Annotated in this window: 60 protein-coding genes (2 of these 60 running past the window's edge); 34 read left to right on the top strand and 26 right to left on the bottom strand. The window is 56.6% G+C overall.

Annotated elements, in window-relative coordinates; translation table 11 throughout:
- The 17 genes from B5E84_RS03840 to B5E84_RS03765 all read left to right on the top strand — a co-directional run.
- Window positions 1-768, top strand: the 3' portion of a protein-coding gene (locus B5E84_RS03840; protein WP_087219487.1) for a phage late control D family protein. It extends 153 nt beyond the left edge of the window; only the last 768 of its 921 coding nucleotides appear in the window; the start codon falls outside the window, past its left edge; its stop codon occupies window positions 766-768.
- A 2-nt stretch (window positions 769-770) separates the two neighbouring features.
- Window positions 771-1,181: a pre-mRNA-splicing factor gene (locus B5E84_RS03835; protein ID WP_087219484.1), complete on the top strand. Its 411-nt coding sequence runs from the start codon at window positions 771-773 to the stop codon at window positions 1,179-1,181.
- A gap of 18 nt (window positions 1,182-1,199) precedes the next feature.
- Entirely contained in the window at window positions 1,200-1,751 is a 552-nt protein-coding gene (locus tag B5E84_RS03830; RefSeq protein WP_087219482.1) for a hypothetical protein, read from the top strand.
- 14 nt (window positions 1,752-1,765) lie between these two features.
- Window positions 1,766-2,041 carry an early E1A protein gene (locus B5E84_RS03825; RefSeq protein WP_087219479.1) on the top strand — a complete coding sequence of 92 codons (276 nt, stop codon included), beginning with the start codon at window positions 1,766-1,768 and terminating at the stop codon, window positions 2,039-2,041.
- Between the two features lie 14 nt (window positions 2,042-2,055).
- Window positions 2,056-3,447: a baseplate J/gp47 family protein gene (locus tag B5E84_RS03820; RefSeq protein ID WP_087219476.1), complete on the top strand. Its 1,392-nt coding sequence runs from the start codon at window positions 2,056-2,058 to the stop codon at window positions 3,445-3,447.
- On the top strand, window positions 3,448-4,095 hold the full coding sequence (locus B5E84_RS03815) for a phage tail protein I (RefSeq protein WP_016148053.1): 648 nt from the start codon (window positions 3,448-3,450) through the stop codon (window positions 4,093-4,095).
- A gap of 15 nt (window positions 4,096-4,110) precedes the next feature.
- Window positions 4,111-4,860 carry a hypothetical protein gene (locus B5E84_RS03810; protein WP_087219474.1) on the top strand — a complete coding sequence of 250 codons (750 nt, stop codon included), beginning with the start codon at window positions 4,111-4,113 and terminating at the stop codon, window positions 4,858-4,860.
- Between the two features lie 3 nt (window positions 4,861-4,863).
- A complete protein-coding gene (locus B5E84_RS03805) occupies window positions 4,864-5,118 on the top strand; it encodes a hypothetical protein (protein ID WP_016148055.1) in 255 nt (84 codons plus the stop codon).
- Between the two features lie 13 nt (window positions 5,119-5,131).
- Window positions 5,132-5,530, top strand: coding sequence for a four helix bundle protein (locus B5E84_RS03800; protein WP_087219471.1), 399 nt, complete (start codon window positions 5,132-5,134; stop codon window positions 5,528-5,530).
- Between the two features lie 319 nt (window positions 5,531-5,849).
- Complete coding sequence (locus B5E84_RS03795) at window positions 5,850-7,112, top strand: reverse transcriptase/maturase family protein (RefSeq protein WP_242963265.1); 1,263 nt, start codon at window positions 5,850-5,852, stop codon at window positions 7,110-7,112.
- Window positions 7,109-8,683, top strand: a complete 1,575-nt coding sequence (locus B5E84_RS03790; RefSeq protein WP_087219695.1) for a DUF6273 domain-containing protein — start codon at window positions 7,109-7,111, stop codon at window positions 8,681-8,683. The genes B5E84_RS03795 and B5E84_RS03790 overlap by 4 nt, the downstream gene beginning before the upstream one ends.
- A 33-nt stretch (window positions 8,684-8,716) precedes the next feature.
- Complete coding sequence (locus tag B5E84_RS20550) at window positions 8,717-8,881, top strand: hypothetical protein (RefSeq protein WP_016148059.1); 165 nt, start codon at window positions 8,717-8,719, stop codon at window positions 8,879-8,881.
- Window positions 8,878-9,354, top strand: a complete 477-nt coding sequence (locus tag B5E84_RS03785; RefSeq protein WP_087219464.1) for a hypothetical protein — start codon at window positions 8,878-8,880, stop codon at window positions 9,352-9,354. The genes B5E84_RS20550 and B5E84_RS03785 overlap by 4 nt, the downstream gene beginning before the upstream one ends.
- A complete protein-coding gene (locus tag B5E84_RS03780) occupies window positions 9,351-9,671 on the top strand; it encodes a hypothetical protein (protein ID WP_016148061.1) in 321 nt (106 codons plus the stop codon). The genes B5E84_RS03785 and B5E84_RS03780 overlap by 4 nt, the downstream gene beginning before the upstream one ends.
- A gap of 14 nt (window positions 9,672-9,685) precedes the next feature.
- Window positions 9,686-10,018, top strand: coding sequence for a hypothetical protein (locus B5E84_RS03775; protein WP_016148062.1), 333 nt, complete (start codon window positions 9,686-9,688; stop codon window positions 10,016-10,018).
- Window positions 10,015-10,329: a phage holin gene (locus tag B5E84_RS03770; protein ID WP_087219461.1), complete on the top strand. Its 315-nt coding sequence runs from the start codon at window positions 10,015-10,017 to the stop codon at window positions 10,327-10,329. Before B5E84_RS03775 ends, B5E84_RS03770 begins: the two co-directional genes overlap by 4 nt.
- 163 nt (window positions 10,330-10,492) lie before the next feature.
- Window positions 10,493-11,488, top strand: a complete 996-nt coding sequence (locus B5E84_RS03765; RefSeq protein WP_087219458.1) for an N-acetylmuramoyl-L-alanine amidase — start codon at window positions 10,493-10,495, stop codon at window positions 11,486-11,488.
- A gap of 121 nt (window positions 11,489-11,609) precedes the next feature.
- On the opposite strand, the gene B5E84_RS20790 is transcribed toward B5E84_RS03765, so the two are convergent.
- A complete protein-coding gene (locus B5E84_RS20790) occupies window positions 11,610-12,119 on the bottom strand; it encodes a DUF4236 domain-containing protein (RefSeq protein WP_204248532.1) in 510 nt (169 codons plus the stop codon).
- Window positions 12,120-12,262: 143 nt separating this feature from the next.
- Between B5E84_RS20790 and B5E84_RS03750 the strand changes: the two genes are divergently transcribed.
- The 4 genes from B5E84_RS03750 (at window position 12,263) to B5E84_RS03735 (ending at window position 15,068) form a co-directional block, all read left to right on the top strand.
- Window positions 12,263-12,505, top strand: coding sequence for a helix-turn-helix domain-containing protein (locus B5E84_RS03750; protein ID WP_087219455.1), 243 nt, complete (start codon window positions 12,263-12,265; stop codon window positions 12,503-12,505).
- Between the two features lie 111 nt (window positions 12,506-12,616).
- Window positions 12,617-12,868 (top strand): helix-turn-helix transcriptional regulator, encoded by a 252-nt coding sequence (locus tag B5E84_RS03745; protein ID WP_087219453.1) that lies wholly within the window; start codon window positions 12,617-12,619, stop codon window positions 12,866-12,868.
- Window positions 12,869-12,922: 54 nt separating this feature from the next.
- Window positions 12,923-13,978 (top strand): IS30 family transposase, encoded by a 1,056-nt coding sequence (locus tag B5E84_RS03740; protein ID WP_087219451.1) that lies wholly within the window; start codon window positions 12,923-12,925, stop codon window positions 13,976-13,978.
- 217 nt (window positions 13,979-14,195) lie between these two features.
- Window positions 14,196-15,068 carry a DMT family transporter gene (locus B5E84_RS03735; protein WP_087219448.1) on the top strand — a complete coding sequence of 291 codons (873 nt, stop codon included), beginning with the start codon at window positions 14,196-14,198 and terminating at the stop codon, window positions 15,066-15,068.
- A 3-nt stretch (window positions 15,069-15,071) separates the two neighbouring features.
- Here the strand turns inward: B5E84_RS03735 and B5E84_RS03730 are convergent, their stop codons facing one another.
- The 5 genes from B5E84_RS03730 to B5E84_RS03715 form a co-directional block, all read right to left on the bottom strand.
- Entirely contained in the window at window positions 15,072-16,022 is a 951-nt protein-coding gene (locus tag B5E84_RS03730) for a hypothetical protein (RefSeq protein ID WP_087219446.1), read from the bottom strand.
- 18 nt (window positions 16,023-16,040) lie between these two features.
- Entirely contained in the window at window positions 16,041-17,234 is a 1,194-nt protein-coding gene (locus tag B5E84_RS03725; RefSeq protein WP_087219443.1) for an ion transporter, read from the bottom strand.
- Window positions 17,235-17,326: 92 nt separating this feature from the next.
- Window positions 17,327-18,061, bottom strand: coding sequence for a carboxymuconolactone decarboxylase family protein (locus B5E84_RS03720; RefSeq protein ID WP_087219440.1), 735 nt, complete (start codon window positions 18,059-18,061; stop codon window positions 17,327-17,329).
- A 307-nt stretch (window positions 18,062-18,368) separates the two neighbouring features.
- Window positions 18,369-18,557 carry a hypothetical protein gene (locus B5E84_RS20300; protein ID WP_143469166.1) on the bottom strand — a complete coding sequence of 63 codons (189 nt, stop codon included), beginning with the start codon at window positions 18,555-18,557 and terminating at the stop codon, window positions 18,369-18,371.
- 13 nt (window positions 18,558-18,570) lie between these two features.
- Complete coding sequence (locus tag B5E84_RS03715) at window positions 18,571-18,963, bottom strand: hypothetical protein (protein ID WP_087219437.1); 393 nt, start codon at window positions 18,961-18,963, stop codon at window positions 18,571-18,573.
- A gap of 405 nt (window positions 18,964-19,368) precedes the next feature.
- On the opposite strand from B5E84_RS03715, the gene B5E84_RS03710 reads away from it, so the two are divergent.
- Window positions 19,369-19,905: a flavodoxin family protein gene (locus tag B5E84_RS03710; protein WP_087219434.1), complete on the top strand. Its 537-nt coding sequence runs from the start codon at window positions 19,369-19,371 to the stop codon at window positions 19,903-19,905.
- Window positions 19,906-19,937: 32 nt separating this feature from the next.
- Window positions 19,938-20,969: an aldo/keto reductase gene (locus B5E84_RS03705; protein ID WP_087219431.1), complete on the top strand. Its 1,032-nt coding sequence runs from the start codon at window positions 19,938-19,940 to the stop codon at window positions 20,967-20,969.
- A 417-nt stretch (window positions 20,970-21,386) separates the two neighbouring features.
- On the opposite strand, the gene B5E84_RS03700 is transcribed toward B5E84_RS03705, so the two are convergent.
- From B5E84_RS03700 to B5E84_RS03680, 5 genes are all read right to left on the bottom strand, one after another.
- Window positions 21,387-21,899 carry a nitroreductase family protein gene (locus B5E84_RS03700; RefSeq protein ID WP_087219429.1) on the bottom strand — a complete coding sequence of 171 codons (513 nt, stop codon included), beginning with the start codon at window positions 21,897-21,899 and terminating at the stop codon, window positions 21,387-21,389.
- Between the two features lie 149 nt (window positions 21,900-22,048).
- Window positions 22,049-22,936 (bottom strand): LysR family transcriptional regulator, encoded by an 888-nt coding sequence (locus tag B5E84_RS03695; RefSeq protein ID WP_087219426.1) that lies wholly within the window; start codon window positions 22,934-22,936, stop codon window positions 22,049-22,051.
- 54 nt (window positions 22,937-22,990) lie between these two features.
- Window positions 22,991-23,530, bottom strand: coding sequence for a YHYH domain-containing protein (locus tag B5E84_RS20975; RefSeq protein WP_442911388.1), 540 nt, complete (start codon window positions 23,528-23,530; stop codon window positions 22,991-22,993).
- A gap of 154 nt (window positions 23,531-23,684) precedes the next feature.
- A complete protein-coding gene (locus B5E84_RS03685; protein ID WP_087219423.1) occupies window positions 23,685-25,058 on the bottom strand; it encodes a sensor histidine kinase in 1,374 nt (457 codons plus the stop codon).
- Complete coding sequence (locus B5E84_RS03680; RefSeq protein WP_087219691.1) at window positions 25,055-25,750, bottom strand: response regulator transcription factor; 696 nt, start codon at window positions 25,748-25,750, stop codon at window positions 25,055-25,057. The genes B5E84_RS03685 and B5E84_RS03680 overlap by 4 nt, the downstream gene beginning before the upstream one ends.
- Window positions 25,751-25,902: 152 nt before the next feature.
- Here B5E84_RS03680 and B5E84_RS03675 point away from each other — a divergent pair, with 152 nt between their 5' ends.
- The 8 genes from B5E84_RS03675 to B5E84_RS03640 all read left to right on the top strand — a co-directional run bounded on the left by B5E84_RS03675 (window position 25,903) and on the right by B5E84_RS03640 (window position 34,881).
- On the top strand, window positions 25,903-26,826 hold the full coding sequence (locus B5E84_RS03675; RefSeq protein WP_087219420.1) for an ABC transporter ATP-binding protein: 924 nt from the start codon (window positions 25,903-25,905) through the stop codon (window positions 26,824-26,826).
- Entirely contained in the window at window positions 26,819-27,649 is an 831-nt protein-coding gene (locus B5E84_RS03670) for an ABC transporter permease (protein WP_087219417.1), read from the top strand. Before B5E84_RS03675 ends, B5E84_RS03670 begins: the two co-directional genes overlap by 8 nt.
- A complete protein-coding gene (locus B5E84_RS03665; protein WP_087219414.1) occupies window positions 27,637-28,449 on the top strand; it encodes an ABC transporter permease in 813 nt (270 codons plus the stop codon). The genes B5E84_RS03670 and B5E84_RS03665 overlap by 13 nt, the downstream gene beginning before the upstream one ends.
- A 109-nt stretch (window positions 28,450-28,558) precedes the next feature.
- A complete protein-coding gene (locus B5E84_RS03660; protein ID WP_087219411.1) occupies window positions 28,559-29,227 on the top strand; it encodes a response regulator transcription factor in 669 nt (222 codons plus the stop codon).
- Window positions 29,205-30,761, top strand: a complete 1,557-nt coding sequence (locus tag B5E84_RS03655; protein WP_204248531.1) for a sensor histidine kinase — start codon at window positions 29,205-29,207, stop codon at window positions 30,759-30,761. The genes B5E84_RS03660 and B5E84_RS03655 overlap by 23 nt, the downstream gene beginning before the upstream one ends.
- A gap of 358 nt (window positions 30,762-31,119) precedes the next feature.
- Window positions 31,120-31,980, top strand: coding sequence for an ABC transporter ATP-binding protein (locus B5E84_RS21460; protein WP_087219408.1), 861 nt, complete (start codon window positions 31,120-31,122; stop codon window positions 31,978-31,980).
- The gene (locus tag B5E84_RS03645) at window positions 31,977-34,184 is read left to right on the top strand and encodes a M1 aminopeptidase family protein (protein WP_087219405.1); all 2,208 of its coding nucleotides are present in this window, start codon (window positions 31,977-31,979) and stop codon (window positions 34,182-34,184) included. Before B5E84_RS21460 ends, B5E84_RS03645 begins: the two co-directional genes overlap by 4 nt.
- Window positions 34,162-34,881 carry a hypothetical protein gene (locus B5E84_RS03640; protein ID WP_087219402.1) on the top strand — a complete coding sequence of 240 codons (720 nt, stop codon included), beginning with the start codon at window positions 34,162-34,164 and terminating at the stop codon, window positions 34,879-34,881. The genes B5E84_RS03645 and B5E84_RS03640 overlap by 23 nt, the downstream gene beginning before the upstream one ends.
- 248 nt (window positions 34,882-35,129) lie before the next feature.
- On the opposite strand, the gene B5E84_RS03635 is transcribed toward B5E84_RS03640, so the two are convergent.
- Complete coding sequence (locus tag B5E84_RS03635; RefSeq protein ID WP_087219687.1) at window positions 35,130-37,436, bottom strand: hydratase; 2,307 nt, start codon at window positions 37,434-37,436, stop codon at window positions 35,130-35,132.
- Window positions 37,437-37,498: 62 nt separating this feature from the next.
- Window positions 37,499-39,052 (bottom strand): citrate lyase subunit alpha, encoded by a 1,554-nt coding sequence (citF, locus tag B5E84_RS03630; protein ID WP_087219398.1) that lies wholly within the window; start codon window positions 39,050-39,052, stop codon window positions 37,499-37,501.
- A gap of 153 nt (window positions 39,053-39,205) precedes the next feature.
- On the opposite strand from citF, the gene B5E84_RS03625 reads away from it, so the two are divergent.
- Window positions 39,206-40,138: a LysR family transcriptional regulator gene (locus B5E84_RS03625; protein WP_087219394.1), complete on the top strand. Its 933-nt coding sequence runs from the start codon at window positions 39,206-39,208 to the stop codon at window positions 40,136-40,138.
- 57 nt (window positions 40,139-40,195) lie between these two features.
- Here B5E84_RS03625 and B5E84_RS03620 read toward each other — a convergent pair whose 3' ends face one another.
- The 3 genes from B5E84_RS03620 to B5E84_RS03610 all read right to left on the bottom strand — a co-directional run bounded on the left by B5E84_RS03620 (window position 40,196) and on the right by B5E84_RS03610 (window position 43,364).
- Window positions 40,196-41,665, bottom strand: coding sequence for a tripartite tricarboxylate transporter permease (locus tag B5E84_RS03620; RefSeq protein ID WP_087219391.1), 1,470 nt, complete (start codon window positions 41,663-41,665; stop codon window positions 40,196-40,198).
- A gap of 15 nt (window positions 41,666-41,680) precedes the next feature.
- Window positions 41,681-42,145 (bottom strand): tripartite tricarboxylate transporter TctB family protein, encoded by a 465-nt coding sequence (locus tag B5E84_RS03615; RefSeq protein ID WP_087219388.1) that lies wholly within the window; start codon window positions 42,143-42,145, stop codon window positions 41,681-41,683.
- 163 nt (window positions 42,146-42,308) lie between these two features.
- A complete protein-coding gene (locus B5E84_RS03610; protein ID WP_242963260.1) occupies window positions 42,309-43,364 on the bottom strand; it encodes a tripartite tricarboxylate transporter substrate binding protein in 1,056 nt (351 codons plus the stop codon).
- A gap of 217 nt (window positions 43,365-43,581) precedes the next feature.
- On the opposite strand from B5E84_RS03610, the gene citD reads away from it, so the two are divergent.
- Together citD and B5E84_RS03600 are read left to right on the top strand one after the other, a co-directional pair.
- Window positions 43,582-43,881, top strand: coding sequence for a citrate lyase acyl carrier protein (gene citD / locus B5E84_RS03605; protein ID WP_087219385.1), 300 nt, complete (start codon window positions 43,582-43,584; stop codon window positions 43,879-43,881).
- Window positions 43,878-44,774, top strand: a complete 897-nt coding sequence (locus B5E84_RS03600) for an aldolase/citrate lyase family protein (protein ID WP_087219382.1) — start codon at window positions 43,878-43,880, stop codon at window positions 44,772-44,774. Before citD ends, B5E84_RS03600 begins: the two co-directional genes overlap by 4 nt.
- A 516-nt stretch (window positions 44,775-45,290) precedes the next feature.
- Here B5E84_RS03600 and B5E84_RS03595 read toward each other — a convergent pair.
- The 10 genes from B5E84_RS03595 to B5E84_RS03550 all read right to left on the bottom strand — a co-directional run.
- Window positions 45,291-45,656, bottom strand: coding sequence for an RDD family protein (locus B5E84_RS03595; RefSeq protein WP_087219379.1), 366 nt, complete (start codon window positions 45,654-45,656; stop codon window positions 45,291-45,293).
- Window positions 45,657-45,683: 27 nt separating this feature from the next.
- Window positions 45,684-46,379 (bottom strand): hypothetical protein, encoded by a 696-nt coding sequence (locus tag B5E84_RS03590; protein WP_087219376.1) that lies wholly within the window; start codon window positions 46,377-46,379, stop codon window positions 45,684-45,686.
- Window positions 46,380-46,655: 276 nt separating this feature from the next.
- On the bottom strand, window positions 46,656-47,591 hold the full coding sequence (tsf, locus tag B5E84_RS03585; protein ID WP_087219373.1) for a translation elongation factor Ts: 936 nt from the start codon (window positions 47,589-47,591) through the stop codon (window positions 46,656-46,658).
- Window positions 47,592-47,675: 84 nt separating this feature from the next.
- A complete protein-coding gene (gene rpsB, locus B5E84_RS03580) occupies window positions 47,676-48,428 on the bottom strand; it encodes a 30S ribosomal protein S2 (protein ID WP_087219370.1) in 753 nt (250 codons plus the stop codon).
- A gap of 366 nt (window positions 48,429-48,794) precedes the next feature.
- Window positions 48,795-49,577, bottom strand: coding sequence for a GTP-sensing pleiotropic transcriptional regulator CodY (gene codY, locus B5E84_RS03575; RefSeq protein WP_087219368.1), 783 nt, complete (start codon window positions 49,575-49,577; stop codon window positions 48,795-48,797).
- Window positions 49,578-49,704: 127 nt separating this feature from the next.
- Window positions 49,705-51,780 carry a type I DNA topoisomerase gene (gene topA, locus B5E84_RS03570; RefSeq protein WP_087219365.1) on the bottom strand — a complete coding sequence of 692 codons (2,076 nt, stop codon included), beginning with the start codon at window positions 51,778-51,780 and terminating at the stop codon, window positions 49,705-49,707.
- An 11-nt stretch (window positions 51,781-51,791) separates the two neighbouring features.
- Window positions 51,792-52,889, bottom strand: a complete 1,098-nt coding sequence (dprA, locus tag B5E84_RS03565; RefSeq protein ID WP_242963257.1) for a DNA-processing protein DprA — start codon at window positions 52,887-52,889, stop codon at window positions 51,792-51,794.
- Window positions 52,886-54,466 carry a YifB family Mg chelatase-like AAA ATPase gene (locus B5E84_RS03560; protein ID WP_275533075.1) on the bottom strand — a complete coding sequence of 527 codons (1,581 nt, stop codon included), beginning with the start codon at window positions 54,464-54,466 and terminating at the stop codon, window positions 52,886-52,888. The genes dprA and B5E84_RS03560 overlap by 4 nt, the downstream gene beginning before the upstream one ends.
- Before the next feature lie 364 nt (window positions 54,467-54,830).
- Window positions 54,831-55,781 (bottom strand): alpha/beta fold hydrolase, encoded by a 951-nt coding sequence (locus B5E84_RS03555; RefSeq protein WP_242963255.1) that lies wholly within the window; start codon window positions 55,779-55,781, stop codon window positions 54,831-54,833.
- 301 nt (window positions 55,782-56,082) lie between these two features.
- A protein-coding gene (locus B5E84_RS03550; protein ID WP_162612801.1) for a TIGR03915 family putative DNA repair protein crosses the window boundary here: on the bottom strand, window positions 56,083-56,328 show its 3' end. 543 nt of this gene lie beyond the right edge of the window; only the last 246 of its 789 coding nucleotides appear in the window; its start codon lies off the right edge, out of view — the gene reads right to left on this strand; its stop codon occupies window positions 56,083-56,085.

Genomic DNA, 56,328 nt, shown 5'->3' with positions numbered 1-56,328 from the left:
GACACCATCGCCGTCGAGGACGGCGCCGCCAAGACGGGCAAGATGTTCGTCGAGAGCGTCGTCCCCGAGTCCGGCCTCATAACCCTGCGGGCCTACTCGGCCCCGCAATCCACCAAGGACAAGAGGAGCAAGTCGTGGGAAAAGGTCAAGTTCCTGCAACTGATCCAAGAGATCGCCGGCCGGCACGGCCTCACGGTCGAGACCTACGGCATCACCGACCAGACCTACGACTACGTCGAGCAGAACAACCTCCCCGACTTCGCTTTTCTTCAGGCACGCTGCACCCTCGAGGGCGCGGCTTTTTTAGTCTATGACGGCAAGCTGGTCGTCTACGACGAGGCATACATGGAGGGCCAGCAGCCCGTCGACACCATCACCATCACGCCGGCCAACGACTTCGAGTACCGGGACGAGGGCGCCTACGCCTACGGCTCGGCCGAGGCCGTCAACGGCGGCCTGACCGGCACCTTCTCGGCGCCGGCCGGGGGCGACAAGGTGCTGCGCAAGATCCTCCCCTTCCGCATGACTGACCAAGCAGAGGCCGACCGCTTCGCCAAGGGCCTGCTCCGGGACGCCAACAAAGAGGCGACCGTCGCAACGCTCTGGACGGGGACGCTGCTGCGCGAGTACGCGGCGGGCTCCGTGGTGACGCTCTCCACCGAGGGTGTCGCCTCGTGGGACGGCACGGCCTTCGTGAGCCGGATCCGGCACGACTACGTCAAGACCCGGAGCAAGCTCTATCTGCGCAAGCCTCTGGAGGGATATTGACCATGCCAAACAGCAACACCCAAATGATCCAAAAGGGCAAGATCTCGAGCATCGAGGGCGAGCCCGACAGAAACGGCGACAAGACCACGGCCCGGGTGCTCCCGAGCACCGCCGACAGCCTCGTCACGAGGCCGCTGACGATCCCGTGGTATCTGCGCGGGGACATGGGAAACCTGAGCCCCGGCGTCGAAGTCGCCTACGCTATGTTCGAGGACGGCACCGGCCTGATCCTCTCCCGCATGGACGGGGAGTGGCCCGGCATCGTCCCCGGCGACATCACCATCAAGAAGGGCGCGCTCACCGTGCAGGACAAGGGCGTCAGCGTACCGTCGGCCGATGTCACGGCCAGCGGCATCAGCCTGAACAGCCACACCCACACCGCACCGCACGGAGAGACAACCGGCCCGCACTAAGAAAGGAGGCCGAGTATCATGTCCGTCATGGCATCGTGGAACGGCAAGACATGGGGCGTCTCCCCCGAGCGGATCGCCGCCCTGAATGGCGTCTCGGCCAGCGTGGAGCTGGACACCGAGAACAGCGACGACAAGGCGGGATCCCCGGCCACCAAGACCAAGGCGCTCAAGCTCCAGAGCATGAGCTTCGACTTCGATCTCGGCGTCGCCGTGGGCTGCGATGTCCGCGGCGAGTACGAGTCGTGGACGGCGCTGGTGGGCCAGTACGCCCCCTTCTACCTCGGCGGCACGCGCTTCGGCCCGGCCAACCTTCAGCTCACTGGCGTGAGCCTCGGCGACACCACGGTCGACAACTTCGGCCGGATCCTCAAGGGCAAGATCACCATCAACTTGACCGAGTACGCCGAGGAGGCCAGCAGCAAGAAGGCGACCGCCGGCAGCTCCAACGGGGGCAGCTCGTCCCCGGCCGGAGTCTCCACCGGCGTCGGCCCGCGTCTGAGCGCCATCACCGTCGGCGCATCCAGCAGCGACAAAGCTGCAAAGAAACCCAACAACACCCAACTGACCTAAAGCGAGGTGATCCCATGAAAGCAAGCGGCAACGCAGCGCCCGAGACCTGCGTGCAAAACCTCCTAAAGACCATCCGCGGCGAGGTGCCATACGAGCGCATCAAGGGGATCGACCGCACCCTGATCGACAAGCCGAGCGGGACGGCTGCCAACGATCTGGCCGCCGACGTGGAGTTCGTCGTGGAAACCTACGAGCCCCGCGTGCGCCTGAGCTCGTCCGATCTGGTCGCTCTGGTCGCGCAGACCGGCGACTTCGAGCTGCGGGCCAGCATTGACAACAACACACTCTGAAGGAGGTGAACAGCATGAGCGACGAGACCAACACCTACGGCGACGACATCCACCTCACCACCACCGACGCGACGACCATCTACAACACCCTGATCGCTGCGCTCGAAAAGGGCGCCGGCGAGCCTCTGTACCCCGGCGACGAGCGCCGGATCTTCGGCGAGGGGCTCGTGGCCGTGTTCGTCGCCCTCTACAACAGCCTCGACGACACCGGGCGGCAGACCCTTCTCCGCTATGCGCGGGGCGAGGTGCTGGACGCTATCGGCGAGCGGCTGGATGTCCACCGGCTGGAAGGATCCCCGGCAAAGACGACCATGCGCTTCTCCGTGAGCACGCCGCAGCCAAACAACATCATCATCCCGAAGTGGACGAAGGTGACGCCGGATAGCGACCACTACTTTGCCACCGACGAGATCGCCGTCCTTCAGGCCGGCGCCTACTCCGTGGAGATCCCGACCTCGGCCGTCAGCAACGGCACCGAGTACAACGGGTACGCCCCGGGCACCATCACCACCCTCGTCGACCTGATCCCCTACATCGAGAGCGTCACCAACATCACGGCGACGGCCGGCGGCGACGACGGCGAGCCCTACACCGAGGAAGGCGACAACCGGCTGCGCGAGCGCATCCGACTGGCGCCGGCGTCCCGGTCTACGGCCGGGCCGGAACAGGCTTACATCTACTGGGCCATGACGGCCGACAGCTCCATCATCGACGCCCGGGCCGTCAGCGAGACGGAAACCATCAGCCGCACCCTCACGGTCTACGACGGCCACGCCTTCATCGGCGGCGGTCGGCTGCTGCCGGACACCATGATCGTCAAGGAACACGGGGAGAGCACGGCCGGAGTGGAGGACACCGACTACACTGTGGACTACACCGACGACCTGCTGACCATCGAGCTCAAGGGCGCCCTCGCGGACGCCACGAGCCTCGACATCACCATCACCCGCACCCTCGAGGGCTGCGTCAAGATCGTCCCCCTGCTGGAGGGCGGCGCCGTCCCCGACGAGAGCATCCTCGAGAAGGTGCTGGAGGCGTGCAACGCCTCGGACATCCGGCCGCTCACCGACGTGGTCACGGCCGTGGCGCCCGAGGTCATCACCTACGACATCGAGATCGTCTACTACACCACCCCCGAGACGGAGGCCGAGGTCGTCGCCAATGTGGAAGGCACCGGCGGCGCCATCGACCGCTACAACGAGTGGCAGGTGGGCGCGCTGGGCCGGGACATCAACCCCGACCAGCTCCGAAAGCGGATCCTCTGCCCGTCGTGGGGCGAAAACCTGACCGGCGCCTTCCGCGTGGACGTGACAAAGCCGGTCTACACCCCCGTCAGCGACACACAGGTCGCCAAGTTCAGCGGGCACCTGACTGTCAGCCATAAGACAGATAGCGAGGTGGTCTAAATGCGACTCAGCGAAGTCGAGATGATCAAGCTCCTGCCCTCGTGGATGGCACAGGACGGTGCCGACCGCGGGCTGGCCGCCGGCTGCGACACCCTATCCCGGGACGCCTTCGCCCGTCTGAAGCTGCTGAGCAGGTGGGACAAGATCGACCAGCTCAGCGAGGCCGAGCTGGACGAGATGGCGTGGGAGCTGAACATCCAGTGGTATGACAGCACCGCGCCCATCGAGACCAAGCGGGCCGTCATCCGCAACAGCGACCGCGTCTATGCCAAGCTCGGCACCCCCTACGCCGTGGCGCAGATCATCGCCGACTACTTCGGCACCGGCGAGGTCAGGGAGTGGTATCAGTACGGCGGCAAGCCCTACCACTTCAAAGTGCTGAGCGACAACCCGGGACTCGTCAACGAAAACCTCGACCTGTTCCTCTCGCTGCTGCGCACCGTGAAGCGGCGCAGCGCATGGCTCGACGCGATCCTGATCTGCCTGACCGGCGAGATGTTCCTTTATGCCGGGATGGCCGTGCGAGAGCACGGCGAGGAGCGGCACGTCATGGGGACGGACGAGATCCACCTCTACCACGGGGCCGTCGTCCACGACAACAACCGGGAGACCGTCACCATCGGCACCAGCGTCCTCGCTTCAGACTAAGGAAAGGAGAAAGACATGGCCGCATTTATCAACAACGACATCACCGCCGCGGGCCTTCTCGTTCTGGCGAAGGGCGTGGCGGGCCAGCAGATCAACTACACCAAGATCGTCCTCGGCGACGGCTACCTCGAGGAGGGCCAGACGCCCCGCTCCCTCACCGGCGTGGTCAGCCCGAAGGCGACCATCGACATCACCAAATGCGTCGTGAACGGCGACGGCACCGTCACCGTGGGCGGCGTGTTCACCAACAACCAGACCAACGACGGCTTTTACTACCGCGAGCTCGGCCTTTATGCGGACGATCCCGACGAGGACGTGGGCGAGGTGCTGTACTGCTACGGCAACTGCGGCGACCTCGCTGAGTGGATCCCGCCGACCGGCGGTGCCACCATCGTCGAGAAAACCATCGACATCGTCACCGCCATCGGCACGGCCACCAACGTGACCGCCTACATCCCCGCGGACGCCTACGCCACCAAGGAGGACTACGAAAACTACAAGGCCATCGCCCTCGCGGCGCAGGCCACGGCCAATCAGGCCATCGCCCTCGCGCAGCAGGCCGTCGAGATCGCGCAGCAGGCGGCCGCCTCTGTGGTCGACCTGAGCAACGCCGTCCAGCAGAACACCAGCAAGATCACGACCCTGTGGGGCGCCGTATTCGGCGACATCACGACCAACCCCTTCCAGATCACCTTCGCAAATCTGGACGGCATCACCCTCACCTCTGGCGTCTGGAACGCTACGCTTCAGCGCCTCGAGTGCTAAGCCGTGGACGGCTACAACTACACGCCGATCCCGCCCGAGGAGGCGTCCTGCGTCATCGCGCACCTGTTTGTCGAGCTGGCCCTGCCCTGCTCGTGCTGCAAGCGCGAGGACGGCGTGATCGTCATACAGGGCACCGCCTACGACGGCACCGGCGCGAGGATCACCATCAAAGGCGAGGAGGTGAGATACTACGGCAAGCAACGGACACTCGCGGCCATACGAGCGGGCCAATGTAGGCCGCCCGCCATTCGGCCGTGAAAAGCTGCCGGAAATGCAGGTCATCAGCGACGCCAAGGAGCTCGAAAAGCACACCTACATCAAGACGCGCAACCCGAACATCTTCCCCAAGAAGGAACGGCTCGGGCTGGCGCAACGGATGATGAACGAGGCCAGCGACCTCGTCGCCGACCTGATGGAAGCCAACGACCTGCTCCTGACCGACCCGCAGGAGCGGGAGCTGCGCTACCGGGCGCAACGCTCGGCCCTGCGCAACTGCCGGAAGCTGATCCACCACATCGAGCTCGCCCACGAGATCCTCAGCGGGCTCGGCGACGACGCCTTTGCACACTGGTCGCGGATGGCGGCCGGTGTCAAAAACCAGACCGCCAAATGGTACAAATCCGATAAAGAAAGGGCCGCCAAGATGGACGCGCAAGCGCGTCATCAATAGGCAGCCCGTGGGGTACGCCTTGTTTTTTCGTGCCGGGTCGGCCAACAACGCCCGCCTCGTCTGGAGCGATGGCACGCTGAACTGGAACAACGCCGTCGACGGCAACAACGGCCTGCGCCCCGCTTCGATGGATAGCCCGACTTATTAACCGGCCGGAGACGGCCGGCGAACACTGTGCACCATCATCCAAGGAAGGCGTATCCCTCCCGCACCCGGCGCCGTATGACCGGCCCGGCCATGGGTAAACACAGGACTGCCGATGCTCCCGGCGGCGCACTCAAAGCGTGGCCGGAGCTGCCGACGGCAGAGATTTTTTCGCATGGAGAACATCGTCAACAGCTTCAACTCGCTATACAAAGCATACCGCAAGACCCGCTGCGGGAAGCGGGACAACCCAACGGCCATGCGCTACCGCATGGAGGCCATCGAGCGCACGGCCGACCTCTCTGACCGCCTCCAGCGGCGCGAGTACACCTTCGGGCCCTACTATCCCTTCAAGGTGTACGAGCCGAAGGAGCGGCTCGTCCTTGCCATAGACTTCGAGGGCAAAGTCGTCCAGCACTCGCTCTGCGACAACGTCCTCGAGCCCGTGTTCTCCCGGCGCTTCATCCGGGATAACTATGCCGGGCAAATCGGCAAAGGCACCCACGACGGCCTCGACCGTCTGGCCGGTGCCATGCGCCACTACTTTTTCAGCCGGAAGGCAGCAGACGAGGAGGCCCGGCGGGCCGCCGGCCTGCCATACCGGCCGATGGAGGAGTGGGACTACGCCGAGGGCTGGGTGCTGAAAGGTGACTTTTCCAAGTTCTTTTACACCCTGCTGCACGCCGTCTGCTTCGAGAAGGCCCGCAAGGCTCTGGCCTTCCTGTCTGACGAGGAGCTGATCGACTTCGTCGAGTGGCTGCTCTGGATCGTCATCGACAGCACGCCAGACCCCGGGATCCCCATCGGCAACCAGTCGAGCCAACTGCTCGCCCTGCTCTATCTGGACGACTTCGACCACTGGCTGCGGGACGACCTCGGCCTCGTCTATGGCCGTTACATGGACGACTTCTACATCATCAGCAGCGACAAGCTGCTGCTCCGGGAGATCCTCAAGCGGATCGAGGAGTACATCAAGCCGCTGGGCCTGCGCCTGAACGGCAAGACGCAGATCTTCCCGCTCAAGAATGGCATCGACTTCCTCGGCTTTCACACCTACCTCACGAGCACCGGCAAGGTGGTCAGGAAGGTGAGGGCCAAGAGCATCGACAACATGAAGCGGAAGATCCGCAAGTTCCGCGGCCTCGTGGACAGGGGCAAGATGACGCTCGAGAGCGTGAGCCAATCCTACGCAAGCTGGACGGGCCACATCTCGCACGGCAACACCTACCACCTGCGGCAGAACATGGACGCCTATTTCTTCGCATACTTCCCGGAGCTAAAACCTACCGAAAGGAGACAAGACTCATGCCTCAAACCCTCGGAAGCCTTGCCAACAAGGCAAAAATCAAGTTCGGCAGCCTCTACGGCGCGCCGATCATCTGGATCAAGGCAGACAAAAACCACGCCGGCTACCCTGCTAACAGCACCACCCTCGTGACCAACCAGATCATCAAGCTGCTGTGCTTCGACGCAAAGGAGAGTGCCAACGGCAACAGCGACCGCCGAAACTACGGCAACAACCGCTACATCTACTCCAACCTGCGCCAGTGGCTCAACAGCGACGCCGCCGCAGGCCAGTGGTACACCGCGCAGCACAGCGCAGACGCACCTCCGAGCTCGGGCAACGTATGGGACGGCTACAACCCCTACAACACCATCGCCGGCTTCCTCAACGGCTTCACGGCCAATGAGCGGGCCGCCCTGCTTGCCACCACTATCACCGTCGGCAAGAGCTCCACGGACGGCGGCGGGACGGAAACCTGCGTGGACAAGGTTTTCCCCCTGTCCTGCACCGAGGTCAACCTCTCGGGCGACCATGTGTGCGGCAGCAAGCTGGCGATCTTCAGCGACAACTCCAGCCGCATCGCTACCGTCTCGGCCTCGGCCGCTGCCAACTCCAACTATGATGTCGACGCCAATCAGGCGTGGTACTACTGGCTGCGGGACGCCTATGCCTGGTCGGCCCGCGACGCCCGCTACGTCGTTTCCGACGGCGCGCTGCGCTGGGGCCGCGCCTGCAGCGGCGACTTCGGCCTGCGCCCCGCTTGTAATCTGTCCTCTGATCTCCTGGTCTCCGACACCACCGACTCGGACGGCTGCTACACAATCGTCTACAACCAGCCGCCCACGGCCCCCGGCACCATCACTGTCCCGAGCGAGGTCATCGGCGGCGAAAACCTGAGCATCTCGTGGGGACAGTCGACCGATCCCGACGGCAACCTCGCCGGCTACAAGCTGGAGCGCAAGGTGGACGACGGCACATGGGCGCAGATTTACAGCGGCAGCTCCCGGAGCTACACGGACTCCATCACCTACGGATGGACGAGCGTGCAGTACCGCGTCAAGGCATACGACACCGCCGGGGCCGAGAGCGCCTACACCACCAGCGCCGTGCGCACCGTCACCAACAACCGGCCGCCCGTCATCAGCGGCAGCGACACCGACCTCGGCAGCTTCACCACCACGCCGCCCTCCTACGAGTACACCGTCACCGACGCCGACGGCCATCAGGTCACGGTCGTGGAGAAGCTGGACACCACCACGCTGCGCACCTACACGGCCACCCTCGGCGACACCAACGAGCTCGAGATCACGGCCGACCAGTGGCTCAAGCTGCTGAACGGCGACCACGCCCTGACCATCACCGCCACCGACGCCAAGAACGAGAGCACCGTGCGCACCCTGTCCTTCGACAAGGCCATGCACTCGGTCGAGTTCGAGCAGACCGTGGCGATGGCGGCCGATGATATGCCGACCAAGGCCCTCGTCAATATTCAGGGCAGCTTCCCGACCGGCAGCACCCTTCAGGTCTGGATCTGCAACAACGGCAACGACGCCGAGCCCACATGGGAGGACATCACCACCAAGGCCCTGACCAGCCAGAAGCACTTTTTCACCAACCAGACCAAGACCGCCGCAAGCTGGGGCGTGAAGATCAAGGTCAAGCTCCTGCGCGGCTCGGCCGAGGGCGACTGCTACATCCAGTCGGTCGGCGGCAACTTCGCATAAACCAACACCCCAAGACCAGAAAGGAGGAGCAGCATGGTCTACTTCATGGAACACAGCATCAAAGCCATCCACGAGAAGGAGCAGGCCGCCGCCGGCGGCGGGGGCGGCACCTCTCCCGAGGACAAGGAGCGGATCACCAAGCTCGAGGACGAGCTCGAGGATCTGTCCGGCGCCATTGAAAGGGGGCTGACCACATGAGCGACAAGTACAGCGGCCTCGAGGCCGCCCTGCGCAGCGCCCGCATGACCTTCGTGAGCGAGGCCAACGCCGGCGACCGCACCGGCACCGAGATCATCGCCTGCGAGGATCTGCTGCCGGCGTGGACGAAGGCCGGCCCCAAGGGGGACGGCAGCCACGAGGTCGGCGAAGCCTGCACCCACGACGGGCAGAGCTGGCGCTGCTGCCAAGCCCACAACACCAACAACAACCCGGACATCGAGCCGGGCAAGAGCCCCGCACAGTGGGTGCCCTACCACACCACCGACCCGAAGAAGGCAAAGCCCTTCATTCAGCCGACCATGGCCGAGGACAGCTACCAGAAGGGCGAGGTCTGCATCAGGACAGATGGCAAGGTCTACCGCTCCATCATGGAGACAGCCAACGCATACAGCCCGGAAGCCTACCCGCAGGGCTGGGAGGTCGTCGAGGTCGAGGATGGAGGTGCAGCATGATCCAGCTTGACATCGGGCAGCTCGTGGCCCTCATGGGGATCCCGTCGGCCATCACGGGCCTGTGCTTCTGGATGATCCAGAGGCAGCTCTCCAAGAGGGACGCAGAGCTCGACCGGCGCGACGCCGCCCGGGAGAGAAACGAGGTGCTGCTCGTGCGCAGCGTGGGGGCCGCCATCGCGCTCGGCGAGGCCACGGCCACCGCCCTGAAGAACGGCCACGCCAACGGAGAGACCGAGGCGGCCCTCCAGTATGCGCAGAAGATCAAACACGAGCAGAAGGACTTCCTCACCGAGCAGGGCATCCACGCGATCTACTGAGGGAGGTGACACCCATGGGAAGATACCGGCGCAAGCGGGAGGCCAAGGCCCGACGCAGGCCGTGGGAGTTCTCGAAGAAGCTGGCGGCGTGGGCCGTCCTCGTCGCAACTGCCGCGGCCGTGGCGTCCTATGTGCTGGCCTTCCGCGATCAGCAGACCGCCAGCGATGTCACGACCACCATCTTCACGGCTTGCATCGGCTACCTCGTGAGCTATGCGGCCAAGTCGGCCACCGAGAAGATCAGCCGAAACCGGCACGGCCTCGACGCTGATGGCAACCCCATCAGCGGGGCCGGCGTCGGAGAGTACACCACCACAACCACATCAGACAAGGAGGCAAAAGGATGAACATGATCGACATCACCCCCGTCATTAACGCCGTCATCGCGCTGCTCGCCGCAGGCGTCAGCGTGTTCCTGATCCCGTGGATCAAGAGCAAGACCACCGACGCGCAGCGCAAGGAGCTGCTCGAGTGGGTGAAGATCGGCGTCGCCGCTGCCGAGCAGCTTTACAAGGGGCAGGGCCGCGGCGAGGAAAAGAAGAAGTACGTCCTCGAGTTCCTCGCGTCCATGGGCTTCACCGTGGACGAGGAGGCCATCAACGCGGCTATCGAGGCAGCAGTCAACCAGCTCAACGGCGGCAACCTGCCGCTGGAATAATCAACGCAGAGGGCGGGCCGGCTGGCCCGCCCTTTATTCTGCAAGAAGGAGGAACACATCATGACCAACACCAAGGACATCGACGGCATCGCCCTGAAGCCGGGCGAGGAGCTGACCGAGGAGACCCTCGACGAGCTCAGCAACGGGAAGGGGGACGACGACCATGAGTAACAGCGCCCTGATCTCCTACACCAAGCTCAGCCCCAACCACTCGGGCAAGCGCACCAAGAAGATCGACACCATCACGATCCACTGTATGGCCGGCCAGCTCTCCGTCGAGAGCTGCGGCGCCCTGTTCGCTCAGAGCAGCCGGCAGGCGTCCAGCAACTACGGCATCGGCAACGACGGCCGCATCGCCCTCTATGTGGACGAGGGCAACCGCTCGTGGTGCACATCGTCCAACGCCAACGACCAGCGCGCCGTCACCATCGAGGTCGCCAGCGACGCCACTCACCCCTATGCGGTGAACAGCAAGGCATACGACGCGCTGCTGGATCTCGTGACCGACATCTGCAAGCGCAACGAGATCAAGAAGCTCGTCTGGTCGACCAACAAAAACGAGCGCATGAACCACCTGAACGGCTGCAACATGACCGTGCACCGGGACTATGCGAACAAAGCCTGCCCGGGCGACTGGCTCTACAACCGCCACGGGGAGATCGCAGCCGAGGTCAACCGCCGGCTCGGATCCGGCAGCAGCACCCCCTCCACCGGGGAGACCACCGGCAGCACGGCCGACATCAAGATCGGCGACGTGGTGGAGTTCACCGGCACCAAGCACTATGTCAGCTCCACGGCCAAGACCGCGTCGAGCTGCAAGCCCGGCAAGGCCAAGGTCACGGCCCTCGCCAAGGGCAAGGCGCACCCCTACCACCTGATCGCCGTCTCCGGCGGCGGCTCCACCGTCTACGGATGGACGGACGCGGCCGACATCAAGACCAGCGCGGCCGCCACGGACACCTCGTACCTCGTGAAGGTGACGACCGATGTGCTGAACATCCGAAAGGGCCCCGGCACCAACTACGGCACCAACGGGGACATCCGCGACAAGGGCGTCTACACCATCGTCGCCGAGAGCGACGGGCCCGGGGCCTCCAAGTGGGGCAAGCTCAAGAGCGGGGCCGGCTGGATCTCGCTGGACTACGCCAAGAAGGTCTAATTGTGCAACTTGCCACCGGCGCGGCGCGGATCGGCGCCGGCCAGAAGCTCTGAAACCGTCAGAACACACAAAAAGAGCCCGCTCGGGAGTGATCCCGGGCGGGCTTTTTCTGTTTATGCACTCATTCCTCTGTGGCGTCGTTCTCCGCTGGATCCTCGCCGCCATCGCTCTGCGCCGCCTCAGCAGCGGCCAGCTCGGCCTCAGTCGGGTGGAAGCGGACGACATAGCCGTTGACATCATAGAAGCCGCCGAGGGCGACCGTGAAGATGTCCACGATCCAACCGATCCCGAAGAAGCCGGCCGTCAGCGTCCAGATGACCCCGGTGCCAATCTTCCCCACATAGTAGCGGTGCACACCGAGCACCCCGAGGAAAATGCACAACGGCAGGACGACCGCTTTGCTTTTCGGTGAGGTGGGGCGCTGTGCTGCCGGCACGCTGGCCGGCCGGCCGCCACTGGTCGTGTACGACAGGCCCGTGCCGGGCACTCCGACGGTCGTGTGGCTTTTCCCGGTCGTGCTGACTGTGTGCTTCAGACCCTTCGGGCCGAAGGTGACGCTCGCGCTCTTTTTATTCAAGTTCACACGGATGCCGGGAGCGATCTTAATACTGCGCCGGAAACGTAAACCCATTGAAAAAACCTCCTTTTCGTCTGTCCTATTGCGTTTTTTAGTATTTAGTCACCTTTGGGATAATATTATCACGGGCGGCGTGTTATTGTCAACTTGCACTACCCATCTTTGGCATAAGTGGCAGAAAAGGAGGCGGCGCGTATTTGAAAATATACAGGCCAGAAGGCCGGTGCAATATCTCAGGCGAGCGCGTCCGCGCAGCCAGAGAGCGGGCCGGCATCTCGCAGGAGCGCCTCGCGTACAAGATCCAGATCGCGGGGCTCGACATCACGCAGAAGGCCATCAGCAGGATCGAGACCGGCGACCGCATTGTCGCCGACTATGAGCTCGAGTACCTCGCCGACGCTCTCGGCGTGACCATCTACTACCTGCTCGGAAAAGAATGAAAGCAGCGCAGCCAGAGCGGCCGCGCTGCTTTTCTCTTGTCTCCCCTCTTGACTTTATACAACAAATGTTGTATAGTAAAGACACACAAAACAAAAGGGGAGGCACTCAACATGGAAACGATCACCACCGGGAAACGCCTGAAGGCGCTGCGAGAGGATCGCGGCCTGTCTCAGTCGCAGCTCGCCAAGAAGGCCGACATCAACAGCCGAGTGCTCCAGACCTACGAGCAAGACGACCGAGACATCGCGGGGGCGAAGCTGAAAACGCTCCTCAAGGTCTGCGTCGCTCTGGAGTGCCGGCTCGAGGACATCGTCACAGACGACGAGACGCTGGCGCTGATCGCGTCATACAACAGGCGATGACAACGAAGGGCGGCCAGCCGGCCGCCCTTTTTTCTATTTCACGGAGGGATCACCATGGGGAAACACTTCAGCCACCTGACACCAACGCAGCGCACGCAGATCGACGCCTTCAGGCGCGCCGGCATGAAGGTCGTGGACATCGCCAAGGAGGTCGGCGTCCATTACACCACCATCTACCGGGAGCTCAAGCGGTGCACCTATGAACACCTGAACAGCGACTACACGACCGAGATCCGATACAACCCCGACGGGGCGCAAGCTCGGTATGAGGCCAACCTGCGGGCGAAGGGCCCGGAGCTGAAGATCGGCAACGACTACGAGCTCGCCGACTACCTGATCGGCAAGATCCGGGACGAGAAGTACAGCCCCGAGGCAGCCATCGGAGAGGCCGAGGTCATGGGCTGGCCCTTCCGGGTGCATATCTGCGCGAGCACGGCCTACAACTACATCCGGGCCGAGATCTTCGGCGATGATCTCACCGTGGAAATGCTGCCGCAGCACGGCAAGCGCCGCCGGAAGCCCGAGCGGCCCGAGGGCAGCATCCCCCGCAAGCCGGCCGGCAAGAGCATAGAAAAGCGGCCGGAGATCGTCGACACGCGCACGACCTTCGGGCACTGGGAAATGGACTGCGTGGAAAGCGCCAAGGGCTGCACCACAACGCTGCTCGTATTAACCGAGCGGCTCAGCCGCCGGGAAATCACACGGAGAATGGAAGCAAAGAAAGCGGAGAATGTCGTGGCCGAGCTGGACGCGCTGGAAAAGAGATACGGCGAGCTTTTCCCTCTGATCTTCAAAAGCATAACGGTAGACAACGGATCGGAGTTTGCAAACTGTGAAGGAATGGAACGGAGCAGCCTCCGCGAAGGCGAGAAAAGGACGAAGTTATACTACTGTCACCCGTATAGTGCATACGAGCGCGGCAGCAACGAAAACCAGAACAAGCTCGTGCGCCGCCATGCTCCGAAGGGATCAAGCTTCGAGGACATGACGGACGAGAGAGCCGACTATATAGAAGGCTGGATGAACGACTACCCCCGGAAAATGTTCAACTGGCACACCCCGGAGGAAGTATTTCAGGCAGAAATAAAGGCCCTCAGTGGGGCCTTATAAAATATTTTTGACTTTTTTCGCATTTACTCTTGACATTTACCTATTTTTGACGGTTCCGGGGGATTTCTGGGCTATGATCCCGAAACAAGAGGAAACTTCTCCGGATTCTGCCGGGTTTCTCCCGCTCCCCAAACTTCCGGCCCGCCATTGAATTTTACCCACCTCCGTGTATAATAGGAAAATAGAAATGTACATCGGATAAGGAGGGCTTTCGCCTATGAACCATCACGGAAAAGCCCGGCTCCTGATGACGGCCTCCATGGCCATCTTCGGGACGCTGGGCCTGTTTACGAGAAATATTACCGTCAGCTCCGGGGAGCTGGCCCTGTACCGGGCCATTCTGGCCGCCGTCCTGATCGCCTTATACCTTCTGGCGGCCAGACAGCCCATCCGGCTGGCGCAGATCCGCGGCGAACTGCCCCTACTGCTGCTCTCCGGGGTGGCCATGGGCATCAACTGGATCCTGCTGTTTCAGGCCTACCGCTACACCACCATTTCCATGGCCACCTTAAGCTACTACTTTGCCCCGGTGATCGTCACCGCCGTCAGCCCGGTGCTGTTTCGGGAACGGATGACGAAAAAGCAGCTCCTCTGTTTCCTGCTGTCCACCGCCGGGCTGGTGCTCATCATCGGCGCCGGGGAAACGGGCGGCAGCGGGACGGATCTCACCGGCATCCTGTTCGGCCTGGGGGCGGCAGTCTTTTACGCCGCGGTGATCCTGCTGAATAAACGGATCCGCCAGGTGGCCGGCATCCACCGCACCTTCCTTCAGCTGGTGGCAGCGGCAGTGATCCTGCTGCCCTACGTGGCCCTCACCGGCGGCTCCAGCCTGGGCTCCTTAAGCGCCCTTGGCTTTGGCTGCCTGCTGGTGGTGGGCCTGATTCACACCGGGATCACCTACTGTATGTATTTTACGGCCCTCCGGGACTTAAGCGGCCAGGAGGCCGCCATTTTAAGCTACATTGACCCGCTGGTGGCCGCCCTGGTATCCGTGGCGCTCCTGGGGGAGGCCATGACCCTCTGGCAGGCAGTGGGCGGGGCCATGATCTTAGGCTTTACCCTGGTAAATGAGCTGGGCGGGGAAGGCTGAACCCTAAAATACGGGATACAGCCCGCCGCCGGACGTCCCCACGCTGCTGGAATCTTCCCCGTAACAGAATTCTCCCAGAGGATCCGGGGCGGACACAAAGGTCAGCCCCTGGGCCGTCTCCATGACAAAATAAACATCATACTCCACGCCGTCCTTCTGTTTCGCGTACTCCCCGAAATCTCCCCAGAAAGAGATGACGGCCGTCTCACCGGCGGTGGTTCTCCTGGCCGGGAGCCGGATACCGTCCGGCACGGCCGCGTCCGTCCCTGGACGGGCCGCGTAGCCCATGGCGCTGCCGGCGCTCTCGTTCGTTTCCTGACTCGTCTTCCCATACTCCCCGTTTTTCACCAGAATAAAGGTTCCGCCGGTCACATCCTCCCCTTTCAGCCACGAATCCTCTCCCGGCAGCAGCACCTTTACGGACATCTGAGTCAGATCCTCCTCGTCCCAGTGGGCGTTGAAGGACAGTTTCAGCTCCTCGTTTACCCATAAGGAGTCTAAAAATTCCCGCCGGCTCTCTTTTTCCGTCTCTATGAGGAAGAAGGGGCGAAGGGAGGCGGCGGAAGGCTCGATGGACAGGGTGGCGCAGCCGTTTTCATCCGTCTCCTGGCGGTATTCCTCCTCCCCCGCCTGGACGCCGGCGATCAGCCTGGCACCTGCCTCCGCCGTTTTGGGCACCCCCTTCATGGCCACCACCAGACGGCCATCCTCATAGCTCACGGAGGCCTCCGTTTCCAGAAACAGGCTCTGGGACTGCCGCAGCTCCTCCTCCAGAGCCTGGATGCCGGAGACGGCATTTTGAATCTGGACACCGTTGTCCCGCACATTCCCCGCCAGACGGTCAATCTCCTCCCGCATCCGGCTCATATCCCCGGCCAGCCAGAAGTGCTGCACAGTGTGCAGTACCAGCAATCCAGCGCCTACAGCCGCCAGCGCGGCCCATTTCTTTTTCATATTCCGTCCTCCTCTCTCCTAAACCTCAATTTCCACGCTGTCCCGCACGTCCCGTTTGGTGTAGAGCACCAGCTCGTCCCCGGCGCGGAGCACAGAGGAGCCGTTGGGGATCAGCAGTTTCTGCTCCCGCCGCACCAGCACAATCAAGGTCTGGCGGGAAATATCTAAATCCCGGATGCCCTTCCCCACCCAGGGATGGCTCTCCCTCAGCCGCAGCTCCTTTAACGTGATTCCTTCCTCTCCGGCCACGCCCTCCGCCCCGAAGACCATGCGGTCGCCTGTCATAAGACGGATATTTCCCCTGGGGACAATGGTCTGTTTCCCCCGGCGGATCACCGCCAGGATCATGCCCGGCGGCAAAGGCAGATCCCTGACCTGCAGATTCTCCCAGGGATGGCCCTCTCCCACCATCAGGCTGATAAAGCGGATGTCCGTCTCCCCGGAGTAGTCCGCCATAGATTTTAAACGGGTGTACTGTTCCACAAAACCGGCGGAAATAATACCGGTGGGGATGGCCACCGTCCCCACCCCGAGAAAGGCGATGACGATTCCCACCAGCTGTCCCGCGTTGGTCACCGGGTAAATGTCGCCGTAGCCCACGGTCAGAAGGGTGGAAACCGCCCACCAGATGCCGGAGAAGGCGTTCTGGAACTTGTCAGGCTGAACCTGGTGCTCCAGGCTGTACATCACCAAAGAAGCGGCCACAATCAGGATCAGTAGGATGCAGACGGAGGAAAAGATCTGATCCCTCTTGTCCCGGAGGACGTCGGTGATCACGTTGAAGGCGTCGTAATAGGTATTGATGCGGAACAGGCGGAAAATGCGCACCACCCGGAACATCCGGAAGGTGACAATCCCCATGGGAAACACCACCGGAAGAAAATAGGGCAAAAAGGAAAGAAGGTCGATCACGCCGAAAAAGGAGCCGGCAAAAGACAGTTTCGCCCGCAGCTTTCCCTTTCGGGGATAGAGATATTCCGCGGTCCAGAGCCTGAGAATGTACTCGGCCGCGAAAATACAGGACGTCACAAGTTCGATCCCCCGCAGATAGGGCAGATAGGGCCGCGACTGGTCGAAGGTTTCAAACAATGTGGCAAATAAATTGAGAAATACGATAAACGCGATGAAAAAGTCGAAGGCAATGCTGACCCGGTCCTGGTCCCTGCCTGTCTGGAGAATTTCAAATACACGGCGCTTGGTGGGTATATTCACGGCTTTGGCTCCTTTATCCTGGAGGCGGACCGTTTTCCCGGCCCTCTCTGTATTTAAGGATAGTTTACCACCAAAGCCGGAAATAATCTACCTTATCCCAGCTTTCCGTACTCCTCGTCGTTCACCGGCTCCAGCCATTCGTTGGAGGGATTTTCTCCCGGCACCTCCATGGCCAGGTGGGAGAACCAGCTGTCGGAGGCGGCTCCGTGCCAGTGCTTGACTCCCGCGGGGATCAGCACCACATCGCCCGGGTTCAGGGCCCTGGCCTCTTTGCCCCACTCCTGATACCAGCCGCGGCCGTCGGTGCATAAAAGGAGCTGTCCGCCGCCTTTGTCCGCGTGGTGGATGTGCCAGTTGTTGCGGCAGCCCGGCTCAAAGGTCACGTTGGAGAGGACCACGCCCTCTGTGGTCAGGAGATTTAAGTAGCTCTGACCGATAAAATACTGGGCATAGGCGTCGTTGGGCTGTCCCAGGCCGAACATTCCGCCCTTTTTCCCGTCGTCCTCATCAGCCCAGACCTCTTTGGCCATGCGAAATGCCGCCCAGGCTTTGGGCCAGCCGGCGTAAAATGCCGCGTGGGTGAGAATCTCGGCGATCTCCGTCCTTGTGATGCCGTTCTGTTTCGCCGTCATCAGGTGATACTGGAAGGAGGAATCCACCAGACCCTGAGCCATAAGGGAAACCACCGTCACCAGGGAGCGGTCCCGCAGGGACAAAAGGCCTTCCCTGCTCCACACCTCTCCAAATAATACGTCATCGTTTAACTGGGCAAACTTCGGGGCAAACTCCCCCAGGTCCCTTCTTCCTGCCGTCTGTTTTACTGCCATATGCCATACCTCTCTTATTTTTAGAGTAGTAGTGTTTACCGACCCTCTCCAAGGTCTTCCCTCCGGCCATCAAAGCCCCTTCCTCCGGCCGAAAAAGGCCAAAGAAGGCGTCAGGACAAAGCAGGTTCCGGCGGGAGGCGAGCTCCGCCCGGATAAAAAGTGTGCGCTTGGCGAACATTCGCGCCGCCGCGCGGCTGCGTCAGCAGCCATATTCCTTTGCGCGGAGTGCGCCCTTTTTTACTGCTTTTATTTTAATCCCTCCGCCTTCTCCTGTCTAATACCTGTGTGTTATTTCCAGAAATGCCTTTTAGGCATAAGGCCCCGGTTTTCCCCTGTTTGCCATCTGCTCCAGCCTGGGGACTCCCTTTTCCAGGAGCAAGCCTGTCAACGCTTTTAACTGCTCCCGGAACCGTTCCTCGGAGTCAAACCGATACCCCCACATTTTACTATGAAAGCCCCGGATGGCGCCGGTATAGATGGGCGTGCTCGCGCGCACAGATATATCGGCATCAGACGGGCAAGACGGTATGAGAAAGGAGGGCGGTAGCCCGGATTTCGAATACCGTCGGCAGATGGCGGGAACGCCGTAGGCGTGGAGCCATCTGGCTTTCATGATTCGTGATGACCGCGTTAGCGGTCATGTCCGTTTTGTCAAAGGATGCCTGGGGATCCACATCCACCAGGGAAACCTGAATCATGGGCGGGATGATCAGATCCACGGTGATAGCGTTTAAAATGGACACCCGGAAAATGATCTCGCACTTCTCCCCGTTGATCACCTTCCAGTAGCACCATATCCGTTCCCGCTCCACGGTCACCTGCTCCCTCAGCTGAAATCCCAGCTCCGAAAGAGACGGGCTGACGATTTCCTTCAGACATTTTTTCACAGTTCTGCTCTGCATAAGCCTCCTCCTTTCTTAAAAAGTGCGCGCAACAGCTCACACTCGCGCCGGAGCGCGGCTGCGTCCGCAGCCATTTTCCTCCCCGCGGCGGCATCTGTTTCCGATCCGGCATCCTAACTGCCGCCGCGTTCCGCCACAGACGGTCAAAAGGAAACGCGCCCTTTCCCTGATCCCAGTATACCACAGACAGGGCGGCCCGCAACCGGATTCTCGCTCCGCTCCGCCTGGAGAGTGTCCGGCGCCCTTTTGTTTTGCCGGCGGCGTTTCCTTTGTATTTCCTCCAGCCGCTGGCCGGGCAGGCCCCATGCCCTCCGGGCATGGACGGAAATCCGCGGCAGGCATTGGACAGAATGGCCCTCTCACGGTACAATGGAGGTATCATGAAGGGAAAAAGGAGGAACAACTATGAATTTACTGGTAATAGAAAGCAGCCCCCACAAACACGGCTCGTCCAACCTGCTGGCGGAGCATTTCATCCGCGGAGCCAGGGAGGCGGGACATACGGTGACGGTGTTTGACGCCGCCCGGGCCAGCCTTCACCCCTGCGTCGCCTGTGACGCCTGCGGAATGTCCCGCTCCTGCTGCCAGAAGGACGATATGGAGACGGTGCGAAGGGAGATTCTGGCGGCAGACATGGTGGTTTTCGTGACCCCTCTCTACTATTTCGGGATGTCCGCCCAGTTAAAAACCGTCATTGACCGGTTCTACAGCTTTAACGGCCAGCTGTCCTCCAAGGGCATGAAGGCCGCCCTCATCGCCGCCGCCTGGGACAGCAATGACTGGACCATGGAGGCTTTGAAGTTCCACTACGAAACCCTCTGCCGCTATCTGAATTTCCAGGACATGGGAACGATCCTGGGAACGGGCTGCGGCACCGTCTCCATGACGGAGGAGAGCGAGTTTCCCAGGAAGGCCTACGCCTTTGGCCGTTCGCTGTCATAAGCCGGAAGACTGTGAAAGGAGGCATTTACAAAATGAAATACACAACCCTTGGAACCTCGGATCTGAAGGTGTCCCGTGTCTGCATGGGCTGCATGGGATTCGGGGATCCCGCCCGCGGACAGCACAGCTGGACCCTGGATGAGGAGAACTCCCGGCGGATCATCCGGCGGGGCCTGGAGCTGGGCGTGAACTTTTTCGACACGGCCATCGCCTACCAGAGCGGCACCAGCGAGCAGTATCTGGGCCGGGCTTTAAAGGACTTCGCAAGCCGGGACGAGGTGGTGGTGGCCACTAAATTCCTGCCCCGCACGCCGGAGGACATCCAGGCCGGAATCAGCGGCCAGCGGCACATCGAAAGAATGCTGGACAAGAGCCTGAAAAATCTGGGCATGGATCATGTGGATCTCTACATCTACCATATGTGGGACTATGAGACGCCCCTCTACGAGATCATGGACGGGTTAAACCGGATGGTGAAGGCGGGAAAAACCCGCTACATCGGCATTTCCAACTGCTACGCCTGGCAGCTCTGCAAGGCCAACGCTCTGGCGGAGCGGGAGGGTTTCGCGAAATTCGTCTCTGTACAGGGGCACTACAACCTGATTTTCCGGGAGGAGGAGCGGGAAATGGTTCCCTACTGCCGGGAGGAGCGCATCGCCCTGACGCCTTACAGCGCCCTGGCCGGCGGCCGTCTCTCCCGCCATCCGGAGGAAACCTCCAAGCGGCTGCAGGAGGACGATTACGCCAGATTCAAATACGACGCCACCGCCAGCCAGGACGGCGTGATCATCCGCCGGGTGGCAGAGCTGGCGGACCGCCACGAGGTGTCCATGACGGAGATCTCCCTGGCGTGGCTGCTGGCTAAGACCACTTCGCCGGTGGTAGGCGCCACAAAATCCCACCACATCGAGGGGGCGGCAAAGGCGGTGGATCTCTCCCTGACCCATGAGGAGCTGGCGTGGCTGGAGGAGCCTTACCTCCCCCACCGCCTGGTAGGCGTCATGGCCCAGAATACGGCGGCAGCCGCGAAGGAGGAGCACGTGTGGTCCGTGGGGGATCAGTAATCACCCGAACTTTCCGCGGATTTCTTCCATTATCTATATGGTTGCTAAATTTAAAAAGTGTGCGCCAAGCGTACACCCGCGCCGGAGCGCGGCTGCGTCAACGGCCATCTTCCTTTGCGCGGAGTGTGCCTCCTTGCGAAGCATTCTTATAAATGAAAAAGTGTGCGTGTAGCGAATACCCGCGCCGGAGCGCGGCTGCGCCAGCAGCCATCTTCCGCTGCGCGGAGTGTGCCTCCCGCAGGAGGCGTTTGTGTCATAGAAACCCCAGTTTTCTATGGCACCAGAAAAGGGCTGGTGCCCGGCATGGCAACCGCTGCCAATGCCAGGGCCCCAGCCCCTATGATTTTCCAGGATTTTTCTTTCTCTGCCTGTCTGTCCCACCGTCTCGCCTTAACAGCCCACGGCGCCCTTACTCCCTTACATCCAGGCTACAGTCTGGGAAAGGTCTTTTCTCTGGCTGTGAGGCGCCAGGGGGCCGGTGCCCTCCGCGGCGTAGCCCAGATCCAAAAGCATCAGAATTTCCTCATTTTCCGGCAGGCCAAGGCTCCCTGCCAGCTCCTCCGGGTTGAAGAAATTGATCCAGCAGCTGTCCACACCGGCGTCCGCGGCGGCTAACATCAGATGGGTGGCCACAATGGTGGCGTCCTCCACGCCGGAATCCCGCTTTCCGCCGGGATAGGTGAACACGTTGGTTTTGTCAAAGGCCACCACCAGCACGGTGGACGCCCCGTAGCGGCAGGGCGTAGCCTGATCCAGCTTCGCGAGGCCCTCCTCCGACTGCACCACGTAGATCCGCTGCTCCTGAAGGTTTTTGGCCGTAGGCGCCAGGCGCCCCGCCTGCAGGATGGCCTCCAGTTTGGCCGGCTCCACGGGACGGCCGTCAAATTTTTTACAGGAATACCTGTTTTTTACTACTTCTGAAAATTCCATGTTTCCTTCCTCCTCTTTCTCCGTTTCCTATAGTGTAACCCTGACGGGAAAAAATGTAAAATACTTAAATTCCGCAGCCAGGAATGCGTTTTCTGCATGGCAGGTTTTCAGATGTCCGCTGCCTGCTCTCCTCTCTCCGTTTCCCGCGTCTAAGGAAACTCCCGTTTCTCCGCCAGATCTTCCCTCACAAACCGCAGAAACTCCCCCACCGCCTGGGAAAACACCTGGTCTTTCTTCCAGATCAGGACGGTGCGGCTCTCCATGGCGGGCTGAAGGGGGATCAGGCGCAGTCCCCGGTAGTCGCAGTTGAGCCTCATGGCAAAGGCGGAACCCATGCCGCTCTCCACCATCATCGCTTCGTTATAGAGGAGGTTTCCGGTGACCAGGATCTGCTCCGGATCGTAGCACTCCCCCATCCACTGGCGGAACCGGCTGCGGGCCTCCTCCCCCGCCCCGGCGACCAAAGGCTCTCCCGCCAGATCCTGAGGGCAAATTACCTCTTTTTCTGCCAGGCGGGAATCCTCCCGCACTAAAATCCCCCATTCCTCCGTGACAGGAAGGGTTAAAAAATCGTATTTGCGGATGTCCACTGGCTCCAGCACAATGCCGAAGTCGATGAGCCCCTGTTCGATCTGATCCCGGATATTGTCCGCGTTTCCGCTGTAAATCCGGTAGCGGACCAGGGGATGACGCTGGTGAAACCGGGACATCACCTGGGCAAAGAGAGAATTGCTGAGAAATTCTCCGCTGCCGATCACGATTTCCCCACTGATGTCCTCCGCGCGGCTCTGAAACTCCTGCCTCGTCCGCTCCGCCAGGGAAACCAGCTCCTGGGCCCGGCGCTTGAGGAACATCCCTTCCTCCGTCAGGGACACGCTGTGGTTGCTGCGGGCAAACAGTTTCACCCCCAGCTCATACTCCAGCTGCATCATCTGCCGGGACAGGGTAGGCTGGGTGATGTGAAGGATCTTCGCCGCCTTCGTGATATTTCCCTCCCTGGCTACTGTGAGAAAATAATACAGAACCCGAAATTCCATTCCCTCTCCTCCATCCGTTTCTATCTGCCGTTTCCGGCCCATTGGCACGAGAAATCAGCGGCAGGCGCGTCCCTCGTGGCAGCCATGGCTGATGTAATGGCTGTAATACTGGGGCAGGTCATCCCCGTATGCCTCCTCCAGGTCCGGATTGTTCTTCCGGTAGGCGTTTACGTCAAATCCCTCGCATCCCACGCGGCCCTCTTTCATTCCGCAGCTTAAGAAATGCTCAAACAGTTTCAGGTCGTCATTTCCGATGTTTTTCTGAAGATCCTCGTACTGACTGTAGTAATAGGACGGGTCAAACACCTCGCTGTAGTTTTTCATCATGTCCCGGTCAGCCTTCGGGGTTTCCTCAGGGGCCGTCTGATCCCCGCCGGAGGAGCTTCCGGTGCTCCGGTAGGGGCATACGCCGTTTTCGTGAAGATGGGCCGGGTATCCGCCGCAGTGGTAGTGGTAGCTCCCCAGGCCGCTCTTGTTTTTATTGTCCCGGTGGCCTCCGTGGCTGTCTGTGCGTCCGGAATGGGCCTCCGCTACGATCTCCGTGCACTCCGTCACCGTCATCACGGATGTGGACAGGCAGACGCAGGCTGCCATGACCAGTCCCAGCTTTTTTAACTGTCTCATACTGTCTCCTCCCTTTTCCTTCCGCGCCCGCCAGGCGGATTTCTCCGGAGCGGCGGGCGGGCTTTTTGTAACCGTATCTTTTTAAATTATAGCAGATGGCAGGGAAAAAGGGAAGGGAAAGAGGTCAGCGGCTCTCCCCCTCTGCCGGCAGCTCCACACGGACCGTAAGGCCATGGGGATCTGCCGGTTCCAGCCGCACCGTTCCCCCGTGGGCCCTGGCGATCTGCCTCACGATCTTTAACCCCAGGCCGTGCTCTCCCCCGCCGCCTTCTCGGGAAACGAAACCATCCTCTCCCCGGTTCTGTGCCTGCAGGCGCTCCCGGCTCATGCCGGTTCCGTCGTCGGAAAGAAGAAAAACCCAGCGTCCCTTTTCCAGCCCCACGGAAAGAACAATGCGGCAGCCCTGAGGATTGTGGGCCACACAGTTTCCAAGCAGGTTTTCCAGCATCCGCAAAAGCAGGTCCCGGTCCCCGGTGAAACCGGCTGTTTCCCCGGGACAGAGCCAGGAAAATTCCACCTTATACCGCTCCGGCAGTCCGCCGTTTAACAGGCCGCTCACCGCCTGACGGCCCAGCTCCACCGGATCCAGCCGCTCCAGCCGAAGGGGATACAGGGCGTACTCCAGTCTGGTTGTGAGATTTAAGCTGTCCACCAGAGACCGCATCCGTTCCCCCTGGAAACGGATGATCCCCGCCTGTTTCCTGGCTCCGGGAGGCAGGGCCTCATTTTCCTCCAGCTCGCTGGCGTAGCCTAGCACCATGGACAGGGGGGTGCGGATGTCGTGGGAAACCCCGCGGATCCACTCCGCCCGCGTGTTGTCCTTCTTTTTTAAGCAGTCCGCCGCCCGGTTCAGCCCCGCCTTGACCTCCCCTAACTCTCCCCGCTCCTCCAGGCGGCAGAACCGGCCGGCCGCCAGCTCCTGGATCCCCCAAAGAACCGGTGTCACCGCCTTTTCCACCCGCCTGGTATTCCGAAGGAGGAAGAACAGAAACATCCCCAGATTTACGAAAAAGAGGAGACGGACCCCCAGCAAAAGGCGGTCCAGGTAAATCCGGTCCACCGCGTAATAATACTTCACCCAGGTGCCAGGAGGAAACCCGGCCACCGTGAGACATCCGTCCTCCCGCCCCCAGACCTTCACCGGATAGTCCTCCAGATACCAGCGGCTGAAGGAGGCTACCTCCGCCGCCGTATACCGTCTCGGCAGATTTTCTGGAAGATTCCGTTCCCAGACGACGGCCCCCGTTTCATCCAGGATCATGGCCCAGGCATCCTGCTGTTCCAGCAGATCGGACACCGCGCCATCGGCGGCCCAGACTCCGTTTTCACAGGAAATATGGCTGGACAGTTCTTTTATGGAGAAGGTTTCGGCGATCCTTTCTCTGCTTCCGGCGGCGAACACCCACAGGATCAGCAGACCGTTTACGGCCAAAAACAGAGCCAGGATCCCTACGGTGGAGACAATGTATCGCCGGAAAAACCGGCGGGCCCCGTTCACAGCCCTTCCTCCTTCAGATTCAGGCGGTATCCCAGCCCCTTGACGGTCACCAGGGAAACGGGCTTTGAGGGGTGCTCCTCAATTTTTTCCCGCAGATGGCGGATGTGGGTGGAAAGGGTGGTCTCATACCCCTGCCAGAATTCCCCGCAGACGGTCTCACACAGAATGCCGGTGGTGACGATCCGGCCGGCGTTTTCATACAGTTTTTCAAAGAGGAGCAGCTCCCTGGCCGTCAGGGGCAGCCGCTCCTCTCCCCGCCTCACCTCCGCCCGCTCCAGATCCACGGTGGCGGCGGCCAGCTTTGCCGTCCGGTGTCTCTCCGGGTAAGCCCGCCACAGGATGGCCCCCACCCGCAGAAGCAGCTCTTTTGGCAGAAAGGGCTTGGGGAGGTAGTCGTCCGCCCCGCATTCCAGCCCGGCGATCCGGTCCTCCGCCTCGCTGCGGGCAGACAGCATCAAAACGGGAACACGGCTGCCGCGGCGGATCTCCCGCAGCACAGAAAACCCGTCCATCCCCGGCATCATCACATCTAAGACGATCAGGTCCGGCTTTTTCTCCCGCCAGAGCTCCAGGGCCTCCCGGCCGGAAACTGCCGTCAAAAGGCGGCGATACCCGGCCCGCTCAAAAACGGAGCGCAGCAGCTCCAAAAGCTCCCGGTCATCGTCCACCAGCAAAATCAGTTTTTCCTTCATGATCATTCACCTCTCTCTGCCTATTATACTGCCGAACCGCCGCCCTGCCTATTCCATCCCTACAATTTCAGAGATTCCTCAAAGTTGTCTCCCATTTCTCTCAAGGTGCCGGTGGTATGCTGTCTTCATGAAAAAAAGGAGGTGCCCGCTTTATGAGCGACTATATGATCAAAACCCAGGCTCTGACGAAACGGTACGGGGAGCAGGTCAGCGTATCCGGCCTTTGTCTCCACGTGAAACAGGGACGGATCTACGGCCTGTTGGGTCGAAACGGAGCCGGAAAAACCACCACTATGAAACTGCTTTTGGGACTTGCCAAGCCTACATCCGGCACCGTTTCCCTCTTTGGCTGCCCTTTACAGGGAAATGAAAAACGGCTCCTGCCACGCATCGGCAGCCTGATTGAGTCCCCCGGCTTTTATCCCAACCTGACCGGCACGGAAAACCTGGCGATCTTTGCCAGGCTCCGGGGGCTGAAGGGGGTGAAACCCGTCAAAGAGGCCCTGGAACTGGTGGGCCTCCCATACCGGGACAAGAAACGGTTCTCCCAGTATTCCCTGGGCATGAAGCAGCGTCTGGCCATCGCCCTGGCGGTGATGCACGACCCAGAGCTTTTGATCCTGGACGAGCCCATCAACGGCCTGGATCCCATCGGCATCGCCGAAATGCGCTCCTTCATCCAGACGCTTTGCCAGGAACGGGGCAAGACCATTCTCCTTTCCAGCCACATTCTCTCAGAAATCGCCTTGCTGGCCGATGACATCGGCATCCTCCACCACGGCGTTTTGCTGGAGGAGGAAACCATGGCGGACCTGGAGGCGAAAAACGGTCGCTGTCTCCGTCTCTCCCTCTCCGATGGAAAGGCTGCCGCCGCCCTTCTTAGGAACCGTCTGGGAGTCGAAACCCTCACCCTGGAGGACGGCGGTGCCCTTTCTGTGAGGGAACCGGAATTTGACACCGGGGAGGCGGTGCGTCTTTTGGTGGAGGCGGGGATTTCCGTGAGGGACGTCCACCTTTATGAGGACAGCCTGGAGGACTATTTCCGCCGGATTACGGGAGGTGAGGGAATTGCTTAATCTTCTGCTCTGTGAGTGCGCCAAGCTGCGGCGGCGCCCTCTCTTTTTCCTGGCGGCGGCCATTTCCGGGCTGATCCCTTTGGGCTGCGCCCTGCTTCTGCCGGATTTTCGGAATATTTCTGACGGGGCGGAGGCGGTGGAGGCGGTGATGTCCGCCCTGTTTCAGCTGAGCGCCAGCCTTCTGCTCCTGCCGGCCCTGGGGGTGCTTGGCTCCGTCCTGTTTTTCCAGGAGGAGGAATCGGACACCTTGAAAAACCTCCTGACCGTGCCGGTGACGAAACCGGCGCTGGCGTTCGCGAAACTGGCGGTCCTGTTTTTATTTTCCGTGACCTTCATGGCGGCCGGCGGCCTGATAAACCTGGCCATTTTGCTGGCCTTCGGCTGGGAGCCTGCGGGCTTTTGGCGGCTGTTTTTCGTGGGAACCGGCCAGGGGATCCTTTTATGGGCCGGGGCTTTGCCCTGTATTCTGCTGGTGGTGGCTCTCAACCGCAGCTCCATTCTCTCCGTGATCCTCACCTTCGCCTACACCACTGTCAACTATATTTTCAGCATAAACGACCGCTTTCTCACCCAGCCCTTCGGCCTGAATCCGGGAACGCTGATGCCCGGCCCCCTGGCGTTCCGCTGGTATTTCCAGTATCTGGATCTCACCTCCCCGTCAGGGGAGATGGCGGAGCTTTTGGAGCGGATCAGCCCCTATTTTCTGACCACCGGACAGGCCTTTCTGGTGGCCGGGGCGGAGGCGGCGGTCTGTTTCTCCCTGATTGCCCTGGTTTACCGGCGTCAGGGCACGGAAAGGAGGGAAACGGAATGTGGGATCTGATTCGATGTGAATGGCTGAAACTGCGGCGCTGTCCCATCCTTCTGGTGGGCATCGCGGCCATGAGCCTGTGCCCGGCGGTGCAGTACGGCTCGCAGCAGATGGTCGCCCCGGAATTTCAGACGCCGGACTACGGCTTTTCCCAGCTGTTTGCCAGCGTGATCTGGGGCAATACCCAGATCTTTCTTCCCATCTCCCTGGTGATGACCGGCGGGTGGATGATCGACCGGGAGCGGGGAAACGACACGGAGAAGAACCTGCTCACCCTGCCGGTCTCCTACCCCAGGCTCCTTATGGGAAAGCTGGCGGCGGCCGGGATGCTGGCCCTGCTCTTTGGGCTTTGCAGTGCCGTTTCCACCCTTTTCACCGGGATTTTGGCGGGCCTGCCAGGCGGTTCCCCGGAAATGATCCTTGACCAGACCGGGCGGCTGACGGCGGCGGCCCTTGCCACCTGGGTGGCGTGTATGCCCCTCATATTACTATTCGGGCAGCTGCCCAGGGCCTATCTTGGCGGCTCCATTCTGGCATTTCTCATGGGCTACTGCATCCTCTTTTTTAAGGACGGGTTCCTGCTCTCCGCCTACCCGTTTTCCGCGGCGCTGGTTCTGTCCGGATTTTCCATGGCGGAATTTAACGGGGCGAAAGAGGATCCGAATTTCTGGCTGGCTCTGGGGAGTCTGGCGGCAGTGGGGATAGTCACCGGGGGAATTTTGCTGTTGTCCGCAGACAGGGGGCGGACGGACAGCTTCCGGAAACGAAAACGGGGCGGGAAACGAAGGCGACGGCGATCCGGGCAGAAGTGAAAAGAATGGGATGAGACCTGGTGAAATTAGGAAACGAAAGTTCTTTTTTCATCCCAATCTCCATCATAAATTCATAATTCCGTGCTATACTGCCATCAGGTGATTGCTTATGAAACGAATTCTGATTGTGGAGGACGAGCCGGACATCCAGGAGTTTCTCTGCGCCTACCTGGCTGACGCCGGATACGGCACGGCGGCGGCCGGGGACGGGGTGGAGGCCCTGGCTCTGTTCCAGGCACAGCCCTTTGACCTGGTTTTGCTGGACATTATGCTGCCGAAAATAGACGGATTCGGCGTGTGCGAGGTGATCCGCAGCCAGTCCCAGGTTCCCATCCTCATGCTCACCGCCTTAGACGGGGAGGCGGAGCAGCTGCGCGGTTTCGGCTTAGACATCGACGACTATGTGACCAAGCCCTTTTCCATGCCCGTCCTGCTGGAAAAAATCCGGGTCATCCTCCGCCGCCGGGCCGGAGGTGAGGAGGAGGACTGCCTGCGCCGCGGAGACCTGCTCCTCAACCGGACTGCCAGGGAGGCCTTCCTTGACGGCCATCCCCTGGAGCTGACGGTCCGGGAGTTTGACCTTCTCGCCACCTTCCTCGCCTCCCCCGGCCGGGTCTTTACCAGGGAAATGCTGCTGGCAAAGCTGTGGGGCTACGATTTCTACGGGGATGAGCGGGTGGTGGACAGCCATATCAAAAACCTCCGGCACAAGCTGGGGAAAGACTATATTGAAACCGTAAGGGGGGTGGGCTACCGTGCCGCGAAAAAAACTACGTGAGAGCCTGACCGCCCGCATTTTTCTCATGACGGCCCTGATGCTCCTCTGCGCCGGGGCCGTCACCTTCGGGTTAATCGCCTGGGCCACGCCTCTCACCTACACCGCCATTATCAACAGGGATCTGGTGCGGCAGACGGACGGCCTGGCGGCCCGGCTGGCGGACGTGGGGGTGAACGACTGCGGGTCGGTTCTGGACGATTTTATCCGTTCCTCCGGGGCGGACGCCTTTTTGCTGGACGCCGGCGGCGCCGTTGTGGACACCGGCTCCCGGCTCGCTCTGACGCCCCAGTCCGGCGTTTCCGCCAAAATCCCGGAACAATCAAGCGGAATGCCAGACAGCCCGGAACTCCTCCAGGGGGACGTCACCGCTCCGGCTCTCACCTGGCCGGCGGATCGCGGGGAAAACGGGATGGTGACGGTGACCATGTCGGGGGAAAACACCCTCGTGACCGAGGTGCGGTTTGCCGGGCACACCCAACCCTTTTACCTCTGCGTGATCCCCCGCATCCAGGCGGAAAACCTGGCAGTACAGGCCTTTCACCGGATGGCTCCCTGGATTCTGGCTGCCCTCCTTGCCTTTTCCCTGACCTGCGCCCTGATGTACTCCCGCTATATCACCCGTCCCATCGTCCGGCTGACGGACATTGCAGGAAACATGGCGGAGCTGGACTTTGACTGGGGGTGCGCCGAGGGGCGGGCGGATGAAATCGGAGCGCTGGGCCGCAGCCTGAACCGGCTGGCCAGACGGCTCTCCGCCGCCCTGGGGGAACTGGAAACCGCCAACCAGGCTCTGCAAAAGGAGGTGGAAAAGGAGCGGGAGCTGGACCGCCAGCGGATGGCCTTCTTTTCCGCCGCCTCCCACGAGTTAAAAACTCCCATTACCATCTTAAAAGGGCAGCTCTCCGGGATGTTGGAAGGGGTCGGGGTGTACCGGGACCGGGAAAAATACCTGTTTCGCTCCCTTCAGGTCACCGGCCGCATGGAAAAGCTGATTCAGGAAATGCTCACCATCTCCCGCATGGAAACGGGAGCGGCGGCCTTCCGCCCGGAGTCCCTGGAGCTTTCCGCCCTCTTAGAGCGCCAGCTGTCCCTGGACGCCGAGCTGTTCTTTCAGCGGGGGCAGTCCCTGACCTCCCGGCTGACCCCAGGCGTTTTCGTAAACGGGGATCCCTCCCTCTTACGTCTGGCCCTGGGAAATTTGCTCTCCAACGCCGCCCTCTACTCCCCGGAGGGAAACTCCGTCTCCGTCTGGTGCGGCCTTCTGGAACACCGGCCTGCCTTCACGGTGGAAAACGCCGGGGCCCACATCGGCGAAACGGCCCTGCCTCACCTGTTTGAGCCCTTTTACCGGGAGGAAACCTCCCGAAACCGCAGCACCGGAGGCAGCGGCCTGGGGCTCTACCTCACCAACATGATTCTGGAACGCCACGGCGCCTCCTGCGCCCTGGAAAACACCGCGGACGGCGTCCGGGCCACGGTGATGTTTCCCCCGGGACCGGACGTTCTCTCCGGCTCTCCCCCTTTACCGGACTAGGCGTTTTTTATTTAACAGGAAACTGTGTTCCCTGTTAAATAAAAATGCTCTGCAAGAAGACGCACTCCGCGGGAAGGAATATGGCTGTTTACGCAGCCGCGCTCCGGCGCGAATGTGCGCCAAGCGCACACTTATTTCCTCTCCCGGAAACACCAAGCGCCTGCCGGCCATTTCTCCTCTCCTGGAAGTCTATTTTTCCACTCTGCCCTCTGGCGGGACAAACCGCCTTCCGGCTGCTCTCCCCGCCGGAAGGCTCTCTTTTCCTTTCTCCACACAAATCACACAAAATCTTCTATTTTCCTCCATATGGCTCTGGTATCCTGAACATCCAAGCTCAAATCGAAAGGAGACCAACCATATGGAATTTCACATCCAGGACGTGACTATGACGTATCCCAACGGAAAGCAGGCCCTTGGAGGCCTCTCCCTCCGCCTCGGCTCCCCCAGCCTCACCGGCCTGCTGGGCCCTAACGGGGCGGGAAAATCCACTTTAATCCGGCTGCTGTCCGCAGCCCTGATGCCCTCCTCCGGCGTCATCCAGCTGGACGGGGCGCCCTTAAAAGACAGGGAGATGGAGCTAAAATCCCGCTTAGGCTACCTGCCCCAGGAGTTTGGCCTGTTTGACGAGCTCACAGTGTGGCAGTTTTTAGACTATATGGCGGCCCTGAAGGGAATCCGGGATTCCAGGGCTGCCATCCGGCAGGTTCTCCAGGACGTGCGCCTGGAGGAACAGGCGAAAGCCAGAATCCGCACCCTTTCCGGCGGCCAGCGCCAGCGGGTGGGGATCGCCCAGGCCCTCCTCGGGGATCCGGAGCTCTTGATTTTAGACGAGCCCACGGTGGGCCTTGACCCGGAGGAGCGGATCCACTTCCGGAATCTGTTTTCCAGGACGGCTCAAAACCGCCTGGTGCTCCTTTCCACCCACATCATCGAGGATGTACAGTCTGTGTGTGACCATCTGATCGTGCTGCACCGCGGAACCATCCTCTTTTCCGGCGCGCCGGAGCGGCTGATCCAGGCCGCCGCCGGCCACGTGGGAGTCTTCTGGGAGCAAGATGCCCCTGAAAATGGGGAAATCTCCGTCACTGCCAGGGTCCATACGGCCTGCGGGGTGCGCTGCCGCGGGGTGGCCGGCGTGCTCCCCTCCTACGCCCGGCCGGAGGAGCCTACCCTGGAGGACGCTTACCTTTATCTGATTTCCAGGGAGGTGGCCCGATGAAATTTGTCCGCCTGTTCCTTCTGGAGTTTTTCCGGCTCCTGCAAAGCCCTTTTACCTGGCTCACCGCCCTGGCCACAGCCCTCTCGCCCCTGGCCGGCCTCCTGTTCTACCAGCCGGCACAGGCCGGCACCATGGCCACCCAGTTTCTGGCTAACCCCGCTCTGGCCGGGGGCGTCTGCGGCGGGATTTTCTTTGCCCTCCTCACCCTGGAGGAGCTGGACCGGGCCAGCCGCAGCCGGGTGGAAGTGCTGGCGGATGCCGCCGTCCCTCCCAGGCACCTGGCTCTCTTGCGCCTCCTGGCCCTCATCGCGGCGGCGGCCTTATGCTTTGGCGTCACGGCGGCGCTCTGGTTCCCCGCCAGCCGAAGGCTCATCGGCTCCGTCTTTGACACCGGCGACTACGTTCTCGCTTACGGGCTTTTCATGGGCCTAGCCTTGCCGCTGTCCATCCTGGCCGCCTCCTCCGCCTACCAGTTTACCAGGCGGACCGATCTGTCCCTGGCTCTCGTCGCCGCCTTTTCCGGGCTGAGCCTGACAGTCTGGGCCGGGGACTGGCAGCTTTGCTGGCTGAACCCCAGCGTGTGGGCTCTGTCCGATGATTTTTCCAACCTCCGCATCTTCCGCTCCGTGGCCTATATACGCCTGACCTGGCTGGGAGCCTTGGAGGGAGTGTGGGTGATTTCCTGGCTTTTTGTCCGGCAGTGGGGGAAAGGGCCCCTGGCCTCCTTTCTCTGCGGTATCCGAAGGCCTCTGGGGCCACTCCTTGCCCTCTGTCTTCTCGCCGGCTCCGTTTCCGCCTGGGCCGCCCAGCCTCTGGTGGATCACAGCAACCCGGATCTGACGGTTATGACCTTTGACGCCTTGTCCATGCTGGAAGGCGTCACCTGTTCCCGGCGCAGCGCCCAGGTATTTCCGGACACCCATGCCGGTACGGTGTCCGGGAAAGCCGTCTACCAGCTCCAGAACCGGTCCGGCAGCCCCCAGACCGCGGCCCTGGCAGTCAATCCTGGATACTCCATCTCCTCCGTCCTGGCCAATGGGACACCCGTCCCCTTTTCTCCAGGGGACTACGAGGAGTACAACGAGGCCATGGCGGAAGTGACCCTCCCGGCGGATCCGCAGATCGAACTGGAGGTGGAATACGGCGGGTTTCCTCAGGAGAGCCGTTCCATGTCCACCATGCAGGGACGGCTGGAGATCAGCGGCCAATACCTCTGCCTGGAAAACAGCGCCCTGATTCCCCGGCTGCTGAACGTATCCCCGGAGGGTGAGGAGCGGTACCCCACTTCCGTGGAAATCATCCTGCCAAGCCACATGACTGTGATCCCCTTCTGCGCCAGCGAGGCCGCCGTGACAGCCGTCCACAGCGACGGCACCTCCACCTGGAGCTACGAGTACACCGGATCCGGGGGCATCCTCTACGCCGGGGATTACCTCCGGGAGGACATTTTTGCGGGAGGGCTTTCCATCCAGTTCTACTACGGCCGCAAGCATCAGGCGGTGATGGAGGCCGCCGGGGCCGCCGAAGCCATACAGGCGGTGGTGGACTACTGCACGGAGCACTACGGCCCCCTCTCCTTCGGCGCGGACGGCTCCCTGAAACTGATTCAGAGCCGTGTCTCCGGCGGCGGCTACGCCACAAACGGGGCCAGCCTGCTGGACGAGGCGGATTTTACCGCCGCCAACCTAAACGACCAAAATAAAGGAACTGCCCCCGGGGAGGTGATGATCCACGAGCTGGTGCACCAGTGGTGGGGACTGGCCAATATGTTTGCCCCTGGAGATCCTAAGGACCCCTGGTCCGCCGAGGGCCTGACCTGCTACACCACCTACCGGATCGCAAAAGAGCTGTACGGGGAGGATTACGCCGCGGAGCACTATGTCAATCCGTGGAAACAGGCGGTGGAGGACTACCACCGGAATTTCTACGTGCGCAACCCTCAGTACCTGTCCATCCTCCCGGAGGAGGAGCGACTGCAGATCACGAACCGCCTGGCAGAACTGCGCCAATACTGTGAAATGCCCTTAAAAATCCGAAAGGCGGAGACGCTGGTGGGCGGGGAGGCGGCCATGGACGGCATTTTGCGGGGACTGTTTCAGCGGGAATTGGACTGGGCCTATCCCTATCTGACTTATGAGGAATTTTTAGATGCCTGCGGGCTGGAAAAGGAGGAATTAGACTTTGAAACGAATTGTGAAATATGAGTGCAGACGGTTGATCTGGAACCGGTTTTTCTTCGGATTCCTGGGAATTTTCCTGTTTTACGGCTGGCAGGTGTTAAAACATGAGGTTCTGCCGGGGGTGGCCGGCACTGCCCCCTTCTCCCCCTGGAGCTTTGGCAGCTATTTGAGCCGGATGGCGCCCTTTCTCTGGGCCGGTACCCTGCTTTTCCTCACCTTTTTCACCTCCAGAAAGGCCCGCCGCGCCGCTGTGCTCACCGACGCGTCCCCGGCTGATCCCCGCCGCTACGGTCTGGCCCGCTGCGCTGCCGTCCTGACAGGCGCGGGCCTTTTGACACTGGCCTGCCTGGGAGAGGCCGCCTTCTTCTACGGCCGGTATGTTCACTGGGGACACTGGGAAACCCTGCTGGCCCCCGCCCTCACCGTCCTCCCGCCTGTCCTGGCCCTCGCCCTGGGCGGAGGCTGGTTCCTCGGCCGCCTGCGGCCCTGGCTGGTGGTTCTGTGGATGGCCCTTCCCTTTCTGTGGATGGCCCTTCCTCTGCCCTCTGCCTTAGGGATCTGGAACGGCAGCTTTTTCGCGGAATATCCTCTGACATTGGGATCCCTGGATCCGGGGTTTTCCCTGCCGGGCGCCGTGGCCGCAGCCCAGGGGGCGGCGCTGGGAGTGGGAGGAATAGCGTTTTGGGGGAGTTTTTGGGGGAATGCAGGGAGAGGGGGATAGACGAACTGTTAAAAAATAAAATTGTAGAGTTGTAAAATGGAAAAGGGTCCCGGTGAAAGGGTGGATGGTTTTCCTGATCTACGCTTTCGCCGGGACGTTTCCGTTTGAGCATTTTGGCTTTTTTAATTTTCTAGTTAGTGATTCAGAACAAGCAAACAGATTTATACACACAACACAAAAACTTTCAGATACTAGTACAACACCTGACCATTTTCTGCTTACCAGTATCATTATGTTTCAAAACCTTACTATCCTTCACATTTTTCCCGTCTGTAAAAATTAATTAAGCATCCCTCACGCAGAATCTTCCTTTCCATTCTATTTAAATACCCTAAAGACAGCATAACTTTATGCGGACTTTGTTCCCCGTTTTTAGGGAGCACATAAGCTTCTATTTCGCTTTCCTCTGACTCAAGCAGCCGCCGGATGCCGGGAATCCAGATAAAACTTTCCGTCTCAAACTCTGCTCCATCCACATTCGTGAAAGGCAGGATACCCCAGTTAATCAGATTAGAGCGGTATCTCTTTGTGGCATATTCACGGCAGATGTTAGCCCAGCCTCCAATCACACGCTGACAGGTTGCCGCATATTCTCTGGCCGAACCATCTCCCGGCTTTTGAGAACAGAGGACGCTTCCGATGCAGGTCTTTTCTGCCTTAAACGGCAGACCATATGCAGTCAGACAAGCCCCAACCTCTTTCAGTACCCCATCCGTTTCAAATGGATTCGTTCCTACTAGTCGTGCGTCTTCCCATTTTTTTACCGCTTTGCAACGACTCACATACTGTGGTTCCCTGGCAGAAAGGGTATACTCCGCCAATTTCAAAAGATTTGAACGATAAGAGGAACTCTCCCCTCCCGGAATCAATTCATCGGTCGTTGTCACCGGATCGTCAAGAACAGCTGAAACCTTTAAAAGCAAGTCATCATTCAACGCCGGAATCTCCGGAATATCCTTAATATTGGGACCTTTTATCAGCTCCACGCTCCCGTCTGCCTTACCAAAACAGTTGAGTACCCGGTTCTCATACAATTTCGGATTAAAATAATAACGGTACTTTGTATATGCTCCGTCCCAGTCTGTCGCTGGTGTCAAGAATCCTTTGTTTCCAGCGGTTGCCGCGATACTCAGCGCATCCATCAAGGCGACTGACGCCAGTTGTCCGTTCTTCGGTCTGGATCCCTCACGGTTTGAAAAGTTCCTGGTCGTGTGACGTATGGAAAATCCCCCATTAAACGGTACATCACCCGCTCCGAAACAAGGCCCGCAGAAAGCGGAACGTAAGTTTGCCCCTGCCTCCAGAAGCTTTGAAGCAATCCCTTTCTCCACCACTTCCTGGAACACAGGCTGACTGGCTGGATAAATATTTAATTGAAACACATCATTTCCTATAGACTTTCCTTTGAGAATATCCGCCGCCTTGCTGATATTTTCGAAAATTCCTCCTGCACAGCCTGCAATCACTCCCTGATCGACTCTCAGACGGCCATTCTCTATCTTGCTTCTCAAATCCATTTTCAAGCCAAATTCTTTCATCTGCTCGCTGCATCTTTTCTCTGTCAGATTCAGAATATCATCTGTATTTTCATTCAGCTCCTCGATCGTATAAGCATTACTTGGATGAAAAGGAAGAGCGATCATCGGTCTGATTTTTCCCAGATCTACTTCCAGAAGATAATCGTAATGAGCCAACCTCGCAGGCCTGATTAGTTTGTAATCCCTTTCGCGTCCGTGGATTCTGAGCCACTCCCTGACATCGTCGTCCGTCTGCCAAATTGTAGAAACGCAGGAAGATTCCGTTGTCATTACATCTATTCCATTTCTAAAATCTACGCTGAGGTTTGCAATTCCCGGGCCTGCAAATTCCATGATCCTGTTTTTCACAAAACCATCTTTAAACACATTTCTAATAATGTCGAGAGCTACATCCTGTGGTCCTACTCCTGTCACTGGCGCTCCCTTCATATACACGAGAACAACCGGCGGCCGTATGATATCATAAGTTTTCAGCAAAAGCTGTTTTACAAGCTCTCCCGCTCCTTCTCCAATGGCCATTGTTCCGAGAGCTCCGTATCTGGTATGACTGTCCGCTCCCAGAATCATCTTTCCGCCCCCGGCCAGCTGCTCCCTGATATACTGATGAAGAACGGCCTGATGGGCCGGAACCATAATTCCACCGTACTTTTTCACTGCCCCCATCCCAAAAAGATGATCATCTTCATTTAGGGTCCCACCCATTGTGCACAAACTGTTATGACAATTGGTCAGAACAAAGGGAATGGAAAATTCTTCCACACCGCAGGCGATCGCCGTCTGTAGTACTCCCATATACGTCATATCGTGACTGACCAAAGCATCAAATTTAAGTTTCAGGTTTTCCATATCGGAAGACGTATTATGCGCTTTCAGTATGGACCACGCCATGGTTCCCTGAACTGCCATTTCAAGTTCCTGTTTTGAAAACCGACCTCCAGCGGTCAGGAATTCACTATCTTTATCACATACAATTTTTTCACCGTCTACCAGATAGACACCGTCATATTCTTTTCTCATTGTAAATTCCACCTTGTTGTCACTAATCACAACGATTCCATTCTTTTCGCGTTTCATTCAAACTATAGTCTTTCTCTTTTCGTCTGCCTGATTACATCTAGAATCGTTCCGTCACGGCTCTCCACAATTCCTACTATCCGTTCTTCAAATTCCAGTTCCTCTGGCTTTCCAACAATTGAGTAAGCGATATCACGAAGTTCTTCAATTGTTTTCAAAGGCAGCCCTGTCTCTTTTAGAGCGTTCAGCAAATCTTGCCTGCGAGGATTAACAGCGATTCCATAATCCGTCACAAGTACATCAATGACCTCACCTGGAGTTGTTACCGTTACCACTCGGTCGCAAACAGTGGGGATGCGGCTACGCAAAAGGGGAGCAACAATGATCGAACAGTTAGAACCGGCTGCCGTATCAGGATGACCGCCTGGCGCTCCCCTGACGATTCCATCTGAACCCGTCACCACATTGACATTAAAGTCGAGGTCGATCTCCAGCGCCCCCAACACCACATAGTCCAGCCTGTTTACGTAGGCCCCCTTATTCATCGGATTGGCATATTCGGATGTGGAAATCTCAAAATGGCGCGGATCCTTTTCAACGGATTCGACCGAAACAGCGTCAAAACACTGGGCATCCACAATAGTCCGTACAAATCCTTCTTTCAACAGTTCACACATGGGCTGTGTAATTCCGCCTATGGCAAAACCCATTTTAATATTTTTTTCTTCCAAATAAGGTTTCAGCATCCTATTTACCGCGAGTGCCGCTCCTCCCCCTCCGGTCTGAAACGAAAATCCATCTTTAAAAAATGGCGCGGCGGCAATTACTTTCGCACAATACTCTGCCATTTTCAGTTCTCTAACATCACTTGTCATCCTCACCACATTGCTAACGATCTTATTCGGATTTCCAATCTCCTCTACTTGTACCACGTAGTCCACATCTACTTGTGAAATACTGGCTGGAAGATTCGGAAATCCAACAAGATAATCCGTGACAACTACCACATGATCCGCATACTTCGCATCCACCATGGAGTAAGAAAGGACACCACAGTTGCTCTTTCCTCCCACCCCTCTTGCATTTCCATATTCGTCACTGGTGGAAGCACCAATAAATGCAATATCGATATGAACATCTCCCTCTTCAATTGCCCTCACTCTTCCTCCATGGGAACGAATAATAGCGGGAGTCTTCAGTTTGCCTCCTGAGATGGCCTCCCCGATTTTTCCTCTCACTCCAGAGGACTGAATGCCAATCACCACGCCATCCTCAATCAGTTTTGCAACCGGGTCATGGGCCGCCCCCAGGGAACTCGCGCAGATGGTCAAATCTTTTATTCCCATAGCTGCCACAGTCTCCATAACCATGTTAACCACGTAATCTCCATCACGAAAATGATGATGGAAAGAAAGAACCATGCCGTCTCTGATGCCACATTTTCTAAGAGCATCCTCAAGAGAAGGAAGCAGCTTACTTCCTCCCCCCATATTACTTCTAACTACTGGAGCAGCTTTTTTATATCCAGCTCCGTTGCGGTAATCGGGTCCTTGATACCCTTCTTTACCATATCTTTTTAATATTTCATCCGGGATTTCTCTTCCCACTCGATTGATCATGGCTGTCTATTTCCTTCCATTTATTTCTATTTTTTTATTCTTGACTTGCAGAGTCAAACACTATATGATTTATTTATATATTTTTTGACATCTTATTACATATTTTGTTCATATTGACTAATCTCTTTTTAATAGTAAGGAGGCCGAATTCATATGGAATTCCGGGAACTAACTAACATTTTAACAATCGCTGAGGAAGGCAGTTTGTCGAAAGCCGCCGAAAAACTTTTTGTAAGCCAATCCTCATTAAGCCAATTTCTTAAAAGCTATGAAGCCTCCATTGGCTGTTCCCTTTTTGTCCGCACCTCCACAGGAATGCGTCCCACTGAAGCCGGCGAGCGCGTTTTGGAAGCCGCTCACCAGATTGTTGCCATCGGTAACAATCTACAGAATGAGCTCTGGGACATTGCCCACCTTTCTACCGGTAAAGTGACTCTCGGCCTTACACCATTCCGCGGTTCCTTTGTGCTGCCCGATATTCTTCCGGCTTTTTATGCTAAGTATCCACAGATTACAATTCATACAGTGGAGGCCAACACCCAGACGCTGGAGGATCATCTTCTACGCGGCATTATCGATGTGGCCCTGTTGACCTATCCTCTCATCAACAAAAAACTTCCTACCGAAGACGCTTATGAGGAGGAGGTATATTTGGCGGTTAACCGGGATTCTCATGTCCTGAAACTGGCAAAATACGATATGGAGACTGGGCGCACCTATGTGGAGTTTGAGGAAGTTATGCACGAACCGTTCATTCTTCTTTCAAAAGGTCAGCGGCTTTACACCCTGGCAGAAAGCCAGTTTGATAAATATGGTTGCAAACCTCATGTCATCCAGAAGACCCAGAATCCAGAAACCAGCATCCGTCTGGCCGAACAGGGTCTTGGACTGACATTTATGGCGGGTTCCTATATCCACCCCATTTACAATGGCAATTATAAACTCTCTTATCTATCCATCGGCAAGGAGGGAGTTCACCGCAAACTTGTCTTTGCGTTCCCGCCCAACACCTATCGTTCCAAAGCAACGATGGCTTTTGTGGAAATGGTTTCCAGGTTGCTGGCTCCCGGAAACAATTTTTCCTAGAACCGCACTGCCCGTATTTTGTCTCATTCGTTTAAATGGGAATCAATACACTTATGTTCAGGCTTTCCTTTTTTTCGCAAGCATGGGGCCGAAGACACAAGCAATGCTGGCTATCGCCAGTACCAATACGATCGGTCTTGTAAATATCTCCCAAAAACTGTCGTAGGATTCAATGGTCCGAAGCAGTTCATTGTCAGCGGTCTTTCCAAGCAGAAGTCCCAGTATCAGAGGCATAATGGGAAATTCTGCTTTTTTCATTGCCCACCCAATCACTCCGAACAGCAGCATCAGCCCAGCGTCAAACATAGTATTTCTATTAGAAAATGCCCCCAGCAGCGTCAACACCAGAATACAGGGAACCAGATATTTTGTCGGTACTTTTACAATGTACGCAGCAAAAGCACAAAGCACCAGTCCTAGAATCAGCATGACGAACTGTTGGATAAACAAGGAAGAAAACGCCATATAAATGACATCCTCGTGATCAATAAAAAGTTTGGGACCCGGATTCCACCCCTGTAGCACTAGCGCTCCAAGCATCATCGCTGTAGAGGCCGAGCCCGGAATACCAAGTACAAACAAAGTGGCAAGTGCCCCGCCTTCAGACGCATTATTAGCTGTCTCACAGGCGATTATACCTTCCGGAATTCCTGTTCCGAACTGATCCCCCCGTTTGCACCACTGTTTCGACTGATTGTATCCCATCATTCCAGCTACAGCTGCTCCTGCCGCTGGCATAACCCCTATAATCACGCCGAGCAGTGAACAAAGCACCGTCTGCAAGGGACGTTTCAGAACCTCTTTAAAGCCTGAGAGAACAGCCCTAAATCCGGTAGAATGGTTACCGTTCTCGTCCGTCATCATCTTCTTTCCTGCCAGATTAATGATCTCCGGCATTGCCAGAAAGCCAATTAAGGCTGGAACCATCGGAATGCCATCCATTAAGAACATATTTCCGTAAGTTCCCCTTATCGTCCCAAGGGAACTCATCCCTATTGTTCCTAAAAGGATTCCGAACAGGCCCGCATACACACTTTTCAGCGTATTTTTTGCAAGACTTCCCACACAACTTAATCCGAAAATCGCGACCATAAACATCTCCGCGGGACCAAATTTCAAGGATAACGTAGCCAAAGGTTTTGTAGCGAACAACAGAAAAACGCAGCCGATCAGCCCTCCGATTACGGAACTCATTAACGCAATTCCTAACGCTTTTCCACCTTCTCCTCTTTGATTCATAGGATAACCATCCAACATAGTCACCATATTAGCCGTTGAACCCGGTGTGTTAATCATAACGGCCGTAACCGCCCCACCGAATAATCCTCCAGTGTAGATGGAAAGCAAAAAAACAAGGGCAGTCAGCGGAGGCATCTTGTATGTAAAGGGCAGCATCAGCGCAATCCCCATACTTCCTGTCAGACCTGGAAGGCAGCCGAGCACCAGTCCGATCGTTACCCCTCCAAACATATAGAAGATGTACTCCATTTGGAAAATAACCGAAAATCCTTCTATAAAATGTTGCATTCTGTTCCTCCTCTCTTAAAATCCCAGAAATCCCACTGGCAACGGAATACGCAGTCCAATTTTAAATACCGCATACAAAATTCCAGTGACGACAAGTGGCAGTAAAATGTAAGACATCGATTTTTTGACCTGCATAATCAGTAACAAAACTGCCATCAATACAACGGTGGTAATGATAAATCCAAAATAAGGTACAACGATCACGTAAACCGTCATAGACACCACTACGAGAAGTGATTTGAACAGAACTTGTTTCTCTTCCTGCGATATTTGCAGTGCCCCTTTATTTTTTTTCCGTTCCATCTTCCATTCTCTGATATCGGTAAACGTATTTACCGCAAACAAAATAACCATCACGATAAAAACTGGTTTAATCAAATACTGATTCTTTTTACTGTATTCTGCGACTTCTAAAAAATAAGTTGCCGACCAGAGTAATACAATAGCCGGAATGGCTAGTCTTTTTATAAGGGAACCCATTTTTTGTCCTCCTTCCGTACTGTGGCAGACCGGCAGCCCACATTTTCCTTCTGAGGCCTTAGTCCTTCTCTGTTTGTTCTGTCCGATATCCGAAGACACTGGATACCGGACAGCAGTTTTCTTGTTTTACAGTCACATGAAATATTTTTCTATACGTTCTGATTTATTCTTCTTTCAGCCAGTCTTGATACTGTACGACGAGCTCATGAAGCTGAAGATTCAGTTCATTGCTTTCTTCCGGTCCCCGGAATGCTGACACAGCAAGCTCTCCGCTGGACTCCAAGAATTTCTGATACTCTGGATTTTCGAACGCCTCTTTATAGGTATCCACCAATGTCTGGTAACGATCGGGATAGTTCTCTTTTACCCCTTTCTGAACCGCAAAAAGACGGCAGGAACCAAGAGAGCCTGGAATCTTCAGATCTGGATACACTTCGTCAAAGCTTGGAGTGTCAGGCCAGATGGCATTTCTATCAGAACCACAAACAGCAAGCACTTTTGCCTGATCTCCTAAACCCATATCACCATTGGCAGAACCTGTGATAAAATCCACATGGCCGCCCATTAAAGCTGTACGGAAATCATTACCGCTGTCGTAATAAATCGTCTTATAATCCAGATTGAAGGCCTCGGTCAGGATACCGAGCAAAATAGAACCGGCTCCGCCCGCCGTGAGTCCCACTTTCATTTTTCCAGGGTTGTCCTGAATGGCCTTGACCAAATCTTCGATTGTATTATAAGGTGAAGTGTCGAGCACCGTAATCGTGGTTGGATCGATCTGCTGCATATTAATCAAATCAAAATCTGAGATATCATAGGTCGCACCCTGTAAAACCTGATTCCCGCTCAAGTATGTCTGGGTTCCACAGTAGATATTCGTACCGTCCGCCGGAAGTGTTTGGTAGTATACGGAGCCAACCATAGTAGATGCTCCCTCCCTGTTTTCAACGACAAAGGTACACCCCGCTGTTTCCTCCCAGTAAGGTAGAATTCCTCTTACCATCAAATCGGCACTTCCTCCCGCCTTAAATGGAACGACTATCGTCAGGGTCTCTCCCTGAGGCCAAGTACTCTCCCCGCCTTCCTCCTTGCCACCATCTTCCGAAGCCACTTTGACTTTTAAATCTGCATCCGTTCCCTTGGCTCCATCCGAGCTGCATCCCGTAGACGTAGCTGCCATCATTACTGCCATTGTTAATGCCATCATTCTTTTTCTCATAGTTACTCCTCCTTGCTTTTGATTTTTTACTGGACGCTCTCTATCGATTCCGCCCTTTTTGATGGTTTTATTTTATCAGATAATTTTCAAAATGAACAATATAGATTCCCACACCCACCCTATCAGTTTTTCTAATATCTGATATTTGATCTTGCTATTGGCATTTTGAAATACTTTTTAGTATAATCGCAAGTAAATACAGTATGAGGAGGTTATTATGGAGATTATAAATACTGCCATAGCCGGTACCCTGGAATCTAGCGATGTTCAGGTAATAGTGGAACCAGCAACCGAAGGAATTGAAATTGAACTTGAAAGCACCGTTATCAACCAGTATGGAAAACAGATCCGGACAGTAATCATGGAAACGCTGGAACGTTTGGAAGTGAAAAATGCGAAATTACGTGTAATTGATAAGGGAGCTCTGGACTGCACATTAAAAGCGCGGGTGGAATGCGCTATTTTTCGCTCCAACCATATTATGGAGCAATTGCCATGGGGAGGTGCGATTCGATGAACAAAAATAAAAACAGACTAAGAAGGACCATGATGTTTTTGAACTGCCAGAAACCAGGACTGATCCGTGATCCTTATATTTACGGTGCAGACTCCATTATTCTCGACCTAGAGGATGCGGTTGCAGCAAACCAGAAGGATTCCGCCAGGTACTCTCTCTATCATGCTTTAAAAGACCTCGACTACCGTGGAGTAGAACGCATCGTGCGCATCAATGGGCTGGACACGCCTTACTGGAAAGAAGATATCCGTGTCTGCGTTGCCGGTGGTGCAGACGCCATCCGAATCGCCAAGACAGAAACGAGGGAGGACGTAAAGGCTGTAGAAACAGCTGTCCTCTCTGCCGAACAAGAATTTAACCGGCCTGTTGGAAGCACACTTCTTATGGCCGCTCTAGAATCCGCAAAAGGCGTTTTAAACGCGCTGGAAATCTGCAACTCCTCCGATCGACTGTTTGGTATCGCCCTCAGTGGGGGCGATTTCACAAAGGATATACAAACCACCATCACAGGCACCGGAGTGGAGCTAGCTGGTGCCAGACAGCATATGATACTGGCTGCCAGGGCCGCTAAAATTCAGTGTTTCGATACGGTTTATACGAATCTAGACGATATGGAGGGGTTCCGGAAAGATGTAGAAATGATTCACAGGATGGGCTTTGACGGTAAATCCATTATCAACCCGAAACAAATAGCCGTGGTGCATGAGATCTTTACTCCTTCGGAAAAAGAAATTATCTATGCAAAAAAACTGATTCGCGCAATCAACGAACAAAAAGAAAAGGGAATCGGCGTCTTTACCGTGGATGGAAAAATGGTAGATATCGCCTTTTATGATGGAGCTGTACGAACACTGAATCTGGCTCGTGCCGCCGGAATTGCAATAAATTTTTGATAAACAGGATGTTATGAGAAAAACTATCACAAAATCAATGTTGATAAATTTTAGTTCCTGAACGTGAATCCAATCCTTAAAAAACACACTGCCATTTATGATGCTTTATGTAATCGTGATGTCACCCCTTTAGAGGAACTGATGAGAACGCATATGCAGAATGTTTTAAAAACATTAGTTGATAACTATGACCTTTTATTCATGTAAATTTTATTAACTGAAAAAATAAGGGATCTGTGTGACTCATACTATCCGCGCCTGTGAAAAAATTTCTGTAAATACAAATTTTCTATGATAATTTCTGGGCTGAAAGCGAATCTGAGAGCTTTCAGCCCTTGGTTTATATATAACAGCACATACTGGGTATGTTAAGTACAGGCAGGTTTTCCTCACCTGTTTTCACCACATAGAAGATCTATATCTAATAGCTATTTACAGAAAAAGTTTCACACGGTTGCACTTTCGCCGGGACGTTTCTGTTTACAGATTCTGTTCCATCATCCCTTTGCCCTATTGCTATTTTTTCACAACGGTTATGCCGTACCAGGCATCGTAGGGCAAACGCTTTTTGATTATGTAGTAGATCATGGTAATCGGAAAAAACGCGAGAAAAATCGTTTTCAGCGTCCCATGGGTCGCCAGGTATAAGTTCCGTTTATCCGGCGGGACAATCGTGCGGATCCTTGTCAGTTTCTTCCCAATGCTGCATCCATCCCATCCCCAGTCAGCAAGGAAAAAATATCCCACATGAAACACCAGCAGGGAAATACTTAACAGCACCCCCGTATATGGCGTATTATGCGTGACGATTCCTGACACAATCAGCTTAAATATGGTTTCAATGATTGCAGAATCAATGAGGCAGGCGATTGCTCTTTTCATAAGCGTTGATCCTCCTTTTTCTTTTTGTCAATAAGGTTCCGATCTGTTTGTTTCAAATGTTTCTGATTTCCATAAGTAATTGACACTGATAACAGAAAAATTCCCTCCGTACCTCGGAAGGCCGGTAATGATGATTCCTACTTTTTTATCCCGCAAAAAATATGCGTATTCGCTTTTACTTTTATCAGGGTTTCCAATAGGCTGGTTCTGCATGACAGAAAGAACATCTATATATTTATTATCGGGCGTAATCATACCATATTCTGTTTCAAATGCTCCACTCTCTATGTTCATTACGATTTCATATCTTCCCTCATTTCCAATAATATCCTCTAATCCGACTACCGTTTGCGTGCCTAAATCCATGGTTACCGCATAACCAACGTCTCCTGTGGAACCTGATTGATCTGTATAAGTGCCGTGGTAACAAATACTTAAATAATTTTCATCCTGATAGGTAATCTCGTAAGCAATGGATGCTGCTACCTCCGCATCAGACAAAAAGCGATAAGGTCCGTATAAATTACTCCCTATCAAAGTATTGATCCGTTCCTCTTTCTCTGCATCCTTTTCATTCAGAAAATTGACTTGGGGATATTTCACATCTCCTTTAGCTTTTTCAATGATTTCATATCCATTTTCCCGTTTTCCGCTTAAACATCCAGAGCACGCAAGCAAAAACACGGTTATAATTATGCCGACAAAGGCGATTCTTTCCTTCATTTAACGCCCCTTCCCTCTCAATACCTTTCTTCTCTTGCGGCTAATAGAACCGTCCTTTTTCCACTTCAGGGACATCATCCAAAATGACGCTGTTGTCAAAGTCTATTTTTATCATTTGTAGACATTCATTCGCCATCCCATGGCGAAACAAATCCTACTTTATGTCAAAACAGCCCATATATTCAACATTTAATACCATAATGTTGAAAAACGCCGGAGCCCCCACAGACCCCAGCGTTTCCATTCACATTTTATCTACTTTATAAAATTGCAGAATTACATTCCCATCTGCTTTGCAACTTCCTCAGCGAAGTTCTCCTCTTTCTTCTCCAGGCCCTCGCCGGTCTCGAAACGAACGAACTTCTTGATGGTGATGTTGGCGTTGTTAGCCTTCGCTACGGACGCAACGTAAGCGGCTACGCTCTGCTTGCCGTCCTCAGCCTTTACGTATACCTGATCTAACAGGCAGATCTCCTTCAGCTCTTTCTTAATCCGGCCCATTACCATGCCGTTGATGATCTTGTCGTTGGCATCCGGTTTCTCGTTCTTAGCGGCTACGGTCAGGATCTCTTTCTCCTTCTCGATGTAGTCGGCATCTACCTCAGCCTCGCTGGTGTAGAGGGGCTTTAAAGCGGCAGCCTGCATGGCTACGTTCTTTGCCATCTCCTTGATCGCGTCGTTCACAACGTCAGTCTCAACGTCAACCAGAACGCCGATCTTTCCGCCTGCATGGATATAGGAGGCAACGAAACCGTTCTGCTCCTCTACCTGCTGGAATCTTCTGATGTTCATGTTCTCGCCGATGATGGAAATCTGAGAGGACAGAGCCTCCTTCACGGTCATGGACGGATCCTTCTCCCACTGCTCAGCCATAAAGCTGTCCATATCCTGAGCGCTGGTCTTTAAAGCCTGAGCGGCAACGTCAGCAACGTAGGCTCTGAACTTCTCGTTCTTCGCTACGAAGTCGGTCTCTGCGTTTACCTCTACCACAACTGCCTTCTTCTCGTCAGCGGCCAGATCGGTGTAAACGATACCCTCAGCCGCAATACGGCCAGCCTTCTTTGCTGCGCCGGCAAGTCCCTTCTCTCTCAGGAACTCCACCGCCTTATCCATATCGCCCTCGGTTGCTGCAAGAGCCTTCTTGCAGTCCATCATTCCGGCGCCTGTCATCTCTCTTAACTCTTTTACCATTGCTGCGGTAACTGCTGCCATTTCTTTTTCCTCCATTTTGATTTGGTATGGTTTCTTATAAAAAGTGCTCCAACCTGTATCAGGCTGAAGCACTCCTTCGTCAAATTACTCCTCTACAGCTGCCTCTGCCTCAAATACTTCCTCGCCAGCCTCAAGCTCACCGTCAACCGTAGCCTCACCCTGGTTCGCCTCGATCACAGCGTCAGCCATCTTCGCAACGATCAGTTTCACGGCTCTGATTGCGTCGTCGTTACCCGGAATTACGTAATCCAGCTCCTCCGGATCGCAGTTGGTGTCGGCAATACCGATCAGCGGGATTCCAAGGGTGTGAGCCTCCTGCACGCAGATTCTCTCCTTCTTCGGATCTACAACGAAGATTGCATCGGGAAGTCTCTTCATCTCCTTGATGCCGCCTAAGTTCTTCTCTAACTTCTCCCACTCCTTCTTGAGTGCGATAACCTCTTTCTTCGGCAGAACGTCAAAGGTTCCGTCCTCAGCCATGGTCTCGATCTCTTTCAGTCTTGCGATTCTGGACTGGATGGTCTTGAAGTTGGTCAGCATTCCGCCTAACCATCTCTCATTTACGTAGAACATTCCGCAGCGCTCTGCCTCGGTCTTGATGGCATCCTGAGCCTGTTTCTTCGTTCCTACGAACAGAATGTTTCCGCCCTCTGCAGCGATGTCGGAAATGGCCTTGTAAGCCTCATCTACCTTTACTACAGACTTCTGTAAGTCGATGATGTAGATGCCGTTTCTCTCGGTGTAGATGTACGGAGCCATTTTGGGGTTCCATCTTCTCGTCTGGTGACCAAAGTGCACGCCAGCTTCTAACAGCTGTTTCATAGAAATAACGCTCATGTTTTTCCCTCCATTTGGTTGTTCTTCCGCCTGCGTCTCATGTTTCCGGAAAGACCTGACAGACAGGCACCGTTTCCAGGAATCGGCAGACGTGTTTTTTATCAGCCCTACTAATATAGCATAGGAATGTCCGGCGCGCAAGGGTTTTTTGCGGGAAATCCGCTGGATTTTGCAGAATTTTTACTAATTTTTTTACGAATGCAAAAAATATGGGCGGCGGCGCGCGGTCTCGCGTCTCGCCGGAGGCTTTTTGTCATAAGGCGCGCCGTTTCCCATGTGCGCATAATAAAAGCAGGGTGCCGTACGCATTGACTGGCATCCTGCTTGGATTCTTTTACGAGAAATCGTTGGGATTTTGCTGCCTTTCTACTTCCCATTGGCAGCCTTAATATTTTTCAGCTCGTCGAAGATCACGTCGTTGAGCACCTTGATGTACGTGCCCTTCATTCCGGAGGATCTGGACTCGATGACGCCGGCGCTCTCAAACTTTCTGAGGGCGTTGACGATGACGGAGCGGGTGATCCCTACCCGGTCAGCGATCTTGCTGGCTACCAGAATTCCCTCATTGCCGTCCAGCTCCTCAAAAATGTGAGTGATCGCCTCCAGCTCAGAGAAGGATAAGGTGCTGATGGCGGATTTCACGATCTGGATCTTTCTGGTCTCCTCGGCGTTCTCCTCGTTGACGGAGCGCATCATCTCCAGCCCTACCACGGTGGTGCCGTACTCGCTCAGGATGATGTCGTCAATGTCATACTGGGAATTGGATTTGTAAATAAACAGGGTGCCCAGACGCTCTCCGGCGATGTCAATGGGAGTGATGATCGCCTGATAATCTTTTACCTTGTCCTCCGTAAATCCCAAAGTGACCAGATTTACATTTTCCTTTGTGGACAGAATGCTGAGCAGCCGTTCATTGAGCATGGGATCCACAAATCCTCCCACCTGATCGGCAATCAGCTCCTCAATCTCATCCACGCCTTCCCAGGCACTGACGCCGAGAACCTTTCCCTTTCTGCTGATGACCAGGATATTAGACAACAGGATCTCACTCAATACTTTGCAGATGTCGTTAAACACAAATTTGTGCGAATTATTGTTGTGAAGAAGTTTGTTAATTTTCCTGGTTTTGTCTAACAACTGTACTCCCATTTATAAAACCTCCTTGCTTTTCTTTTAAAACCCGGCAAAACTTTAACTTATTTAAAGCATATCATGATTTTAAACGAATAACAAGTGTTTTTTCTGAATTTTTCAATTTTTTAAACAATTCTTCTCACTATTTTTCCTTCGCCATGCTGTGCCCGCAGTGCTCGTTGGAACAGAGCAGCTTGCTGCCCTTTTCCACCATGTAGGAACCACATTCCGGGCATTTGATCTCCGTCGGTTTCTGCCAGGACATGAACTCACACTCCGGATTATTGGAACAGCCGTAATATTTGCGGCCCTTCTTCGTCTTTTTGATGACCACGTCTCCGCCGCACAGGGGACAGGTCACTCCCACTTTCTCGAAGTAGGGCTTTGTGTTCTTGCACTCCGGGAATCCGGGACAGGCCAGGAACTTTCCGTGGGGGCCGTACTTGATCACCATATGGCGGCCGCACAGCTCGCACACCTCGTCGCTCACCTCGTCGGCGATGGTCACCGTCTCCAGCTCGCTCTCGGCGGTCTTCACCGCGTCCATCAGGTCGGGATAGAAATTGCGCACCACCGATTTCCACGGCAGTTCTCCGTCTCCTACCTTATCCAGCAGATACTCTAAGTTGGCCGTAAAGGTGGGATCTACGATGCTGGGGAAACATTTTTTCATGATCCGGTTTACGATCTCTCCCAGTTCGGTGACATAGAGGTTTTTGTTCTCCTTCGCCACATACCTTCTGGCAATAATCGTGGTAATGGTGGGCGCGTAGGTACTGGGACGGCCGATTCCCTGCTCCTCCAGAGCCTTCACCAGAGATGCCTCCGTGTAGTGGGCCGGCGGCTGGGTGAAGTGCTGGCTGTGCTCCAGCTCTTTTAAGGGAAGAATATCTCCCTTCTCCAGGCTGTTTAAGAGGACGTTATTCTCCTCCTTCTCATCCTCCTGAACGTACACCGACATAAAGCCGTCGAAGGCCAGCTTGGAGGCCGTCAGGTTAAAGAGATAGCCGGCGGCGTCAATCTTGACAGCGGTGGTCTCATACACTGCCGGTTTCATGCGGCTGGCGGTGAACCGTTTCCAGATCAGCTGATACAAACGGAACAGATCCCTGGACAGGGAATCCTTCACCAGCACGGGGGTAAGAGTGACATCCGTGGGACGGATCGCCTCGTGGGCATCCTGAATCTTTCCGGAGGCTTTTTTCGCCTTTTCCTCACCGGCTACGTACTGACTTCCGTAGTGCTCCCCGATAAACTGTTTTGCGGCCGCGTCCGCCTCCTCCGCCACGCGGGTAGAATCGGTACGAAGGTAGGTGATCAGACCCACCGTTCCCCGGCCTTTCACATCTACGCCCTCGTAGAGCTGCTGGGCCAGGCGCATGGTCTTCTGCGTGGAGAAATTGAGGGTCTTGGACGCCTCCTGCTGGAGGGTACTGGTCGTAAAGGGGATGGGGGCTTTCTTGGTGCGCTCTCCCTGTTTTACCTCCTCCACCTGGTACTTGGCTCCTTCCAGGTTCTTTAAGATCTCCTCCAGCTCTCCCTGATTGTGAATGGTCAGTTTCTCCGTCTTTGTGCCGTGGAATTTCGCCACCAGAGGGGTCTTTCTCCCCTCGCAGGCCAGCTTGGCATCCAGGCTCCAGTATTCCTCCGGAATAAAGGCATTGATCTCGTCCTCCCGGTCACAGATCATCCGCAGGGCCACCGACTGTACACGGCCGGCACTGAGGCCCCGTTTCACCTTTTCCCACAGAAGGGGGCTGATGCCGTAGCCCACCATCCGGTCCAGAACGCGGCGGGCCTGCTGAGCGTCCACCAGGTTCATATCAATCTGTCTGGGGGATTTTAAGGATGCTTTGACCGCGTTCTTCGTGATCTCGTTGAAACTGATGCGGTATACCTTCTTGTCCTTTAACTCGTCCAGCTTGAGAGCCTTTACCAGGTGCCAGGAGATCGCCTCTCCCTCCCGGTCCGGGTCCGTCGCGAGGTAGATCTTATCTGCCTTTTTTACCTCCTTGCGGAGCTTGGCAAGAATATCCCCTTTCCCTCGGATGGTAATATATTTGGGCTCATAATCATTTTCCACATCAAACCCCATCTGGCTCTTTGGCATATCCCTTACGTGTCCGTTGGACGCGTCCACCACATAGTTGGCGCCCAGGAATTTTTTGATGGTTTTTACCTTTGCCGGAGACTCCACAATCACTAAATAACTTGCCATTTCAACCTCACCTATAGTTTCTTTCCATAATATTGGTTCGCAGTCCGGACCACATATCCTTTCCATTCCAATTCCATGAGCGCTCCCATGCACTCTCCTACGGACAGTCCGGACTGCTGTATAATCTCATCCAGAAATTTTGGCTGTAAATCGAGGCAACTATACACCATTTTTTCTGTCTTGGCAAGTCCCTTTCCATTTTTTTCATGAAGTGTTAAGATTTCCCCTTTTTTCAGGCGAAAGATTTCCAGCACATCTTCCGGGCTGTCCGCCAGCTGGGCCCCGCTTTTGATCAGGCGGTTGCAGCCGGCGCTTAAGGGGTCTGTACGCCGTCCGGGAACCGCGAATACCTCTCTCCCCTGATCCAACGCCAGGGAGGCGGTGATCAGGGAACCGCTCTTTTCTCTGGCCTCCACCACTACCACAGCGTCCGACATTCCGCTGATAATCCGGTTTCGCATAGGGAAATTGCCGGGGGAGGGATGGTCCCAGGGGCCAAATTCGGAAATCAGGCCCCCTTTCCTGCCAATCTCCTCATACAGGCGGAAATTTTCCCTGGGATAGCAAATCTCAACTCCGCTCCCCAGAACTGCCGCAGTCAGCCCGCCGCCCATGAGGGCACCCCGGTGAGCAGCGCCGTCCGTCCCTCTGGCCAGTCCGCTCACCACCCACACACCGGCTTTTGCCAGCTCCTTTCCAAACCACTCGGCCATGGCCCGTCCGTACTCCGTATTCTCCCTGGCTCCCACCAGGGCCACCACTGGGGCATCCAGCTCCGGAAGACGGCCTTTTACGCAGAACCCCATGGGATGGTCGTAGATCTCCTTCAGCTTTTTGGGATAGCCTGGATCCCATGGAGTAATAAACTGTATTCCCCGCTCCGGAAGTCTATGATACTGTTCCAGGATTTTTTCCCTGTCCTCCCGCCCCTTTCTGATCAGCCGTTCCACCCGTTTTAAAGCCGGCAGGTCTTCTCCCTTCGCCGTTTCTTCTATATAATATGCCGCCTGAAAACTGCCAAGCTCCTCCCACAGCTTGCGGATGGTCACCGCGCCCAGCCCTTTCATCCGGCAAAGCAGATAAAGATATTCCCGTTCCTGTCCCGTCAACTGCCTTCACCTCCCCAATATGCCCGGATTCCGCTCCGGTATCCGGCGGCCTCCATCAAGTGCTCCCTGCGGATCCGTCCTCCGCCGTCCAGGTCCGCGATGGTCCTGGCCACCTTCAGCAGCCGGTCCCTTCCCCGGCCGCTCATCTCCTCCCGCTCATAGAGCTGCCTCATCAGCCGCTCCTCCGCCTCTCCCAAGGCGCAAAACGTCTCCAGCTCCTGTCTCCCCATTCGGCTATTAAACCGGATCCCGGTTTCCCGAAACCGCTCCCTCTGAAGATTCCAGGCGGCCTCCACCCGGTTCCGCATCTTTTGGGAGCTCTCCTCTTGCGCCGCGTCCCGTTTGGAAACCAGGGCCTCATAGGGAATCTGCCCCGCCTCCGCGATCAGATCCATCCGGTCCAGAATCGGCCTGGAGATCCGGCTCAGATACGTCCTGACCTGTTTCTCCGAGCAGCGGCAGCGGCTCCGGTCGGGATAAAATCCGCAGGGGCAGGGATTGCTGGCTGCCACCAGCATAAAATCCGCCGGAAACCGGTACGCCCCATTCACCCGCGCCACAACGATGGAACGGTCTTCTAAGGGCTGTCGAAGCAGCTCGATCACCCCGCGGGGAAATTCCGGCAGCTCATCTAAAAACAGCACTCCTCCTGTGGCCAGGGACACCTCTCCCGGCCGCGGCCCCCGCCCGCCTCCGGCGATGGCCTGGACGGTGGCCGTGTGGTGAGGGGTCCGAAACGGCCTGGACTGGATCAGCGGCTGATGTTCCGGCAGCAGCCCGCAGATGCTGTAGATCCTGGAAATCTCCCGCCTCTCGTCCACGGTGAGAGGCGGCATAATCGTAGGAATCCGCCGGGCCGTCATACTCTTTCCCGTCCCTGCCGGGCCCATGAGAAGAAGGTTGTGCATCCCGGCCGCGGCGATCTCTGCCGCCCGTTTTAAAAGGGGCTGTCCCACCACATCCCGAAAGTCCAATCCATCCTCCTCTTTCTCCTCCTCCCACTCTGCCTTCGACTCCTCCTGTACCCAGGCCTCCGGCCCTTTTTCCAGACACTCCGCCATCTCTCTTAAGGTGCAAACGCCTGATACTGGCACATTTCCTGCCGCCTGTCCTTCCCGGCGGTTCCGTTCCGGCAGAAAACACCAGTCCATCCCCAGCTCTCCTGCCGTCCCGGCGATGGAAAGGGCCCCCCGGATGCCTCTCACGTCCCCGCTTAAGCCTAATTCTCCCGCAATGGCAATCCTTTCCAGGTGATCCGTGGGAATCAGTCCATAAGCCCCTAAAACAGCCACCGCGATGGGCAAATCAAAGGCCGTGCCGTCTTTCCGGATGTCCGCCGGGGAGAGATTGACGGTGATCTTCCGGGGCGGACATTGAAAGCCGGAGTTCTTAAGGGCTGTCAGCACCCGGTCCCTGGCCTCCTTCACCTCGCTCCCTAAATAGCCCACCATGGAAAATCCCGGCAGTCCGCTGCTCACATCCGCCTCCACCCGCACCAGATACCCTTCCATCCCTGCGATTCCGATGCCGTTTACTCTGCAAAACATACGCTCCTCCTCTCTGCCGGATGGCTGCAAAAAGAGGGAACTCCAGAACCTTTCTCCGGCCCCCGCATCCGGCCTTGCTTTTATTACTGCGCTTATCTTTCATTTTTCTGCAATGCAATATGGAATTTCTAGGCCGAATGGCCGTTTAAACGGGCGAATCAAAAAACGCCCTCGATCGGTGTTCCCCGGCCGGAGGAATCTCCGGCCGGAAATGAATCAAATAGATAAAAACATACATGAAACGATTCCGCGTCCGCCGTTTCAGACACGTTTCGCCATTTTTCCGGCATCCTCGTCTCCTTTGTCCAAGGATGCCGTCCCTGATGCGCGCGGATTCCAAATATGGCTCCGGGCACCGCCTCCTTCCAGCCCAGGGGTACGCAGGCTCTCCTCTTTACCTCTGCCGGCGCAGGCTGTGTTTCAGGCACCAGGAGGACAGATCCTCAAAGACCTGCTCCCTGCCGATCTCATTGACCAGCTCATGGCGGCAGCCGTCATACAGCTTGAGCTCCACGTCCTCCATCCCCAGTCTGCGGTAAAGGCGATATAAGCTGCCCACGCCCCGTCCATAGCCGCCCACCGGATCCTCTTTCCCGGATACGAGAAAAACAGGAAGATCCTTGGGCATTTTCCGCAGCCACTTCCGATGCTTTAAATCCAGCATCACCTGGAAGAAATCTTCGTAGGCGGAGCAGGTAAACCGGAAATGGCAGTAGGGATCGTCCTCAAACTGCCGCACCCGCTCCCGGTCCCTGGAGAGCCAGTCGCTGTCCGTCTCCGCTTTTCGGATTTTGCGGTTGTAATTGCCAAGAACCAGCTTGTGGAGCAGGGGGCTGCGGTACCAGCCGCCGTGCAACAGACCGGTGAGCCGCACAACTGCCATTCCCAGGAGAAGTAGAAATTCTGACTGGTTTCCCGTTCCCATAAGGATCACCCCGTCCGTCTCCGCCCTGTATCTTGTCAGATACCTCCGAACCATAAAGGAACCCATACTGTGTCCCATCAAAAGGTTCGGTACTCCGGGATACCATTTCTCTGTCAGATGGTGTACCCGGCGGATGTCCTGGATCAGATAGACCTCTCCTTTTTCTTTTGCAAAATATCCCAGGCGTTCCACTGCCCCCGCAGTCTCTCCGTGACCCAGCTGGTCGTGGCCAACCACGGCGATCCCCTGGGCAGCCAGGAATCTGGCAAACTCATCGTACCGCCTGATGTGCTCCGTCATGCCGTGAACCAACTGGAGCACGGCCACCGCCTCTCCCTCCGGTCTCCAGTGCATCACGTGAAGTCTGGACACACCGTCGCTGGAGGGGATGAAACGCTCCTCTGTCATCCGCATCTGCATCCCGCCTTTCCTCCGGCCCAGCCGGATCCATTTCCTGTCATTTTTCCCTTGTCATCACGCCATCTCGGCGTCCGTCCTGATAGTGTTTGTCTCTAAAGACGGATTCATACAAGCATGAACCATATTCTCCTTCGTCATCCTTCCCTCTCGACTCCCGTCTCGATGGCACTTCTCGTCAAACACAAATTCATGCAAACATGATTCGTATTTTCCTCGTCATCATACCCTCTCGACTCCCGTCTCGATGGCACTTCTCGTCAAATGCGAATTCATGCGAGCATGATTCGTATTTTCCTCGTCATCATACCATATCCATCCCCGGAGGACAAGGCGTTTTCTGCCATTCTGTCATATATTCCCGGAACCGCAGGGGCAGATGGGTCATCTGGCATTTCCGGTTCTCCCGCTCTTTGATGGAGATGGTATGGACAAATACCCGCCAGAGATCCCCGTAAGGATCCTGGGTGCCGGCCGCCTTGATCCGTCTCCGGATGTCCTCCGGAATGCCCCGGAGGAGGACAGTCTCCCGGTTTGCCTGGTGAACTGC

It is taken from the genome of Lachnoclostridium sp. An14, from assembly GCF_002160755.1.
Classification (GTDB): domain Bacteria; phylum Bacillota; class Clostridia; order Lachnospirales; family Lachnospiraceae; genus Lachnoclostridium_A.
Note: the sequence above shows the minus strand (reverse complement) of the source record. Positions and strands in the feature narration are given on the sequence as shown.

Bases quoted from the DNA above. Each gene is read 5' to 3' on its own strand.
- B5E84_RS03835 (WP_087219484.1), top strand. From the start codon at position 771: ATGCCAAACAGCAACACCCAAATGATCCAAAAGGGCAAGATCTCGAGC.
- B5E84_RS03830 (WP_087219482.1), top strand. From the start codon at position 1,200: ATGTCCGTCATGGCATCGTGGAACGGCAAGACATGGGGCGTCTCCCCC.
- B5E84_RS03825 (WP_087219479.1), top strand. From the start codon at position 1,766: ATGAAAGCAAGCGGCAACGCAGCGCCCGAGACCTGCGTGCAAAACCTC.
- B5E84_RS03820 (WP_087219476.1), top strand. From the start codon at position 2,056: ATGAGCGACGAGACCAACACCTACGGCGACGACATCCACCTCACCACC.
- B5E84_RS03815 (WP_016148053.1), top strand. From the start codon at position 3,448: ATGCGACTCAGCGAAGTCGAGATGATCAAGCTCCTGCCCTCGTGGATG.
- B5E84_RS03810 (WP_087219474.1), top strand. From the start codon at position 4,111: ATGGCCGCATTTATCAACAACGACATCACCGCCGCGGGCCTTCTCGTT.
- B5E84_RS03800 (WP_087219471.1), top strand. From the start codon at position 5,132: ATGCAGGTCATCAGCGACGCCAAGGAGCTCGAAAAGCACACCTACATC.
- B5E84_RS03795 (WP_242963265.1), top strand. From the start codon at position 5,850: ATGGAGAACATCGTCAACAGCTTCAACTCGCTATACAAAGCATACCGC.
- B5E84_RS20550 (WP_016148059.1), top strand. From the start codon at position 8,717: ATGGTCTACTTCATGGAACACAGCATCAAAGCCATCCACGAGAAGGAG.
- B5E84_RS03785 (WP_087219464.1), top strand. From the start codon at position 8,878: ATGAGCGACAAGTACAGCGGCCTCGAGGCCGCCCTGCGCAGCGCCCGC.
- B5E84_RS03780 (WP_016148061.1), top strand. From the start codon at position 9,351: ATGATCCAGCTTGACATCGGGCAGCTCGTGGCCCTCATGGGGATCCCG.
- B5E84_RS03775 (WP_016148062.1), top strand. From the start codon at position 9,686: ATGGGAAGATACCGGCGCAAGCGGGAGGCCAAGGCCCGACGCAGGCCG.
- B5E84_RS03770 (WP_087219461.1), top strand. From the start codon at position 10,015: ATGAACATGATCGACATCACCCCCGTCATTAACGCCGTCATCGCGCTG.
- B5E84_RS03765 (WP_087219458.1), top strand. From the start codon at position 10,493: ATGAGTAACAGCGCCCTGATCTCCTACACCAAGCTCAGCCCCAACCAC.
- B5E84_RS20790 (WP_204248532.1), bottom strand. From the start codon at position 12,119: ATGGGTTTACGTTTCCGGCGCAGTATTAAGATCGCTCCCGGCATCCGT.
- B5E84_RS03745 (WP_087219453.1), top strand. From the start codon at position 12,617: ATGGAAACGATCACCACCGGGAAACGCCTGAAGGCGCTGCGAGAGGAT.
- B5E84_RS03740 (WP_087219451.1), top strand. From the start codon at position 12,923: ATGGGGAAACACTTCAGCCACCTGACACCAACGCAGCGCACGCAGATC.
- B5E84_RS03735 (WP_087219448.1), top strand. From the start codon at position 14,196: ATGAACCATCACGGAAAAGCCCGGCTCCTGATGACGGCCTCCATGGCC.
- B5E84_RS03730 (WP_087219446.1), bottom strand. From the start codon at position 16,022: ATGAAAAAGAAATGGGCCGCGCTGGCGGCTGTAGGCGCTGGATTGCTG.
- B5E84_RS03720 (WP_087219440.1), bottom strand. From the start codon at position 18,061: ATGGCAGTAAAACAGACGGCAGGAAGAAGGGACCTGGGGGAGTTTGCC.
- B5E84_RS03715 (WP_087219437.1), bottom strand. From the start codon at position 18,963: ATGCAGAGCAGAACTGTGAAAAAATGTCTGAAGGAAATCGTCAGCCCG.
- B5E84_RS03710 (WP_087219434.1), top strand. From the start codon at position 19,369: ATGAATTTACTGGTAATAGAAAGCAGCCCCCACAAACACGGCTCGTCC.
- B5E84_RS03705 (WP_087219431.1), top strand. From the start codon at position 19,938: ATGAAATACACAACCCTTGGAACCTCGGATCTGAAGGTGTCCCGTGTC.
- B5E84_RS03700 (WP_087219429.1), bottom strand. From the start codon at position 21,899: ATGGAATTTTCAGAAGTAGTAAAAAACAGGTATTCCTGTAAAAAATTT.
- B5E84_RS03695 (WP_087219426.1), bottom strand. From the start codon at position 22,936: ATGGAATTTCGGGTTCTGTATTATTTTCTCACAGTAGCCAGGGAGGGA.
- B5E84_RS20975 (WP_442911388.1), bottom strand. From the start codon at position 23,530: ATGGCAGCCTGCGTCTGCCTGTCCACATCCGTGATGACGGTGACGGAG.
- B5E84_RS03680 (WP_087219691.1), bottom strand. From the start codon at position 25,750: ATGAAGGAAAAACTGATTTTGCTGGTGGACGATGACCGGGAGCTTTTG.
- B5E84_RS03675 (WP_087219420.1), top strand. From the start codon at position 25,903: ATGAGCGACTATATGATCAAAACCCAGGCTCTGACGAAACGGTACGGG.
- B5E84_RS03665 (WP_087219414.1), top strand. From the start codon at position 27,637: ATGTGGGATCTGATTCGATGTGAATGGCTGAAACTGCGGCGCTGTCCC.
- B5E84_RS03660 (WP_087219411.1), top strand. From the start codon at position 28,559: ATGAAACGAATTCTGATTGTGGAGGACGAGCCGGACATCCAGGAGTTT.
- B5E84_RS21460 (WP_087219408.1), top strand. From the start codon at position 31,120: ATGGAATTTCACATCCAGGACGTGACTATGACGTATCCCAACGGAAAG.
- B5E84_RS03645 (WP_087219405.1), top strand. From the start codon at position 31,977: ATGAAATTTGTCCGCCTGTTCCTTCTGGAGTTTTTCCGGCTCCTGCAA.
- B5E84_RS03635 (WP_087219687.1), bottom strand. From the start codon at position 37,436: ATGAGAAAAGAATATGACGGTGTCTATCTGGTAGACGGTGAAAAAATT.
- citF (WP_087219398.1), bottom strand. From the start codon at position 39,052: ATGATCAATCGAGTGGGAAGAGAAATCCCGGATGAAATATTAAAAAGA.
- B5E84_RS03625 (WP_087219394.1), top strand. From the start codon at position 39,206: ATGGAATTCCGGGAACTAACTAACATTTTAACAATCGCTGAGGAAGGC.
- B5E84_RS03620 (WP_087219391.1), bottom strand. From the start codon at position 41,665: ATGCAACATTTTATAGAAGGATTTTCGGTTATTTTCCAAATGGAGTAC.
- B5E84_RS03615 (WP_087219388.1), bottom strand. From the start codon at position 42,145: ATGGGTTCCCTTATAAAAAGACTAGCCATTCCGGCTATTGTATTACTC.
- B5E84_RS03610 (WP_242963260.1), bottom strand. From the start codon at position 43,364: ATGAGAAAAAGAATGATGGCATTAACAATGGCAGTAATGATGGCAGCT.
- citD (WP_087219385.1), top strand. From the start codon at position 43,582: ATGGAGATTATAAATACTGCCATAGCCGGTACCCTGGAATCTAGCGAT.
- B5E84_RS03600 (WP_087219382.1), top strand. From the start codon at position 43,878: ATGAACAAAAATAAAAACAGACTAAGAAGGACCATGATGTTTTTGAAC.
- B5E84_RS03595 (WP_087219379.1), bottom strand. From the start codon at position 45,656: ATGAAAAGAGCAATCGCCTGCCTCATTGATTCTGCAATCATTGAAACC.
- B5E84_RS03590 (WP_087219376.1), bottom strand. From the start codon at position 46,379: ATGAAGGAAAGAATCGCCTTTGTCGGCATAATTATAACCGTGTTTTTG.
- tsf (WP_087219373.1), bottom strand. From the start codon at position 47,591: ATGGCAGCAGTTACCGCAGCAATGGTAAAAGAGTTAAGAGAGATGACA.
- rpsB (WP_087219370.1), bottom strand. From the start codon at position 48,428: ATGAGCGTTATTTCTATGAAACAGCTGTTAGAAGCTGGCGTGCACTTT.
- codY (WP_087219368.1), bottom strand. From the start codon at position 49,577: ATGGGAGTACAGTTGTTAGACAAAACCAGGAAAATTAACAAACTTCTT.
- topA (WP_087219365.1), bottom strand. From the start codon at position 51,780: ATGGCAAGTTATTTAGTGATTGTGGAGTCTCCGGCAAAGGTAAAAACC.
- B5E84_RS03555 (WP_242963255.1), bottom strand. From the start codon at position 55,781: ATGCAGATGCGGATGACAGAGGAGCGTTTCATCCCCTCCAGCGACGGT.